47 protein-coding genes (1 of these 47 running past the window's edge) are annotated in these 57671 nt (G+C 73.1%); 25 read left to right on the top strand and 22 right to left on the bottom strand.

Translation table 11 applies throughout. The annotated features are described in order from the left end of the window. The 3 genes from ABD345_RS22605 to ABD345_RS22595 all read right to left on the bottom strand — a co-directional run. Window positions 1-339 carry the start of an amino acid adenylation domain-containing protein gene (locus ABD345_RS22605; protein WP_344554386.1) on the bottom strand. The gene continues 2106 nt to the left of window position 1, outside the view, so only the first 339 of its 2445 coding nucleotides appear in the window; the start codon lies at window positions 337-339; the stop codon falls past the left edge of the window. 67 nt (window positions 340-406) lie between these two features. Then, complete coding sequence (locus ABD345_RS22600) at window positions 407-1762, bottom strand: helix-turn-helix domain-containing protein (protein ID WP_344554385.1); 1356 nt, start codon at window positions 1760-1762, stop codon at window positions 407-409. Between the two features lie 31 nt (window positions 1763-1793). Next, a complete protein-coding gene (locus ABD345_RS22595) occupies window positions 1794-2102 on the bottom strand; it encodes a hypothetical protein (protein WP_344554384.1) in 309 nt (102 codons plus the stop codon). Between the two features lie 255 nt (window positions 2103-2357). Between ABD345_RS22595 and ABD345_RS22590 the strand changes: the two genes are divergently transcribed. The 3 genes from ABD345_RS22590 to ABD345_RS22580 all read left to right on the top strand — a co-directional run bounded on the left by ABD345_RS22590 (window position 2358) and on the right by ABD345_RS22580 (window position 4633). Beyond that, window positions 2358-3230, top strand: a complete 873-nt coding sequence (locus tag ABD345_RS22590) for a helix-turn-helix transcriptional regulator (protein WP_344554382.1) — start codon at window positions 2358-2360, stop codon at window positions 3228-3230. A 168-nt stretch (window positions 3231-3398) separates the two neighbouring features. Continuing rightward, window positions 3399-4313, top strand: coding sequence for a thioesterase domain-containing protein (locus ABD345_RS22585; protein ID WP_344554381.1), 915 nt, complete (start codon window positions 3399-3401; stop codon window positions 4311-4313). A 62-nt stretch (window positions 4314-4375) separates the two neighbouring features. Next, the gene (locus ABD345_RS22580; RefSeq protein ID WP_344554379.1) at window positions 4376-4633 is read left to right on the top strand and encodes a hypothetical protein; all 258 of its coding nucleotides are present in this window, start codon (window positions 4376-4378) and stop codon (window positions 4631-4633) included. Window positions 4634-4764: 131 nt separating this feature from the next. On the opposite strand, the gene ABD345_RS22575 is transcribed toward ABD345_RS22580, so the two are convergent. Next, window positions 4765-4986 carry a hypothetical protein gene (locus tag ABD345_RS22575; RefSeq protein WP_344554377.1) on the bottom strand — a complete coding sequence of 74 codons (222 nt, stop codon included), beginning with the start codon at window positions 4984-4986 and terminating at the stop codon, window positions 4765-4767. Between the two features lie 128 nt (window positions 4987-5114). After that, on the bottom strand, window positions 5115-5981 hold the full coding sequence (locus ABD345_RS22570; protein WP_344554375.1) for a helix-turn-helix transcriptional regulator: 867 nt from the start codon (window positions 5979-5981) through the stop codon (window positions 5115-5117). Between the two features lie 138 nt (window positions 5982-6119). Between ABD345_RS22570 and ABD345_RS22565 the strand changes: the two genes are divergently transcribed. Further along, a complete protein-coding gene (locus ABD345_RS22565) occupies window positions 6120-6836 on the top strand; it encodes an SDR family oxidoreductase (RefSeq protein ID WP_344554373.1) in 717 nt (238 codons plus the stop codon). 25 nt (window positions 6837-6861) lie between these two features. On the opposite strand, the gene ABD345_RS22560 is transcribed toward ABD345_RS22565, so the two are convergent. After that, window positions 6862-7020: a hypothetical protein gene (locus ABD345_RS22560; RefSeq protein WP_344554372.1), complete on the bottom strand. Its 159-nt coding sequence runs from the start codon at window positions 7018-7020 to the stop codon at window positions 6862-6864. 126 nt (window positions 7021-7146) lie between these two features. Between ABD345_RS22560 and ABD345_RS22555 the strand changes: the two genes are divergently transcribed. Next, window positions 7147-10071, top strand: coding sequence for an NACHT domain-containing protein (locus ABD345_RS22555; protein ID WP_344554370.1), 2925 nt, complete (start codon window positions 7147-7149; stop codon window positions 10069-10071). Between the two features lie 5 nt (window positions 10072-10076). Here ABD345_RS22555 and ABD345_RS22550 read toward each other — a convergent pair whose 3' ends face one another. After that, complete coding sequence (locus ABD345_RS22550) at window positions 10077-12992, bottom strand: AfsR/SARP family transcriptional regulator (protein ID WP_344554368.1); 2916 nt, start codon at window positions 12990-12992, stop codon at window positions 10077-10079. Between the two features lie 199 nt (window positions 12993-13191). Between ABD345_RS22550 and ABD345_RS22545 the strand changes: the two genes are divergently transcribed. The 3 genes from ABD345_RS22545 to ABD345_RS22535 all read left to right on the top strand — a co-directional run bounded on the left by ABD345_RS22545 (window position 13192) and on the right by ABD345_RS22535 (window position 18988). Continuing rightward, the gene (locus ABD345_RS22545; protein ID WP_344554366.1) at window positions 13192-14697 is read left to right on the top strand and encodes a DUF8189 domain-containing protein; all 1506 of its coding nucleotides are present in this window, start codon (window positions 13192-13194) and stop codon (window positions 14695-14697) included. Between the two features lie 198 nt (window positions 14698-14895). After that, window positions 14896-17010 carry a glycoside hydrolase domain-containing protein gene (locus ABD345_RS22540; RefSeq protein WP_344554363.1) on the top strand — a complete coding sequence of 705 codons (2115 nt, stop codon included), beginning with the start codon at window positions 14896-14898 and terminating at the stop codon, window positions 17008-17010. Between the two features lie 100 nt (window positions 17011-17110). Continuing rightward, the gene (locus tag ABD345_RS22535) at window positions 17111-18988 is read left to right on the top strand and encodes a CHAP domain-containing protein (protein ID WP_344554362.1); all 1878 of its coding nucleotides are present in this window, start codon (window positions 17111-17113) and stop codon (window positions 18986-18988) included. 120 nt (window positions 18989-19108) lie between these two features. Here ABD345_RS22535 and ABD345_RS22530 read toward each other — a convergent pair whose 3' ends face one another. Continuing rightward, window positions 19109-20449 (bottom strand): chloride channel protein, encoded by a 1341-nt coding sequence (locus tag ABD345_RS22530; protein WP_344554361.1) that lies wholly within the window; start codon window positions 20447-20449, stop codon window positions 19109-19111. Window positions 20450-20590: 141 nt separating this feature from the next. On the opposite strand from ABD345_RS22530, the gene ABD345_RS22525 reads away from it, so the two are divergent. Then, a complete protein-coding gene (locus ABD345_RS22525; RefSeq protein WP_344554360.1) occupies window positions 20591-20815 on the top strand; it encodes a hypothetical protein in 225 nt (74 codons plus the stop codon). A 125-nt stretch (window positions 20816-20940) separates the two neighbouring features. Beyond that, window positions 20941-21474, top strand: coding sequence for a methylated-DNA--[protein]-cysteine S-methyltransferase (locus tag ABD345_RS22520; protein WP_344554358.1), 534 nt, complete (start codon window positions 20941-20943; stop codon window positions 21472-21474). Window positions 21475-21505: 31 nt separating this feature from the next. Here ABD345_RS22520 and ABD345_RS22515 read toward each other — a convergent pair whose 3' ends face one another. After that, window positions 21506-22606: an ATP-grasp domain-containing protein gene (locus tag ABD345_RS22515; RefSeq protein WP_344554356.1), complete on the bottom strand. Its 1101-nt coding sequence runs from the start codon at window positions 22604-22606 to the stop codon at window positions 21506-21508. A 402-nt stretch (window positions 22607-23008) separates the two neighbouring features. Between ABD345_RS22515 and ABD345_RS22510 the strand changes: the two genes are divergently transcribed. Further along, window positions 23009-24415: a family 2B encapsulin nanocompartment shell protein gene (locus ABD345_RS22510; RefSeq protein ID WP_344554355.1), complete on the top strand. Its 1407-nt coding sequence runs from the start codon at window positions 23009-23011 to the stop codon at window positions 24413-24415. A 110-nt stretch (window positions 24416-24525) separates the two neighbouring features. Continuing rightward, complete coding sequence (locus tag ABD345_RS22505) at window positions 24526-25614, top strand: family 2 encapsulin nanocompartment cargo protein polyprenyl transferase (RefSeq protein WP_425556863.1); 1089 nt, start codon at window positions 24526-24528, stop codon at window positions 25612-25614. A 194-nt stretch (window positions 25615-25808) separates the two neighbouring features. Here ABD345_RS22505 and ABD345_RS22500 read toward each other — a convergent pair whose 3' ends face one another. Then, window positions 25809-26810 carry an NAD-dependent epimerase/dehydratase family protein gene (locus ABD345_RS22500; protein WP_344554353.1) on the bottom strand — a complete coding sequence of 334 codons (1002 nt, stop codon included), beginning with the start codon at window positions 26808-26810 and terminating at the stop codon, window positions 25809-25811. Window positions 26811-27043: 233 nt separating this feature from the next. On the opposite strand from ABD345_RS22500, the gene ABD345_RS22495 reads away from it, so the two are divergent. From ABD345_RS22495 to ABD345_RS22480, 4 genes are read left to right on the top strand one after another with little or no spacing between them, the layout of a single operon-like run. Next, window positions 27044-28339, top strand: a complete 1296-nt coding sequence (locus ABD345_RS22495) for a DUF1254 domain-containing protein (RefSeq protein ID WP_344554434.1) — start codon at window positions 27044-27046, stop codon at window positions 28337-28339. A 27-nt stretch (window positions 28340-28366) separates the two neighbouring features. After that, window positions 28367-29695, top strand: coding sequence for a DUF1254 domain-containing protein (locus tag ABD345_RS22490; protein WP_344554352.1), 1329 nt, complete (start codon window positions 28367-28369; stop codon window positions 29693-29695). A gap of 17 nt (window positions 29696-29712) precedes the next feature. Further along, window positions 29713-30381, top strand: coding sequence for a GAP family protein (locus tag ABD345_RS22485; protein ID WP_344554351.1), 669 nt, complete (start codon window positions 29713-29715; stop codon window positions 30379-30381). After that, window positions 30381-32069, top strand: a complete 1689-nt coding sequence (locus ABD345_RS22480) for a SulP family inorganic anion transporter (protein ID WP_344554349.1) — start codon at window positions 30381-30383, stop codon at window positions 32067-32069. Before ABD345_RS22485 ends, ABD345_RS22480 begins: the two co-directional genes overlap by 1 nt. 7 nt (window positions 32070-32076) lie before the next feature. Here the strand turns inward: ABD345_RS22480 and ABD345_RS22475 are convergent, their stop codons facing one another. Then, window positions 32077-33861 (bottom strand): BACON domain-containing protein, encoded by a 1785-nt coding sequence (locus tag ABD345_RS22475; RefSeq protein WP_344554347.1) that lies wholly within the window; start codon window positions 33859-33861, stop codon window positions 32077-32079. Window positions 33862-34013: 152 nt separating this feature from the next. Here ABD345_RS22475 and radA point away from each other — a divergent pair, with 152 nt between their 5' ends. Together radA and disA are read left to right on the top strand one after the other, a co-directional pair. Further along, the gene (gene radA, locus ABD345_RS22470) at window positions 34014-35546 is read left to right on the top strand and encodes a DNA repair protein RadA (RefSeq protein ID WP_344554346.1); all 1533 of its coding nucleotides are present in this window, start codon (window positions 34014-34016) and stop codon (window positions 35544-35546) included. 129 nt (window positions 35547-35675) lie between these two features. Then, window positions 35676-36782 carry a DNA integrity scanning diadenylate cyclase DisA gene (disA, locus tag ABD345_RS22465; protein ID WP_344554344.1) on the top strand — a complete coding sequence of 369 codons (1107 nt, stop codon included), beginning with the start codon at window positions 35676-35678 and terminating at the stop codon, window positions 36780-36782. A 7-nt stretch (window positions 36783-36789) separates the two neighbouring features. Here the strand turns inward: disA and ABD345_RS22460 are convergent, their stop codons facing one another. Beyond that, on the bottom strand, window positions 36790-37377 hold the full coding sequence (locus ABD345_RS22460) for a helix-turn-helix domain-containing protein (RefSeq protein ID WP_344554343.1): 588 nt from the start codon (window positions 37375-37377) through the stop codon (window positions 36790-36792). 97 nt (window positions 37378-37474) lie between these two features. On the opposite strand from ABD345_RS22460, the gene ABD345_RS22455 reads away from it, so the two are divergent. After that, window positions 37475-38749 (top strand): MFS transporter, encoded by a 1275-nt coding sequence (locus tag ABD345_RS22455; protein WP_344554342.1) that lies wholly within the window; start codon window positions 37475-37477, stop codon window positions 38747-38749. Window positions 38750-38807: 58 nt separating this feature from the next. On the opposite strand, the gene ABD345_RS22450 is transcribed toward ABD345_RS22455, so the two are convergent. Beyond that, window positions 38808-39683: a hypothetical protein gene (locus ABD345_RS22450; RefSeq protein WP_344554340.1), complete on the bottom strand. Its 876-nt coding sequence runs from the start codon at window positions 39681-39683 to the stop codon at window positions 38808-38810. Between the two features lie 133 nt (window positions 39684-39816). Between ABD345_RS22450 and ABD345_RS22445 the strand changes: the two genes are divergently transcribed. Together ABD345_RS22445 and ABD345_RS22440 are read left to right on the top strand one after the other, a co-directional pair. Next, the gene (locus ABD345_RS22445; RefSeq protein WP_344554338.1) at window positions 39817-40611 is read left to right on the top strand and encodes a rhomboid family intramembrane serine protease; all 795 of its coding nucleotides are present in this window, start codon (window positions 39817-39819) and stop codon (window positions 40609-40611) included. A gap of 35 nt (window positions 40612-40646) precedes the next feature. Next, on the top strand, window positions 40647-41552 hold the full coding sequence (locus ABD345_RS22440) for an HhH-GPD family protein (protein ID WP_344554337.1): 906 nt from the start codon (window positions 40647-40649) through the stop codon (window positions 41550-41552). A gap of 73 nt (window positions 41553-41625) precedes the next feature. On the opposite strand, the gene ABD345_RS22435 is transcribed toward ABD345_RS22440, so the two are convergent. Next, window positions 41626-43218 carry an MDR family MFS transporter gene (locus ABD345_RS22435; protein WP_344554336.1) on the bottom strand — a complete coding sequence of 531 codons (1593 nt, stop codon included), beginning with the start codon at window positions 43216-43218 and terminating at the stop codon, window positions 41626-41628. Between the two features lie 209 nt (window positions 43219-43427). Between ABD345_RS22435 and ABD345_RS22430 the strand changes: the two genes are divergently transcribed. Beyond that, a complete protein-coding gene (locus ABD345_RS22430) occupies window positions 43428-44024 on the top strand; it encodes a TetR/AcrR family transcriptional regulator (RefSeq protein WP_344554335.1) in 597 nt (198 codons plus the stop codon). Between the two features lie 43 nt (window positions 44025-44067). Here ABD345_RS22430 and ABD345_RS22425 read toward each other — a convergent pair whose 3' ends face one another. After that, a complete protein-coding gene (locus ABD345_RS22425; RefSeq protein ID WP_344554333.1) occupies window positions 44068-45141 on the bottom strand; it encodes a M23 family metallopeptidase in 1074 nt (357 codons plus the stop codon). 340 nt (window positions 45142-45481) lie between these two features. Between ABD345_RS22425 and ABD345_RS22420 the strand changes: the two genes are divergently transcribed. After that, the gene (locus tag ABD345_RS22420; RefSeq protein ID WP_344554331.1) at window positions 45482-46588 is read left to right on the top strand and encodes a threonine aldolase family protein; all 1107 of its coding nucleotides are present in this window, start codon (window positions 45482-45484) and stop codon (window positions 46586-46588) included. Window positions 46589-46661: 73 nt separating this feature from the next. Here the strand turns inward: ABD345_RS22420 and ABD345_RS22415 are convergent, their stop codons facing one another. Together ABD345_RS22415 and ABD345_RS22410 are read right to left on the bottom strand one after the other, a co-directional pair. Next, the gene (locus ABD345_RS22415; protein WP_344554330.1) at window positions 46662-48965 is read right to left on the bottom strand and encodes an immune inhibitor A domain-containing protein; all 2304 of its coding nucleotides are present in this window, start codon (window positions 48963-48965) and stop codon (window positions 46662-46664) included. Between the two features lie 415 nt (window positions 48966-49380). Continuing rightward, window positions 49381-51900 (bottom strand): ATP-dependent Clp protease ATP-binding subunit, encoded by a 2520-nt coding sequence (locus tag ABD345_RS22410; RefSeq protein WP_033213778.1) that lies wholly within the window; start codon window positions 51898-51900, stop codon window positions 49381-49383. 465 nt (window positions 51901-52365) lie between these two features. Between ABD345_RS22410 and ABD345_RS22405 the strand changes: the two genes are divergently transcribed. Continuing rightward, on the top strand, window positions 52366-52797 hold the full coding sequence (locus ABD345_RS22405; protein WP_344554328.1) for a hypothetical protein: 432 nt from the start codon (window positions 52366-52368) through the stop codon (window positions 52795-52797). A 33-nt stretch (window positions 52798-52830) separates the two neighbouring features. On the opposite strand, the gene ABD345_RS22400 is transcribed toward ABD345_RS22405, so the two are convergent. The 5 genes from ABD345_RS22400 to lysX form a co-directional block, all read right to left on the bottom strand. After that, entirely contained in the window at window positions 52831-53193 is a 363-nt protein-coding gene (locus tag ABD345_RS22400; RefSeq protein WP_344554327.1) for a histone-like nucleoid-structuring protein Lsr2, read from the bottom strand. A 104-nt stretch (window positions 53194-53297) separates the two neighbouring features. Further along, a complete protein-coding gene (locus ABD345_RS22395) occupies window positions 53298-53825 on the bottom strand; it encodes an amino-acid N-acetyltransferase (protein ID WP_344554325.1) in 528 nt (175 codons plus the stop codon). Between the two features lie 11 nt (window positions 53826-53836). Then, entirely contained in the window at window positions 53837-54229 is a 393-nt protein-coding gene (locus ABD345_RS22390; RefSeq protein WP_344554323.1) for a BlaI/MecI/CopY family transcriptional regulator, read from the bottom strand. Window positions 54230-54332: 103 nt separating this feature from the next. Continuing rightward, entirely contained in the window at window positions 54333-54485 is a 153-nt protein-coding gene (locus tag ABD345_RS22385) for a hypothetical protein (protein ID WP_344554322.1), read from the bottom strand. Between the two features lie 3 nt (window positions 54486-54488). Continuing rightward, the gene (lysX, locus tag ABD345_RS22380) at window positions 54489-56078 is read right to left on the bottom strand and encodes a bifunctional lysylphosphatidylglycerol synthetase/lysine--tRNA ligase LysX (protein WP_425556862.1); all 1590 of its coding nucleotides are present in this window, start codon (window positions 56076-56078) and stop codon (window positions 54489-54491) included. Between the two features lie 1108 nt (window positions 56079-57186). On the opposite strand from lysX, the gene ABD345_RS22375 reads away from it, so the two are divergent. Further along, window positions 57187-57671, top strand: a 485-nt coding sequence (locus tag ABD345_RS22375) for a hypothetical protein (RefSeq protein ID WP_344554320.1), incomplete at its 3' end; no start/stop codon positions are given.

The following is a 57671-nucleotide window of genomic DNA, read 5'->3' as shown; positions in this document are numbered from 1 at the left end:
GCCCTCCGACACCGCCGCCCGGTGCCCGGCGACGGTCAGCGCGGCCGGCATGGAGGCGGTGACGGACGCGGCGGGCCCGCCCGCCGGCCGCCCGGCCCACCGGACGCCGACCCGGAACTCCTCGCTGCCGCTGTACTTCCGGGCGAGCAGCAGCAGGGCCGCGGGCAGCAGCTCGGGGGCGTCCGCGGGGAGCACCGTCCGGGCCGGGCCGGTCAGGTGGAGGGTGCGCCTGACGCTCGGGCACTCCCGGTCCGGCGGGCAGGCCCCGCCGGCCGGGGCTCCGGACGGGATGCGGGACGGGACGTCGTCCGCGGCGGGACGTGGTTCTGCGACAGTCATGGTTTCCGATTCCGATTCACTCTGCGGGATGCCGGTGCGGCTCCGCCCGCCGGACGGGCCCCGGCAGTCAGCGCCGGGACGCGGCGGGGAGGGGTTCGCGCGGGGCCGGAGCCGCCAGGAGCACGCTCCTGACCAGGTTCAGCACCGTCAGGGCGGCGCCGCCGTCGGCGGTGCACTCCTGCGCGGCGAGCCCGCGCAGCACCAGCAGGTGGGCGGCCCGCCTGGTCTCGGCGGGCGCCATGCCGAGGCGTTCGGCCGCCAGGTCGAGGGGAAGCGCCCCGGTGTGCAGCGCGAGTGCGCGCAGCAGCCTGCTCTCGGAGGGCCGCAGGCCGGCGACGGACTGCCGCACCGACCCGCGCAGGTCGGTGCCGGCCTCGCCCTCCGCGCCGAACACGGGCTCCAGGAGGTCGAGCGGGGACTCCCGCGCGATCGGCACCAACTGCTGGGGCGAGTAGACGGGGAACCAGGCCGCGGCGAGTTCGAGAGCGAGGGGGATGCCGTCCAGCACCCCGCACAGCAGGGCCGCCGCCTCGACCGTGGCCTCCGTGGGTTCCAGGACCGGTCGGCAGTACCGCAGGCGCGACAGCAGCAGGGCCACCGCCGGCGGGTGCTCGTCCCCGGACCCGGAACCGCCGACCGCGGTGAGGGAGAGGGGGCGGACCGGCACCGTGCGGGCATCGCGGAGCAGCAGCGGTTCCCGGGTGGTCGTCAGGACCCGGAGGCCGGGGCAGTGGTCGAGCAGCCGCAGCAGCGGTTCCCGGAGGACGCGCGAGGACTCGTGGGCGTCGACGACGAGCAGGGTGCGCCGGTCACCGATCAGCGCGGCGAGGTCGTCCACCGGCCCCGCACCGGAGAGCCGGTCGAGGATCCACGGCCTGAGCACGTCGTGCGGCTGCCCCGCACGGTCGGAGTGTTCGGGGTGGCCGGGGCGGTCCGCCCCGGGGGCGCCGTGTCCGGAGAGCCAGACGACGGCCGCGGCCCCGTCCGCCCGGACGCGCTCGGCGACCGCCAGGGCGAGCCTGGTCTTCCCCACCCCGGCCAGGCCCACCAGGGAGACGAGCCGTTCCGTGCCGAGGGCCTCGCAGACGACGTCGGTGTCCGTCCGGCGGCCCGTGATCGGTCCGATCGGTACCGGCGGCGCGGCCGCCCCCTCCTCGTACAGCTGCCGCAGGGTCGTGTCCTCGGCGGGACGGCCCGCCGAGGATTCCAGCAGCGCGCGGGAGGACGGATCCAACCGCAGGGCGTCGGCGAGCAGCCGGACCGTCTCCCGGCGGGGGCGGCTCGCCCTGCCGAGCTCCAGGTCGCGGATGGCGCGGACGCTGACCGCGGACAGCGCGGCGAGTTGCTCCTGGGTCGTCCCCGTGCGCTTGCGCAGCAGGTGCAGCGCGTCGCCGAAGCACACGGGGCGGTCGCGGACGTCCATTCGATTCTCCCGGGCTTCCCGGAGCCGGGGTTCAGTCCCAGCCGAGGTCGTCGGAGCCGTCGGTGGTGGCGGTCGGCACGCCGTCCCAGCCCAGGTCCGCCGCCACGACGGTGCCACCGGTCGAGTCCCAGCCCAGGTCCGCCGCCACGACGGTGCCACCGGTCGAGTCCCAGCCGAGGTCGTCGGCGACGGCAGCCGTTCCGGCGGACCCGGACAGCACGCCGGCCCCGGTGAAGACCGCCGCCGCCGACAGCGCTGCGACGGCCGCCCAGCGGGCACCGGTGCTCGCAACACGTCGTGCGATTCGTGCCGTCTTGTTGGTGTTCACAGGGGTCTCCATGGTTTTGCGATGATTGTTGCGGTAGCTCTCGGCTTCCGACTCCTGGAGGCTAGGTCCGGCCCGGTTACGATCACCACAGGTCAGGGGGGTCGGGTCGCCGCAAAGCAGAAAACTGAGGGATGTCATATGACTACAAAAGCGGACGAGTCGGACGTGGAACTGACCCCGGAAGCCCTCGCTGCCTATGACCTGGCACTTCGCGGGACCGCCTTCACCCCCGAATCGGACATTCCCGGCATACCGGAGCTGCTTCGGGTGGGGCTGCTGGAACCCACGCCCGACCGGACGGCGCTCCGGCCCGTCGACCCCCGGCTCGTGGAGCGGCGGCTCGCTTCCGCCTGGCGCACCAGGGCGTGGCAGATGGAGATCCGGGCCACCCGGGTGGAGCAGACCTTCGAGCCGCTGGTCGCCGCCTTCACCGCGCAGCACTCGCCCGCACCTCCGCCACCCCTGGAGTACATCCACGGGATGCAGGAGATCGGGGCGTGCGTGGACCGGATCAGCCGGGAGGCGACCGAGGAGATACTCACCGCCCAGCCCGGCGGCGGCCGGTCCGCCGAAACCCTGGGACGCGCCCTCCCGCTGGCCCAGGAGCACCTCGGCCGGGGCGTGCGGATGAAGACGCTCTACCAGCACTCCGCCCGGTTCAACGAGCCCACCAAGCGCTACGTGGAAGCGGTGAGCGAGAGCGGCGGCGCGGTACGGACCCTGGACGAGTTCTTCGACCGGGTCTTCGTCATCGACCGCTCACTGGCCCTGCTCCCCGCCAACCCGGAACGCACCACCGCGGTGGTGGTCCGGGACCGGGCGCTGGCCGGCTTCCTCGCCGACATCTTCGACCGCAACTGGCAGCGCGCCGTGCCCTTCGTGCCCACCGGGGCCGCCGACGCCGCCGCCGAGGTGATGCCGGACATCCACAACATGATCAAGCGCCTGCTCCTGGAAGGGCTCCCCGACTCGGCGATCGCCCGCCGCCTCGGCGTCAGCGAGCGCACCTACCACACCCATCTGGCGCGCATCCGGAAGGAGATGGGGGCGACGACCCGCCTCCAGCTGGGGTACCAGCTCGCCATGGAGCAGTTGGCCGACCCCGGCCCGTCGGCCCCCGAGGAGGAGGCGCTGCTCTGAGCCCCGGGGCCCGCTGCCCCGAATTGCCGGTGGACTGCCGCTCCGCGGACCGACCGCGGCGGCGGACCGTTCGTTACTGTCGGCACCGATCCTGAATTTCAGTGATGAGAAGTGCGGCTGGGGATCCACGGTGGATCGGGCTCGTTGGCTGCGGAAGGAAAGGCACCCGTGGCTGTTCACGCACCGAGTACGGCAGAGGCCCCCGACAGGCGGGAGGCACCGCGCCCGGCGGCCCAGTTGGTCCCGCTGTCCCCCGGAGCGGCGGACGGGCTGCCGACGCTGTTCCTCGTCCACGCCATCGGCGGGACCGTGCACCCGTACGCCGCGCTCGCCAAGGCCCTCAAGGACACGTACTCCGTGGTGGGGATCGAGGCGTTCGGCCTCTACGGCGAGGGCGCGCCGGTCGACTCGCTGGCCGAGATCGTCGAACGGTACGCGGCGGCGGTACGGGCCGCGTCGCCGGACGGCCCGTACCTGCTCGGCGGTTGGTCCATGGGGGGCATCGTGGCCTTCGAGATGGCCCGCCGGCTCGAACGGGACGGAGCCGAGGTCCGGTTCGTCGCGGTGCTCGACTCCCCCTTCCTCCTGTCGCCGGCCGAACTCGGCCTGGACGGCGCCGCCGCGGCACACGACGGCGCGTCGCCGCTCGTCGCCCGTTTCGCCGAGGACATCGCGGACTCGCTGGGCTGGAGCATCCCCGCCGCGGCGGCGTCCGACCCCCTGGGCTGGGTGGCCGGGGCCGTCACCGGGGACGGCGACAGCCCCGGCGACCGGGAGCAGACCCAGGCCATGCGCGCCGAACTGGAGGGCCGGTTCCGGGTGTTCCGCGCCCATGCGGACGCGCTGGCCCACTACACCCCGCGCGGCTCGGTCGCGGCGGACCTGCTGCTGCTGACCCCGGACCGGTCGTCCAACATCGGCTCCGCACGGCGCTGGGCGACCCGGACCGCCGGTCGGCACCACCACATCCACGTGCCCGGCGACCACTACGCCTTCCTGCGCGCCCCCCTGGTGGAGGAAATCGCGTCCTTCATCCGCACGGCCACCGCGCCACGGGGCGCCCTCGCCCCGCAGGCCGGTTGACACCGCCCCGCCCGCCGCCGAAGGAATCCCCTCGCATGACGCCCCGCCAGGAGAGCACGACCGTGACGCGCCCACCCGCGGAGACCGCCCTGGAAGGCATGGTGGAGGAACTGCGGCGGCACACCGACCTCCACGACCCGCTCGTCCGGGCCCAACTCAGCAGCCTCCGAGCGGTCCTGCACCTCCGCAGGTACGAACACGCCTCCTGCGCCCAGGAGCGGACGGAACTCCTCACCAGCGCCCGCGACTGTGCCCGCACCTCGGCCACCTCGATCGCCTACGCCCTCGGTGAGACCGCCCCCGTCGAAGCCCCCCGTTGACGGTCCGTGCCGTCGGTGCGAGCGGTGCGCCCGCGAGGGCCCTGCGGAGGCGTGCGGAGGCGTGCGGTGCGTGACCACGTCGATCGTGATCTGACGCCCGCCGCGCGGTGCGCGTGGTCGTTCCGGCACCGTCAGGCGAAGGGCGACAGGCCCAGGCCCTCCAGGTGGGCGAGCAGGGCTTCCAGGCAGTCGTCGGGGGAGGGCCGGTCGGCGCGGAAGGACGTGTCCGGGGAGAGCGGGCCGCCGGAGGCGATCACCGTCCAGCGCTTGCCCGGCGGCCGTTCGCCGTCGGCCTTGAGGACCGTGCAGCAGCCCAGTCGGGCCAGCCACTCCATGAGCTCCACCGCGTCCACGTCCGCCCCTCCGTCGTCGTTCGGTCCGGCCGGCTCCCGGGCGGTTCCCGGCCGATCGGGTCGGGAGACAGTGAAGCAGGGGAGTCCAGCGGCGGTGGGCGCCGGGTCGAGCCGCCCGGCCCGCTCCCTCACGGCGCGTCGGTGGCGGCCCGCTCGGCGGCGACCAGCCGGGCGATCTCGGCGGCCACCGCCGAGCCGGGCGGCAGCAGGTGGGCGACCAGGGTGGGCTCCCCGTCGGCGGCGTGCAGCTTGACGTAGTCGAGGGTCAGCCGGCCGTACCGGGGGTGGACGAAGGTCCGGCTGCGCGGGGTGTAGCCGACCAGGTCGTGCCGTTCCCACAGCGCGCGGAACTCGGGGCTGGCCTCCCGCAGCCGGGCGACCAGCGCGGCGTACTCGGGCCGCAGCAGCCGGTCGCCCGCCTGCGAGCGGAACAGGGCGACGGCGTGGGCCGCCTCCTGTTCCCAGTCCTCGTGCACCGCCCGCAGTTCGGGGGACATGAACATCAGCCACAGCATGTTGCGGTCGGCGGGCGCCACCTGGTCGAAGCCGCCGAACAGCGCCTGCTGGCCCAGGTTCCAGGCCAGGACGTCGAAGCGCGGGCCGGTCATGAAGGCCGGGTTCGGGTCCAACTGGTCCAGCAGCAGGCGGTAGTTGGCGGACAACCGGTCGGCCGCCCCGTCCGGCGCACCCGGCTGCGCCCCGGGCGGCACCTCGTCGGCGAGCCGGAAGAGGTGGGCGTGCTCCACCTGGTCCAGCCCCAGCGCGCCCGACAGCCCGGCCAGCACCTGCCGGGAGACCCGGATCCGCCGCCCCTGCTCCAGCCAGGTGTACCAGGAGGCGCTGACCCCGGCCAGGGCCGCGAGCTCCTCCCGGCGCAGCCCGGGCGTCCGGCGCCGACCGGTGCCCGGCAGCCCCGCGGCCTCCGGCGTGCGCCGCTCCCGCCGGCTGCGCAGGAACGCCGCCAACTCCTGTCGGCGCTGCGGCGATCCGCTCATCGGAGTTCCCCCGTCGGTCGGTGCCTGGTGGTCCGGAACCCAGGATAAGTGCCCATCTTTTCGCCACCCCCCGGGCGAACGAGATTGTGAACGGGCGCAGTTGACGCGCCCATCGGTGCGAGAGCCCTGGGAGGGCGCATGTCCGGCAAGGAACTGACGGATCGTCATGTCGTGGTGATCGGAGGCAGCTCCGGCATCGGCCGGGCGGTGGCGGCCCGGGCCCGCGCGGCCGGCGCGCGGGTGACCGTGGCGTCCCGCTCGGAGCACAAGCTCGCCGCGGCCGCCGCCGAACTCGGCGTCACCACCCACCCGGTGGACGTGACGGACGAGGAGAGCGTGCGGGCGCTGTTCGCCGCGACCGGAGAACTGGACCACCTGGTGGTGTGCCCGGGCGAGATGGCCAACGGCTCCGTCCTGGAGGTCGGCGCGGACGCGATCCGGGCCTGCCTGGACACCAAGCTGGTCGGCCAACTGCTGGCGGTCCGGCACGCGCACGGCCGGCTCGCCGCGGACGGCTCGATCGTCCTGCTGGCCGGCGCGGGCGGCTACAAGCCGTTCCCCGGGATGAGCGTCACCGCGGCCGCCAACGTCGGCATCGGCGCGATGGGCCGCTCGCTCGCCCTGGAGCTGGCCCCGGTCCGGGTCAACGTCCTGGTGGCCGGCCTGGTCGACACCCCGCTGTGGGACTTCCTCCCCGAGGACGACCGGGCCGCGTTCTTCGCCGCGACCGCCGCCGACACCCCGGTGGGCCGGATCGGGCAGCCGGACGACATCGCCGCCTCGGTGCTCCACCTGCTGGAGAACGCCTTCGTCAACGGCGCCCTGCTGCACGTCGACGGCGGCGCGCTGCTCTGAGTGCCGGGCGCCGGGTGCCGGGCGCTCAGCGGTCGCCGTCCCGCCGCAGGGCGGCCAGCAGCATCCGCAGCACGCCGCGGGCCGCCGAGCGGCGCTCCGGGCGGCGGGACCAGACCGCGGGCAGGACCACCCCCGCCAGGAGCGTGAACAGCAGCAGGGCGAGCAGGACGGACGTCGGGTTCATGCGGGATCTCCTCCGGGCACGGGTGCCGTGGTGCTTGGACGGAGCCGAATCTGGCCGATTCCGCGTTCGCCGACGTTCGGCCGTACGAAACTGAACGGATCGGGTTCGTGGGCGGGAGCGGCGGCGGTGGCGGGAACGGTGGCGGTGGCGATGGGGTCGGAAGGGCCGGAGGGTCAGGCGGCGGTCGAGGAACTCGCCTCCCGGTTGCGGCAGTTGATGGCGGACCGGCGGATCGACGGCGTCGAGACGCTGGCCGTCCGCGCCGAACTGGGACGGACCACCGTCAGCCAGGCCCTCAACGGGCGGAGGCTCCCGTCCGAGCGCACGGTCCGGATCCTGGCCCGGACCCTGCGCGCCCCCGTCCCGCCGCTGCTCGACCTGCACCGCCGGGCGACCCGGCCGACCGTATCTGCCGGGCCGGTCGAAGTACCGCCCGAACACCGGGAGTTCGAGAGCAGGTACGTCGACTACGTGGCCGAACGGCACCGCCGCCTCGACATCATCGGCCTCGACCTGCGCCGCCCCGAACGCTCCAAGTGGCCGCTGGACACCGCCTACCTCAGCCTCGAACTCGCCGAGACCCGGCACCGCGAGCACCCCGGCGGCTGGCACGGCGCCACCGGACGCCTCGACGGCCCCGGACGGCTCGACGGCCCCGCGATCCGGGTCCAGCGGGCCGAGCAGGCGCTCGCCGGCAGCCGGCGCGTCCTGGTCCGCGGCGGCGCGGGCAGCGGGAAGACCACCCTCCTGCAGTGGCTCGCCGTCACCACCGCCGAGCACCGGCTCCCCGCCGAACTCGCCCCCCTCACCGGCAGCATCCCCTTCCTGCTACCGCTGCGCACCCTGGTCCGCCGCCCGGAGCTCCCCCGCCCCGACGAGTTCCTCACCGTCCTCGGCAGCCCGCTCGCCGCCGCCCAGCCGCCCGGCTGGGCCGACACCGTGATGGCCCAGGGCCGCGCCATGGTCCTGCTCGACGGCATCGACGAGGTCGCCGAAGCCGCCCGCGCCGGCACCAAGCGCTGGCTCACCGACCTGCTCGCCGCCTACCCCCGCGCCTACTACGCCACCACCACCCGGCCCACCGCCGTCGACGAGGGCTGGCTCGCCGGGGAGGACTTCCGCGAACTCACCGTCCGCCCGATGAGCTCCCGCGACGTCGGCGTCTTCGTCACCCGCTGGCACGACGCCGCCCGCGCCGACGCCGCCAGGATCGACGCCGCGCCCGAGGAGGCCGAAGCCCTCACCGTCCTCGAAGCCCAGCTCAAGGACGCCGTCCGGGCCCAACCCGACCTGGCCCAACTCGCCACCACCCCACTGCTGTGCGCCCTCGTCTGCGCCCTCAACCGCGACCGCCACGGCCACCTCCCCGGCGACCGGATGTCCCTCTACGCCGCCGCCCTCGCCATGCTGATGGTCCGCCGCGACGAGGAGCGCGACATCCTCGACCCCGAGGGCATCCGCCTCACCGAGGCCCAGAGCAGCGCCCTGCTCCAGCGCCTCGCCCACTGGATGCTCCGCAACGGCTACATCGAGGTCGACCGCGCGGACGCCGAACAGGTCGTCGCCGACGCCCTCCCCGCCATGCCCCAGGTCGAGGCCCAGGGCACCGCCCCGCAGATCCTCCGCCACCTCCTCGCCCGCACCGGCCTCCTCCGCCAACCCACCGAGGAAACCGTCGACTTCGTCCACCGCACCTTCCAGGACTACCTGGGCGCCAAGGCCGCCGTCGAAGCGCGCGACTTCGGCCTGCTCGACAAGCAGTCCACCGACAGCACCTGGGAGGACGTCCTGCGGATGGCCGTCGGCCACGCCAGGGCGGAGGAACGGGCCCGGATCATCCGGAAGTTGCTGACCCGCGGCGACCGCACCGCCAAGCACCGCACCCGGCTGCACCTGCTGGCGGCGGCCTGCCTGATGTACGCGACCGAGCTGGACCCGGCGGTGCGGGAAGCGGTGACGGAGCGGGTGAAGGGGCTGCTGCCGCCGCGCAGTCACAAACAGGCGGAGGAACTGGCTGCGTGCGGCCGGTTCGTCCTGGACCTGCTGCCGGGCCCGGAGGGGTTGAGCGACGCGGAGCAGTCCTACGTGGCGCGCACTGTGCTGCGGGTGGGCGGGGACGCCGTGGTGCCGTTCCTGAAGCGGTTCCGGGAGTCGCGTGGCGGGCTTCTCTGGAACGTACTCACCGACGGAGAACTCACCCGCGGAATCGAAGCCGACGAGTACTCCCGGGAGATCCTGGCGCACTGCAAAGCCCCGGTGGGGCTGGCGATCCACACACTGGAGCAGATCAGAGCGGCTCCCGTGGTGGAAACGCTCAATCAGCTCTATGTATCGGGTGACCACACTTCGGCTCAACTGGCGGAGATTCCGGGCCTGTCCGAGCGGAGGGGATTGTTCCTCTTCGGCAATGAACTGATCGAGGACCTGGAGATCCTGCGGGAGTGCCGTGCACTGTCGTCGTTCGGGGTCTTCGGATGCCCTTCGCTGCGAGACCTGTCCGGGATCCGATCAGTCAGCTTGGAGCACCTGAGGATCGGTCTGTACCGGGGCATGTCGATCGATGTCCTGAGCGGGCTGCACGGTCTTCGCGAGTTCGAGGTGACCACTGACGAGTTCGGGTGGTCGATCCGCGACATCCCGATTCCCACCTCGGTGACCTGGATGAATGTGGCAAGCACGATCGATTTGGAGGGAATCGACCGGCTGGTGGAGCTCTCTCACCTGGAGGTGGACGACAGTTTGGGAATGATCGATTGGTGGGAGCTCCGCAGGCTTCCGAAACTGTCCAAGCTGAGGTTCTCCGGCGAATTGGAGCCGACGGCCGAACTGCCTACCGTTGAAGAGGTGACGATCGAGAATTCCGCCCTCCCGGATCTCTCTCTGGTGTGCGCCGCCTTCCCGAGCATGCACTCCCTGTGGCTCCCACATTGTGAAAGCCTCGACGTGGAGCCCTTCGCGGGATCCTCCGGCCTGACGATCCAGGTCCCGAGAATGACGGAGGTCCGCAACGCCGACCGCCTCCCGCCCGACGTGGTGATCCAGCGCCGCTGACCCCCTCACGCCACCCCCGCCGTCGCCTCCGTGAACGCGATCAGGCCGCGCAGTTCGGCGACGACGGGGTTGTCGGTGCCGGCGAGCCGGTCGAGCGCGGTGCGCCAGTGGGTGAGGGCCTGGTGGGGGAGGCCCTGGTCGCGGAGGACGAGGCCGTGGGCGTGTTCGGCGAGGCCGGTGCCGTAGGTGTCGGCGAGTTCGGTGGTGAGGGCGAGGAGTTCGCGGCCGCGGTCGGCGGCGTCCTGGAGGCGGCGGAGGCGGCGGAGGGACTCGATCTCGCCGAGGCGGCACTCGCGCTTGGTGTTCCAGTGGGTGTTCTCGGAGCGGGCGAGCGCGGTGCGGTAGTGGTGGAGGGCTTCGGCGGGTTGGTCGAGGCGCAGGTGGGCGTTGCCGATGTTGCAGAGGCCGGCGGTTTCGAAGAGGACGGGGTCGCGGGTGCGCCGGCCGGCGTCGATGCTGCGGGTGTGGTGGGTGATGGCGAGGTGGGGGTCGTCGGCTTCGGCGAGGTTGCCGAGGGTGGAGAGCGCGAAGGCTTCGTTGAAGGCGTCGTCGTTGCGGACGGCGAGGTCGAGGGCCTGGTGGAGGGTGTCGGCGGCTTCCTGGTCGCGGCCGAGCAGTTGGAGGATGGTGGCGCGGTTGTTGAGGCCGGTCTGGAGCCGTTCGAGGTGGCCGGTGCGCTGCCAGAGCGGGATGGCCCGGTCGACGAGGTCGAGGGCGGTGGTGAAGCGTCCGGTGTCGGTGTGCGCGGTGGCGAGGTCGACGAGGGCGATGCCCTCGGCGACGGTGTGCTGTTCGCGTCGGGCCACGCGCAGCGCGATCTCGTTGAGTTGGAGGAGTTCGGGGGTGCGGCCGCGGGCCCGGAGGAAGGGCGGCAGGGCCTGGACGAGGGTGAGGAGTTGGGGGGCGGCCCAGGGCTGGTCGGCGAGCCGTTCGACGAGGACGGTGAGGTTGGCGCATTCGTCGTCGCCGAAGGCGAACGCGGTGTCGCGGTCGTCGTCGTGGCCGTGGCCGGGCGGGAGTTGGCGTTTGCGGTGGAGCCCGGGGTCGAGGACGCGGGCGGAGCCGGCGGCGGCGTCGAGGTACCAGTGGAGGGCGGCGGCGACGCTGCGGTCGCGTTCGGCCGGGTCCGCGGTGAGTTCGCGGGCGTAGTCGCGGACGAGGTCGTGGGGGACGAACAGGCCGCTGCGGGGTTCGTCGAGGAGGGCGATGTCGGCGAGCCGGTCGAGGGCGGCGCCGGCCTGTCCGGGGCTGATCCGCAGGACGCCGGAGAGCAGGCCGGCCGAGTACTCGGGGAGGTCGAGGGCGCCGACGGCGGCCAGGGCGTCGGCGGCGCGGCGGTCGAGCTTGCGGTCGGAGCCGCGGAGCGCGTCGTGGGCGAGGCCGAGGGACTGCCGGACGCTGAGGTCGTCGAGTTCGAGTTCGTCGAGCCGGTCCTCGGGGTCCTCCAGCCGGTCGGCCAGGTTGCGGACGGGGAGGGTGGCCCGGGCGGCGAGGCGGGCGGCGACGATGCGCAGGGCGAGCGGGAGGCGGCCGCAGAGTTCCACCAGCCGGGCCAGGTCGGCGTGTTCGATGCTGACGACCTCGCGTCCGGCGGTGGCGCGTCCGGCCGCGAGCTCGACCAGGGCGATGCTCTCCTTGCTGGTGAGGGTGCCGAGGCGGAGGTGGGTGGCGCCGTCGAGGGCCAGCATCGGGGTGCGGCTGGTGATCAGGACGCCGCAGCCGGGGCCGGAGGGCAGCAGGTGCCGGACCTGGGCGAGGTCGGCGGCGTCGTCGAGCAGCAGCAGGGTGCGGGTGCCGCTGAGGGTGCTGCGGAGCAGGGCGGCGGCGCCGTCGGCCTCGTCGGGGATGTCGGCGGGGCCGGTGCCGAGGCCGCGGAGCAGGGCGGTGAGCGCCTGGTGGGCGCCGAGCGGGGTGAGGCCGGGGGTGGCGCCGCGCAGGTTGAGGAAGAGCTGGCCGTCGGGGAAGCGGCCGCGCAGCGTCTCGGCGCAGTGGACGGCGAGGGCGGACTTGCCGACGCCGGCCATGCCGCTGAGCACGGCGAGTCCGGGGCGGTCGGTGCCGGAGAGCAGGGCGGTGCGCAGGGCGTCGAGTTGTTCGCGGCGACCGACGAAGTGCGGTGGCGGGGACGGGAGTTGGGCGGGGATGGGGCGGCCGGTGCGCGGGGTGGGGGCGGGGGCGGGTTCGGGCTGGTCGGCGAGGATGCGGGCGTGCGACTCGCGTACGGCGGGGCCGGGTTCGATGCCGAGTTCGTCGACCAGGGCGCGGCGCAGTCGCTGGTAGACGGTGAGGGCCTGGGCGCGTTGGCCGGAGCCGTGCAGGGCGAGCATCAGTTGGCCGTGGAAGGCTTCGCGCAGCGGGTGCTCGCCGACCAGCCGGGTGAGTTCGGCGACCAGTCCGTGCGGGCGGCCCTGGTGGAGTTCGGCGTCGAAGCGCCATTCCAGGGCCTGCAGCCGGTTCTCCCGCCACTGTTCGCAGCGGGAGTGTCCGGCGGCGGTCTCGGGCAGGTCGGCGAGCGGTTCGCCGCGCCACAGTTCCAGGGCGGTGGCGGTCTCGGCGAGGACGCGGGGCCAGTCGGCGGCCTCGTGCGCGGCGCGGGCCCGCTGGACGGCCCGTTCGAACCGGGCGCTGTCGAGTTCCTCTTCCTCGACCAGGAGTTGGTATCCGGAGGGGACGGCGCGCAGCCGTTCGCCGGTGTCGTCGCCGAGCGACTTGCGGGTGCGGGCGACCAGGTTGCGCAGCGAGGCTTCGGCGGTGTTGGGGGCCTCGTCGCCCCACAGGGCGTCGATCAGCCGGTCCAGCGAGACCGGCTGGTTGGCGTTCAGCAGCAGGACGGCCAGCAGCGTACGGGCCTTGGGGCCGCGGATCGGGCAGTCCCGCGCGCCGTCGTGCGCCTGCAGGCTGCCGAGCAAGCCGAACCGCACCGCCGTACCCCCGTGTCCGCCTCGAACGCCTCCGCCCCCACCCTGGCGACACGCGTTAGGGCGATGTTATCGGCGGATTATGTGTCGGATCCAAGCTCTTTCCTGTCAGCAGGTGAACGCCTCTGGCGGATTGTCAGGAATGACGGCCTTTGCCGCGCCACGGCGGGGCCGGCCACCGGGAAGAGCTCAGGAGACCGCCATGCCCCGCACGCGTACCGCCCGCCGCAGTGTCGCCGCACTGCTCGCCGCGGGGACCGCGGCCGTCCTGCTGACCGCCGCGCCGGCGCACGCCGAGGACGGCTGCCACCCGCAGGTCCTGGCCCCGCAGGTCGGGATCGTGGTGAACGAGGACGTGACCGGGGGAGTGGACGCCATCGCCCGGGCCAAGACCTGGCTCGGCATGGGCCTGGGCTGCTCCCCGGACGGGACGTACGGCGGTTACCGGACCGACGCCGGCGGTTACGCGTCCATGGCGTGGGGCCTGTCCACGTCGCTGGAGCCCTCCCAGTTCGTCCAGGCCGGGACGCTGGTGCCGACCAGCAACAAGAACGACCTCACGGTCGGCGACGCCCTGCTGAACCCGTCCCCGGGCGGTCACGTGGTGCTCTTCGCCGGTTGGACGGACAGCACCCACACCTCCTACCAGGGATACGAGTTCACCACCGAGGGCGTGGTCCAGCGGGCCATCCCCTACCCCTACTTCGCCGGCCACGGCGAGTTCCGGCCGATGCGGGCGCGCTTCAACGCGGCCCTGGTCACCTACTCCGGTCCGGCGCCCCACCAGTTCTTCGACCAGGTCCGGACGGCCGACGACGTCTGGTCCCAGCCGGCCGGGGTCGACGGGTTCGGCGGCGCCCCGATCTTCCAGGGCTCCGAGGGGGCGGTCGCCGGGATGCCCGACGGCACCTCGCAGTTCCTCGCGGTAGGCAACGACGGCAACGTCTACCACGACCGCCACCTGCCCGACGGGACGTGGACGCCGCTGGCTCCGCTCGCGGGCGTCGGCACCCCGACCATGCAGGCGTCCAAGGTGGCGATCACCGGCCTGCCGGACGGCAGCGCCCAGGTGCTGGCGGTCGGCAACGACGGCAACGTCTACCACGAGACCCGGCTCGCCAACGGGAGCTGGACCGGCTTCCAGCCGCTGAACGGCCTCTCCGGCGCCCCGACCATGCGGGCCAGGGAAGTCGCGATCACCGCGCTGCCGGACGGCAGTTCGCAGGTCGCGGTGATCGGCTCCGACGGCAACGTCTACCACGAGATCCGCCGGACGAACGGGAGTTGGACCGGCTTCGCGCCGCTGAACGGCGTCGGCACCCCGACCATGCAGGCGTCCAAGGTGGCGATCACCGGCCTGCCGGACGGCACTTCGCAGGTGGTGGCGGTCGGCAACGACGGCAACGTGTACCACGAGATCCGGCTGACCAGCGGGAGCTGGACCGGCTTCGCGCCGCTGGACGGCCGCTCCGGCGCCCCGGCCATGCAGGCGTCCGCGGTGGCCGTCGCGGGCCTCTCGGACGGCACCACGAAGGTCGCCGCCGTGGCGCCCGACGGCCGCACCTACCTGAGCACCCGGATGACCAGCGGCTCCTGGAGCGGCTTCCAGGCCGTGCCCCGCGAGCTCGACGGCACCCCGGCGACCGAGCGCGTCGCCCTGACCGCCCTCCCGAACGGCGGAACCGAACTGGTCCGCTCCTTCCACTGACCGGCCGCGCCCGGCGGGTGGCCCAGGCCCGCTGAAACCGGCCGCCGACACCCCCGTCCCCCACTCCGACCAAGCCCCTTCGCATTCGAACCGAAGAACGCGCCCCACCGGCCCGCCGCACCGACGGGTCTGGGCCCGCCCCGCACTGCCCGCCGCACCCTGCCCGCCCCACCCGCTCCGACACCCGAGGAACCCGCCATGAAGACCCGCCGCCACCTGGCCACCGCCGCCGCTGCCGCGGCCCTGGCCGCCACCGCGCTCGGCACCGTCCCCACCGCCGCCTCGGCGGCGACCGGTCCCACCCGGGACGTGGACTACCTGGGCCGGACGTTCCGGATCCCCGCCGACTGGCCGGTGATCGACCTGTCCGCCGACCCCCGCACCTGCGTCCGCTTCGACCGGCACGCCCTCTACCTCGGCGCCCCCGGCACCGAACAGGACTGCCCCAGCCACCTCGTCGGCCGCACCGAGGCCCTGCTCGTCCAGCCCGCGGCCGGCGAGGCCCCCGGCACCACCGTGAACACCACCGCCCGGGAGATCGGGGCCGCCGACGGCACGGTGCGGGTCACCGCCACCTACGACACCGACCAGGCCCTGATGACCGGCATCCTGACCGCCGCCGCCCTCCCCGCCGACGCCCCGGCCCCGGCCCCCGGCCGGGCCAGGTCCGCCCTGACCGCCACCGCCGCGACCCTCGCCGCGAGCGGCACCGACTTCACCGGCAAGGGCTTCGACGCCTGCGCCGCCCCCAGCAGCTCCCTGATGGCCGGCTGGCTGGCCGACTCGCCGTACCGCGCGGTCGGCGTCTACATCGGCGGCGCCCGGCTGGGCTGCCCGTCCCAGCCCAACCTCACCCCCGCCTGGGTGAGCCAACAGGCCACCGCGGGCTGGCACTTCATGCCGCTGTACGTGGGGATCCAGGCGGGCGAGATCAGCTCCCCGGCGAGCCAGGGCGCCGACGCCGCCAACGACGCGGTCAACCGCGCCACCGCCCTCGGCTTCGGCCCGGGCAGCGTCCTCTACTACGACATGGAGGCGTACTCCTCCGCCAACAGCGGCAAGGTGCTGGCCTTCCTGTCGGCCTGGACCGACCGGCTGCACGCCCTCGGCTACAGCTCCGGCGTGTACAGCAGCGCCGACAGCGGCATCGCCGACCTGGCGAAGCACGTCACCGGCTACACCATGCCCGACGTGGTGTACTTCGCCCGCTGGAACGGCACCGCCGGGACGTCCGACAGCGCCCTGCCCGCCGGGTACTGGAACGACCACCAGCGCGTCCACCAGTACGCCGGCAACGTCACCGAGACCTACCACGGCTACGCGCTGAACATCGACGCCGACTATCTGGACGTCAAGGTCGCCCCGACCGCGGCCGCCACCCCGAACGGCGTGTTCTCCCACGACGTCCGGTCCGCCAACGGCTCCTGGAGCTCCTTCGGCGCCCTCGACGGCTACGCCGGGGACCCGACCTTCCGGGGCCCGGAGGCCGCGATCACCGGCATGCCGGACGGCACCGCCCAGGTGGTAGGCATCGGCAACGACGGCAACGTGTACCACGAGACCCGGCTGACCAGCGGGAGCTGGACGGGCTTCGCACCGCTGAACGGCGTGGGCACGCCGACCATGCAGGCGTCCAAGGTGGCGATCGCGGGCCTGCCGGACGGCACTTCGCAGGTGGTGGCGGTCGGCAACGACGGCAACGTGTACCACGAGACCCGGCTGACGAACGGGAGTTGGACCGGCTTCGCGCCGCTGGACGGCTTCTCCGGCGCCCCGACCATGCAGGCCAAGGAGGTCGCGATCACCGCGCTGCCGGACGGCAGTTCGCAGATCGCGGTGATCGGCTCCGACGGCAACGTGTACCACGAGACCCGGCTGACCAGCGGGAGTTGGACGGGCTTCGCGCCGCTGAACGGCGTGGGCACGCCGACCATGCAGGCGTCCAAGGTGGCGATCGCGGGCCTGCCGGACGGCACTTCGCAGGTGGTGGCGGTCGGCAACGACGGCAACGTCTACCACGAGACCCGGCTGACCAGCGGGAGTTGGACCGGTTTCAAGCCGCTGACCCGCCTCGACGGATCGGCCATGGCGGCCTCCGCGGTGGCCATCGCCGCCCTGCCGGACGGCAGTTCGCAGGTCGCGGCGGTCGGCTCCGACCACCTGGTCTACCACGAGGCCCGGTCCACGGGCGGCGTCTGGGCGGGCTTCCAGCCCGTCCCCGGCAGCGGCGGCGCCGCCACCTTCGCGGCCCAGCGGGTGGCGATCGCGGGCCTCCCCGACGGCTCCTCCCAACTGCTCGCCACCACCCTCTGACCCTCTCGACCCCTCTCGCACCACCCCGCACCACCAACCACGTACCCACCCCCTTCCGCAGCACGGCCCGAGGCCGTGGAAACCCGAGGAGAACCGCACCATGGAAATCGAACACAAGTTCTGCAAGGCCGGCGCGTTCGACAAGGCCGGCAAGGCCGACAAGACCGACAAGACCAGCCGGGTCGGCCAGGCCGGCAAGGTCGGCCTGGCGGCACTGGTCGCGGCCGGCGCCCTCACCACCTTCTCGGCCGGCCAGGCCCACGCCGACGCCGCCGGGATCGCCGCCACCGCGAAGGGCCAGCTCGGCAGCGGCCCCTGCACCATCGGCGGCAACGGGTACAGCGCGCCCGACGGCAGCGGCCACTCCTGCGACCCGAGCACCGGCCAGAAGCAGGAGTCCTGGTGCGCCGACTTCGCCGGCTGGGTCTGGGCCCGCAACGGCGTCCGCGACACCAACACCCTCTCCAGCGGCGCCGCCAGCTTCTACGACTACGGCGTCGCCCACGGCACCCTGAGCAGCACCCCGCACGTCGGCGACGCGGTGGTCTACAACTACAGCGCCGGCAGCGACTGGGCCGCCCACGTCAACCTGGTGGTGGCCGTCAACTCCGGCTCGATCACCGTGGTCGGCGGCAACCAGAACACCCGGCAGGTCTCGGCCGGCCAGGTCACCACCTACAGCATCAACAACTACGCGGTCGGCTCCACCGAGACCGGCCAGCGCATCAGCGGCTACATCTCCCCGCAGTTCACCGCCACCAACCCGTCGAACCTGCCGGCGGGCACCCTGGTGAAGTCGGCGAGCAGCCCCGTGGTCAAGGTCATCGTCGGCGGCGGCGGCCTGGTCCTGCAGGCGTCCGACGTGAGCGCCGACCACTACGACCTCAGCCAGATCGTCACCGTCGACGACGCCTCGTTCAACGCCCTGCCCGGGGTGCCCGCGAACGGGACCGTGCTGATGGACCAGTCCGGCAACGACCCGGCCCGGTACGTGGTCCAGGACGGCGTCGCGCTGCACATCGGCGCCGACGACTGGACCGCGGCGGGCTACGACACCCGCGCCCTGATGGGGGTGCCCACCTCCTGGCTGCAGAACGCCGTCCGCGGCACCCTCGCCAGCGGCCTGGTGGTGATGAACCAGACCGGCAACGACCCGGCCCGGTACGTGATGATCGGCGGCTCCGCGCTGCCCATCTCCGGCAGCGAGTGGACCGCGGCCGGCTACAACACCCGCCGGGTGGTTCCCGTCCCCGGCCAGTGGCTGCGGGAGGCCGCGGCCCGGCCGGTGCCCGACGGCCTGGTGGTGATGAACCAGACCGGCAACGACCCGGCCCGGTACGTGATGATCGGCGGGGCCGCCGCGCACGTCTCCGCCGGCGAGTGGAACGCCGACCACTTCGTCGAGGACACCCTGATGGGCGTTCCCGGCGAGTGGCTGGCCCGCGCCACCGCCGCCAAGCCCGCCGACGGCGTCCTGGTCAAGGGCAAGGGCGGCGCCGACCCGACGGTGTCCGTCACCGTCAACGGCTCCGCGCTGCCGCTCACCGCCGCCGAGTACACCGACGTCTGGGCGAGCGGCGCGATCACCGGTGCCCCCGAGGAGTGGCTGTCCGGCCTGACCGGCAAGCCGCTCGCCAACGGCACCGTCGTCACCAACGCCACCGGCCGGGAGACCACCCGGTACGTGATGGCGGGCGGCAAGGCCGTCCCGCTCACCACCGCCGACTACACCGCCCTCGGCTACGACAAGCAGCCGCTGCGCGGCGTCCCCGGCAGCTGGGAGGCCGCCGCCGTCGCCAAGACCGTCCCCGCGGACGGCACCATGCTGCTCTCCCCGGACAGCACCACCGTCTGGCAGGTCGTCGACAACGGCCACAAGCGGGCCATGACGGCCGCCGAGTTCGGCGCCGGCGGCTACTCCTTCAGCGACGTCGTCACCGTCCCGACCGCCCTCACCGCCGCCCTCCCCACCGGCTGACCCCTCCGCCCCGACCCACCGGCCCCCCGCCGTGGCAGCCCGCCACGGCCGGGGGCCCGGCCGTTCCCGGCCTCCGCCCGCCCGGTCCCCGCCCACCGCCGTCCCGCCGCACGGACGCCCTCACACCCCCGCGTGCTCCGGCGCCACCGAGTGGTCCGGCGCCGCCACCCGGTGCACGAAGGTCGCGGTCAGGAACGCCACCACCGCCGAGACGATCAGCAGCGGCATCGAATCCGCCGCCTGGTCGCCCAGCAGGGCCGCCGCCAGGACCGTGCTGGTCACCGGCAGCCGGGTGACCGCCGAGCTGCTCGCCGCCAGCCCCACCGCCAGCCCCGACTCGATCCCCATCCCGGGCAGGCCGCCCACCGCCACCCCGAGCGCCGCACCCAGCAGCACCGCAGGGAAGATCGGGCCACCGCGCAGCGAGCCCAGCGCCACGCCCCAGCCCAGCCCCTTGAACAGCACCAGCGCCAGCAGCGCGCCCACCGACCAGCTCTGCGGGTCCGCCGCCAACTGCCCGAGGGCGGCCTGCCCCGACAGCGCCGCCTCCTCCGGGGACCGCCCGGTCACCAGCGCGTACCCGGCGATGCAGGCGCCCACCAGGACCGCGCACAGCACCGTCCGGACCGCCGTCCGGTGCGCCGTGAACGCGGCGGAGCGGTGCCCGAGGGTCTGCCCCGCGACCAGCACCACCGCGATCACCACCGCGAGCGGCACCCCCCACAGGAAGTCCCCCGCGTCCGGCAGCTGCGCCTTCGGCACCGACGGCAGGCTCAGCGCGCCGATCGACAGGCCCGTCCAGTGCCCGAACCCGGTGAACACCAGCGCGCCCACCCCCGAGGCCAGCAGGCACGGCAGCAGCAGCATGGTCAGCTGCGCCCCGCCCAGGCCCGCCGCCTCGACCATCATCACCACCGCCACCAACGGGCTCCCGAAGATCGTGGCGATCGCCGCCGTCGACCCGGCCGCCCCCAGCATCGGCCCGACCATCGGACTGGCCGCCCGCTTCGCCGCACTCACCGTCAGCAGCGCCAACCCGCTGCCGATCGCCATCAGCGGCGCCTCCGGACCGAGCACCGCACCCAGCGGCAGCCCCGCCAGCGCCGCCAGCACCACCGACGGCACCTCCACCGGCAGCGTCGGCGGCCCGCCCAGCCCCAGCACCGGCACGTGCCCGCCCCGCCCCGGCATCCGGGTCACGATCGGCGCCAGCAGCAGACCGGCCAGCGCCAGCGCGGGCAGCGGCCACCACCACGGCGCGCGCGCGTAGTCCAGCTCCTTCGGCAGCGTCTCCCACACCCAGTGCTGCAACTCGTGCTCCAGGCTGACGAAGCCGAACGCCGCCAGCGAGACCGGCACCCCGACCAGCGCCGACACCAGGAGCAGCCGCCCGTACCCGGGGCTGCGGAGCAGCTCGCGCAGGCTGGGCGGCTGGGACGTACCGGCGGCCTGTGCTGGCATCTGCGCTCCCTGTCACCCGGCGGACACACCTGCTCCGACCGTCCGTCGGCCACCCGGACCCCGGCCATCGGGGTGGGCCGAACGGGCGAGCGGGGCCCCGGCGGTCGTACGGTGGACGGAGGACCGATCGAGGAGGACGCGATGCCCGGTTCCATGACCATCAGCCACACCGACGCCCTGGTGATGCTCAGCCACGACGACGCCGAACGCCTCTCGGCCGTCCTCGCCGGCCTCTCCGCGCTGGCCGCCGGCGGCCGCCTCCCCACCGAACAACTGGCCGCCCTGGGCGCCGGCGAGGCCCCCGACCGCGCCGAACTCGCCACCTGGTCCCGCACCCTCGCGGCCTACCTCCGCGACCACCTCTGACCTCTTCCGCAAACGGGGCGCTCACTTCGGGGGCCCGGGGAACGGCGGGGCCGTGCTGCTGACGGCCGGAGCCCATCGGAGGTCCGTGCTGCTGCGTCGGTTTTCGTGCCCCCTACAGTGAAGGGATGCAGCTCTCCTGGGTGACCGTCCCGACCCCGCTGCCCAGCGGGCCGATGCGGTTCGGTGTGACGGACCGGGGCGTGGCCGCCGCGAGCTACCTCTGCGACGCGCCCGTCCCGGAGTGCACCGATGCGCGGCGGGCCGACCTGGTGCGGTCCCGGGTCGGCGAGTACTTCGCCGGTGCGCGGCGGGAGTTGGAGCTGCCGATCGACTGGAGCGGCGCCGCCGGCCCCCATCTGGTGGTGCTGCGCTGCCTGTTGGCGACGGTCGGCTGGGGACGGACCGTGACCTACGGCGAACTCGCCGCTCGCAGCGGGGTGTTCGCCGACCCGTCCGAGCCGGGGGTGCCGGCCCGGACGGTGGGGCAGATGATGGGGGCGAACCCGCTGCCGCTGCTGGTGCCCTGCCACCGGGTGGTGGCCGCGGACGGGCTGGGCGGGTTCGGCGGGGCGTGGCACGGGGTGGAGACGAAGCGCTGGCTGCTCACCCTGGAGGGCGTGCTGCCGCCGACCCTGGACTGGTCCGGGCCGACGGTCTGAGCGGTCGGGCGGGGGCGAGGGGCGAGGGGCGCTACGCGGAGACGGCCGCGGCGGCGGTGCGCCGTTCCGCGCTGCCGATGCGTTCCAGCGCGGGGGCCGCGGACTGCCGGGGCAGCACCGCCTGGATGCTGGAGACCAGGGTGTACTCGCCGAGCGTGAGTTCGTCCGTGGCGGGGAGCAACGGCCGTGCGCCGAGGGCGAGTTCGACGGCCGCGGCGGGCAGGTTGAGTCCGCAGACGCGGAGCTGGTGCAGGCCGCCGGACGGGCGGGTGTTGATGTCCAGGACGACCGGGCGTCCGGTGCCCCGCTCGTGCCGGAACTGCACGTTCGACAGGTGGCCGACGCCGAACTCCTCGACCAGTCGGCGGGCGGGTCCCAGGTAGGCCGGGTCGACGGTGAAGCCGCGGCGGCGGCCCTGCTTGGTGCGGCCGACCGCGGCCAGCACCCGGCCGTCCTGCTCGGCCAGGCAGTCCACCGAGACCTCGGGGCCGTCCAGGTAGGGCATCACCAGCAGTTCGGCGGGGGCGGTGGACCGCTCCAGCGCGTCCAGCACCTGGTCGAGTTGGACCCGGGCGTCGACGTACCCGGCGAGCCGGTGGAGGCCGAACGGTTCGCGGGTGAGGACGCGGAAGCCCTCGCCGCCCGCGCCGGAGGCGGGCTTCAGGCAGGCGGCCGAGCCGGTCGCCTCGATCTCCTCGACGGCGGCGAGCAGTTCGGACGCGGTGTCGGCCTGCCGCCACAGCGGGGTGGGCAGTCCGACCGCGTCCAGCGCCCGGTAGCCGTCGACCTTGCTGGCGAACAGCGAGATCGCGGAGGCGGGCGGGCAGACCAGCACGGTGCCCAGGGCCTCGAAGTCGCGGCGGCGCAGCGATATCGCCAGTTGGTGCAGGCGCGGCAGGAACACGTCCACGTCGTGGCGGGCGCAGAATTCCAGCGCGAATTCCACGTACGCCTCGGCGGAGAGCCCGTCCGGTTCGAGGGCGCCCAGGTCGGCGGCGGCGATGACGGGGGAGTCGGGGTCGACGTGGGTGGCCAGGACGTGGACCGGGCGCGGCGCGGTCCGCAGCAGGTCGATGAAGAAGACGTTCTCGGCGTAGGTGCGGTTCAGCCAGACGCGGACGGGCGCGGTCACGAGGGTCTCCCTGGAGGAGGGCGTGCCAATGGGGAGGTCACCGACCGGTTCGCCTGCGCTGCGGCGGCGGTCACCACGCGGTGAGGGGGCCACCTTAGCGCTGTTCCGCGGCGATTCGAACAGGGGGTGGGTGAGCAGCGCGGACGCCTGGAACGGGGGGCGGAAAAGGCGTTCTGTACGACCTCCGACAAGCCCCCGACAAGTCCCCGGCCGGCCCTCGACAAGCCCCCGGCCGGCCCCGCGGAGGGGCGTGCGGATCGAAGGATGATCGATCCAGTGCGCTGGTCGCACTATTGCGTCCATGCGCCTGAATCACCCCCACGAGTGATTGCCGCCTCACCTGAACGGCCGTCAGCATGGGTGCCGCAACGTGCCGTCGACACGATCAGGGGCCCCGCCGAAATGACGACCGAAACCACCGCCGGAATTCCCGAGGCGAGGCAGCGGAGCAGCCTCTCGGTGGCGGCCGCCAAGAACCTCGCGTCGACCACCAAGTCGGCCCCGCAGATGCAGGAGATCAGCAACCGCTGGCTGCTCCGCGCACTGCCCTGGGTCGAGGTCTCGGGCGGCACCTACCGGGTCAACCGCCGGCTGTCGTACGCCGTGGGCCGCGGCCGGGTGAGCTTCGTGCAGGTCGGCCGCGAGGTCTCGGTCGTCCCGCCCACGCTGCGCGAGGTCCCGGTGCTGCGCGGCTTCGAGGACGACGTGCTGCTGGCCGAGCTGGCCGCCCGCTTCGTCCAGCGGGACTTCGCGGCGGGCGAGGTGCTGATCGAGCAGGGCGCCGAGATCGACGAGGTCCTCCTGGTCGCGCACGGCAAGGTCGACAAGATCGGCACCGGCAAGTACGGCGACCCGACCGTCCTGGGCACCTTCGCGGACGGCGACCACATCGGCGACGAGGCGCTCACCGTCGCCGACCGCCGCTGGCCCTACAGCGTCAAGGCCGCCACGGCCGGCACCGCGATGGTGCTCGCCTGGCCCGCCTTCCAGGAACTCGCCGACCGCTCCGAGGCGCTGCGCGACCAGATCCTGGCCTTCATCGCCGACTCGCAGCTCCCGCAGACCCACAAGGGCGAGGCCGCGATCGGCATGTCGGCCGGCCACCAGGGCGAGTTCGACCTGCCCACCGCCTTCGTCGACTACGAACTCAAGCCGCGCGAGTACGAGTTGAGCGTGGCCCAGACGGTGCTGCGGGTGCACAGCCGGGTCGCCGACCTGTACAACAAGCCGATGGACCAGACCGAGCACCAGCTCCGGCTGACCGTCGAGGCGCTGCGCGAGCGCCAGGAGCACGAGCTGGTCAACAACCCGGAGTTCGGCCTGCTGGCGAACGCCGAGTACGGCCAGCGGATCCAGACCCACTCCGGCCCGCCCACCCCGGACGACCTGGACGAGCTGCTCTGCCGCCGCCGCAGCACCAAGTTCTACCTGGCCCACCCGAAGGCGATCGCCGCCTTCGGCCGGGAGTGCAACAGCCGGGGCCTGTACCCCGAGGCGATCCAGTTCGAGGGCAAGACGGTGCCGAGCTGGCGCGGCGTGCCGATCCTGACCTGCAACAAGATCCCGGTGGTCAACGGCACCACCTCGATCCTGGCGATGCGCGTCGGCGAGGACAACCAGGGCGTGATCGGCCTGCGTCCCGGCGCGCTGCCCGACCAGGTCGAGCCCGGGCTGAACGTCCGCTTCATGGGCATCGACGAGAAGGCCGTGGTCAAGTACCTGGTCAGCGCCTACTACTCGGCGGCGATCCTCGTTCCCGACGCCATCGGCGTCCTGGAGAACGTGAACGTCGCCCACTGGCAGCACTGACCACCGGGCGGGCCCACCGTCCTGGGCCCGCCCGCTCCACCGCCTGACGGTCCGTCAGCGCGCGTTCCTGCCGCCCCGCAGCCGGGGCCGCCGAGGGGGAGGACTTCACCATGGCCATCACCGTGCCCGAACGCGGACAGCAGGGCGAGGGCGCTCCGGCCGCGGCCACCGACGGCGGGCGCGACACCGCCGAGGCGATGGCCCTGCTGGCCCGGGCCCGCACCGTCGTCGATCCCGCGCTGCGCGCCGCGGTCGACACCCTCCCCGACTCGATGCGGCTGGTCTCCGGCTACCACCTGGGCTGGCTGGAGGCCGACGGCGCCCCCAGCGCGGTCGGCGCGGGCAAGGCGATCCGCCCCGCGCTGGTGCTGGCCGCGACCACCGCGGTCGGCGGCCGCCCGCAGGACGCGGTGCGCGCCGCGGCCGCCGTCGAGCTGGTGCACAACTTCACCCTGCTGCACGACGACGTCCTCGACCGCGACCACACCCGCCGCCACCGACCCACCGCCTGGCGGGTGTTCGGCACCACCGGCGCGATCCTGGCCGGCGACGCCATGCACTCGCTGGCGCTGCGGGTCCTCGCCGAGGACCCGCACCCGGCCGCCGCCGGGTCGGTCCGCCGCCTCGCCGACTGCGTGGTCGAGCTCTGCGCGGGCCAGCAGGCCGACTGCTCCTTCGAGCAGCGCGCCGACGTCACGCTCGCCGAGTGCCTGTCGATGGCCGAGGGCAAGACCGGCGCCCTGCTCGGCTGCGCGTGCGCGCTCGGCGCGCTGTACGCGGGGGCGGACGCGGAGACCGCCGACGCGATGGACGCCTTCGGCCGCGAGATCGGGCTGGCCTTCCAGCTGATCGACGACCTGATCGGCATCTGGGGCGACCCCGCGGTCACCGGCAAGCCGGTGGGCGCCGACCTCGCCGCCCGCAAGAAGTCCCTCCCGGTCGTGCGCGCGCTCTCCTCCGGCACCCCCGCGGGCGCGGAACTCGCCGCCCTGTACGCCACCGGCCGGCCGCTCAGCCCCACCGAACTCGCCGCCGCCGCCGACGCGGTGGACCGGGCCGGCGGCCGCACCTGGGCCCAGGCCGAGAGCTGCGACCGGATGGCCGCCGCGATCGCCCACCTCGCCACCGCCGTCCCCGACCCGGCCCGCGCCGACGACCTGCTGGCCCTCGCCGAGCTGGTCACCCGCCGCACCTACTGAACTCAGGGGCTCGGCCGAGAACGGCGGGACGCGAAATCAGGGGCCCGGGGAACGGCGGGGCCGTGCTGCTGACGGCCGGAGCCCATCGGAGGTCCGTGCTGCTGCGTGCCGTGAACAGAACCGGAAGCCCACGCGCGCTCCGGCAGTGAACCGCCCGCAGACCAGGGCTCGCCGTTCCCCGAGCCCCTGAATGCTCAAACCCCGTCGATGATCTGCTGCTCCTTCTCCGGGTCGATCCCCAGCGGCGTGTCCAGCTGCCGGTAGGCGACCTCCGCGCGACCGCCGGCTTCGAGCCAGGCCCAGGTGTCGGTGACGGTGTCGAGCAGGGGCCGGATCCGCAGGCCCGCGGCGAGGGCGGTGGCGGGGTCGGCCTGCCAGGTGCCGTGCCAGCCTTCGGTGGCGGGGGCCCAGAGGGGGAGTTCGACCCAGGGGGAGACCTCGGCGGCGAGCAGGGTGGCGTCCGGCGTCCAGACGAGTTCGGCGTCGGAGCCGGTCGCGGTGCGGCAGGCGTCGAGGAACTCGCCGGTGGTCGCCGAGCGGACGGGTGAGGTGGTGAGGTAGCGTCCGGCGGCCCGCCGCTGCGCGAGGTCGAGGCCGAAGGCGGCGAAGTCGCGGGCGTCGATCAGGCTGAGCGGGCGGTCCGGGGCGCCGGGGGCGAGGACGCGGCCGCCGCGGGCGATCCGGTCGAGCCACCAGGGGAGGCGGCCGATGGGTTCGTGCGGGCCGATCAGCAGGCCGCAGTTGAGGATCGCGGCGGGTCCGTCGAAGTTCGCCGCCAGGGCGCGTTCGCAGCCGGCCTTGAGCGCGTTGGCGAAGGGCTGGTCGGGCGGGAGGTCGCCGGGGCAGTCCAGGGTGGGGGAGCCGGCGTCGACGGGGCGGGCGGGCCAGTCGGCGAAGGCGTGCACGGAGGAGACGAAGCCGTAGTGCCCGGCGCGGCCGCTGAGCAGCCGGGCGGCGGTGGCGACGTCGTGGGGCTGCTGCCCGGAGGTGTCGACGACGGCGTCCCACCGGCGGCCGTCGACGAGGCGCCGCAGGTCGTCGGGGTTCGCGCGGTCGCCGTGCACGGCTTCGACGCCGGGCGGGTCGGTGCGGCTGACGCCGCGGTTGAAGGTGGTGACGCGGTGGCCGCGGGCGAGCGCCTCGGTGGCGTAGGCGCGGCCGAGGAACTTGGAGCCGCCGAGTAGAAGGATGTCCATGCCCTGGAGGGTCTCCGGGCCGTCGGCCGCCCATGCGCCGCGTTCGCCGGGGGCGGAGCTTTTTCGCCGGGAGCAGACGGCCGACCGGATGGCCGACCGGAGGGCCGACCGGACGGCCGGTCAGAGGGCCGGGGGCCGCCGGTCGGAGTGCCGATCGAGGGGGGAGCACATAGCATCCCGATGTACCGCTATGTCTGAATGATCCCTTTCGTGGGGGAAGAAGGGTGGGCGAGATGGGGAACCCGGCCGGTGCGGATCCGCGGGCGGTGCGGCGGACGGCGGCGCAGGCGTGGATCTGGGGGTACCCGCTGCTGGAGAACTACCGGACGGTCTACCCGCAGGCGATCGACGACGCGGACCCCCGGTACGTCGGGGGTTTCGGTGTGTTCCGGCACTACCCGCAGCCCTTCACCCCGGACAACACGGACGTCGTGACGCCCAACAACGACACCCCGTACTCGTGGGCCTGGCTGGACCTGCGGGCCGAGCCGTGGGTGCTGGAGAAGCCCGCGACCGACCGCTACCACGTGCTGCCGGTGCACGACCTGGACACCGCGTACGTCGGCTTCGTCGGGTCCCGGACCACCGGGAACGGCGCGGGCCGGTACCTGATCGCCGGGCCGGGGCACCGGGCGAACCCGCCGGAGGACTTCGACGGGGTGCTGCGGGCCGACACCAACCTGGTCGGCATCCTCGGGCGGACGTTCTCGGCGGGGCCGCAGGACGTGCCGGAGGTCGAGCGGGTGCAGGCCGGGTACCTGCTCAGGCCGCTGAGCGAACACCTGGGCACGCCCCGGCCGGTCGCGGCGGAGCCGGTGTGGCCGGTGTGGCGGGGCGAGGAGGTGCTCGGCACCCTGGAGTTCTTCTCGCTGCTGGACTTCCTGCTGGGCTTCTTCCCGACCCTGCCCGCCGACGCCGACCTGCGCGGCAGGTTGACCGAACTGGGCGTCGGCAGCGGCGACTTCGAACCGGCCGCGCTGCCCGCCGAGGTGCGCGAGGCGCTGCTGGCGGGCATCGCGGACGCCCGCGGCGAGCTGGCCGCGGCCGGGCGGGGCGCGGCCACCGGCAGCGCCCTGTTCGGCACCCGGGAGCAGCTCGGCACCCGCTACCTGGACCGGGCCCGCGGTGCCCTCACGGGCCTGTACGGGCTGCCCGCCGAGGAGGCCTGGTACGGCGGCCGGGAGTCGGCGGAGGGCGGCCGGGTGCCCGCGGTGCTGCGCTTCCCGCCCGGGCAGCTCCCGCCGGCCCGGTTCTTCTGGTCGGTGTCCGTGTACCGGCTCCCGGAGCGGCTGCTGGTCGCCAACGAGATCGACCGGTACTCGGTCGGCGACCGCACCCCCGGCCTGGTGTACGGCGAGGACGGCTCGCTGACCCTCTACCTCCAGCACGAACGCCCAGCGGCCGCACATGAGTTGGCGAACTGGCTGCCCGCCCCCGAGGGCCCGTACTTCGTCGCGGTGCGCGCCTACGGCCCGAAGCCCGAGCTGCTGGACGGAAGTTGGCAGCTCCCCCCGATCCTCCACCACTGAACCACCGGAACAGACAAGGACGTTCGCATGGCTGACGCCACCCCCGAGATGCTGGCCGCCGAGGCCCTGGTGTACGGATCCCCGCTGGTGGCCAACCTGACCATGGTGGACACCATCGTCCGCCGGGGGATGAGCGCGATCGGCCCGACGCCGTGGAACACCTTCGGGCACGCCGCCGAACTCGCCGACCCGGCCTCGCACTTCGTGTCGGTGAACAACGACACGGTGTACTCGGTCGCCCCGCTCGACCTGTCCGCCGGGCCGCTGCTGCTGCACGTCCCGGACACCGGCGGCGCGTACGACGTGCTGCAGTTCATCGACGCCTGGACGAACAACTTCGCCTACGCGGGCCGCCGTTCGTCCGGCACCGCCGAGCAGACCTGGCTGGTCGCCCCGCCCGGCTGGCGGGGCACCGCCCCGGAGGGCGTGCCGGTGATCACCGCGCCGACCGCGGTGGCGGTGATCGCGGTGCGCAACTACTGCGCCGGGCCGGACGACCTGGACCGGGTCCGGGAGCTGCAACGGCAGTTGACGCTGACCCCGCTGGAGGGCGGCACCGCCGCCGGGCTGCCGGAGCCGGACGCGGGCGTCCCGGAGGAGCTGCTCTTCCTGGAGAAGCTCCGGCTGTGGATGGCGGCCTTCCCGCCCGCCGCCCCCGACCTGGAGTTCCAGCAGCGCTTCGCCCCGATCGGCCTGCTCGACGGGGGTCGCTCGCCGTACCTGGACGGCCCGGCCGAGTGGTCGGCGGCGCTGGCCAAGGGCCTGGCGGCGGGCCGGGAGCGGGTGGAGGCGGCGACCCTCGGCACCGGCGACCCCACCGGGGAGTGGGCGGCCAACCTGCACCTGTTCGACTACAACCTGGACTTCCTCGGCCCCGGCACCCGGGACGAGCCGCAGTGGAAGATCGCCGACCGCCGCGCCGCCTACCTGACCCGCGCGGTCGCGGCCCGGACCGGCCTGTGGGGCAACCACGCCTACGAGGCCGTGTACGCCACCACCTACAACGACGCCGACGGCGTCCCGCTGAGCGGCGCGCACGCGTACACCCTGCGGTTCGAGAGGACCCCGCCGGTGGGCGCGTTCTGGTCGGTGACGATGTACGGCACCCCGGAGTACCTGCTGGTCCCCAACGGGATCGGCCGGTACTCGATCGGCGACCGCACCCCCGGCCTGGTGTACGGCGAGGACGGCTCGCTGACCCTCTACCTCCAGCACGAGCGCCCCACCGCCCCCGACGAGGCGGCGAACTGGCTGCCCGCCCCCGAGGGCGGCTTCCGGCCGATGGTGCGGATGTACCAGCCGCAGGACGCGGTGCTCGACGGCAGCTACCGGCTGCCGGCCATCCGGCTGCGCTGACCAGGGAGGGGACGGAGATGGGAGACGCGATCGGGCAGATGCTGGCCTCGGCGGTCGGCATCGCGATCAGCCCGCTGCCGCTGATCGCGGTGATCCTGATGCTGGCCACCCCGCGCGGGCGGACCAACGGCATCGCGTTCACGGCCGGCTGGGTGGTGGCGCTCGGCGCGGTCACCACCGTGGTGGTGCTGGCCGGTTCGGGCATCGACACCAGCGCCGGGACGCCCGACTGGTCGTACTGGGTGAAGCTCGCGCTGGGCGTGCTGTTCCTGCTGCTGGCGGCCGAGCAGTGGCAGGGCCGGCCCCGGGAGGGGAAGGTCGCCGAGCCGCCGGGCTGGATGCGGGCGATCGACCGGTTCACCCCGGCGAAGTCGGCCGGCCTGGCGGCGGTGCTGGCCGCCGCCAACCCGAAGAACCTGGTGCTGGCGGTCGGCGGCGCGGTCTCCATCGCCACCAGCGGCGCGGGCGGCGGGGGAAAGGCGGTGGCCGGGGCGCTGCTGGTGCTGATCGGCTCGCTGTGCACGCTGCTGCCGCTGGGCGTCTACCTGCTCGGCGGGGCGCGGGCGACCGAGGTGCTGGGCGGCTGGAAGGCGTGGATGTCCGCGCACAACTCGGCGATCATGCTGGTGCTGCTGCTGGTCCTGGGTGCCAAGTACGTCGGTGACGCCGTGGTGGGTCTGACCTGATGCGCCGCCCGTCACCGCGATCGCTGCGTTCGCTGGGGCGGCCGAAGCCGAGCGACGTCACCTCCGGCCTGGTGACCGGCCTGTTCTCGATCCCCGAGGGCATGGCGTACGCGTCGATCGCCGGGTTCAACCCGGTCGCGGGCCTGTTCTCCGGCGTCGTCCCGGCGGTCGTCGGCTCGCTGACCGCCCGCACCGTGCTGATGGTCACCACCCTGACCAGCGCCATCGCGCTGACCTCGCAGAGCGTGCTGAGCGACGCCGGGCTCGACCCGAAGGACGCCGGGAACGTGGCGCTGCTCGGCGTGCTGTCCGGCGTGGTGATGCTGCTGATGGGCGTGCTGCGGCTGGGCGTGGTGCTCAGCTTCGTCTCCAACGCGGTGATGGTCGGCTTCTCCACCGGCATCGCGCTGCAGATCGTGGTCGGCGTGCTGGGGGACGCCACCGGGTACGCGCCGCAGGGCCACAACAAGCTGGTGCAGTTCGGCGACTGGCTGGTGCACGCCGGGTCCTGGGAGCCCGCCGCGACCCTGGTGGCGGTGGCCACCGTCGCGGTGTGGGCGCTGGCGCACGCGGTGCGGCGGCTGCGGACGGTGGCGCTGCTGGTGGCGATGGTGGTGGTCAGCGCGGGCGTGGCGGCGCTCGGCACCGACGTCGAACTGGTCGGCGGCATCGCCGACATCCCCGCCGCGCTGCCGCACTTCACCGCCCCCGACTGGTCGGCGACCTGGCACCTGCTCGGCGGGGCGCTGTCGATCGCGCTGGTGGCGCTCGCCCAGGCCGCCGGGATCAGCCCCTCGGTGCCCAACCCGGACGGCTCGAAGTCCAGCGTCAACGGCGACTTCACCGCGCAGGGGCTGGCCAACGTCACCGGCGCGCTGTTCCAGTCGCTGCCGGTCGGCGGCTCGCTCTCGCGCACCGGCGTCGCGGTCTCCGCCGGGGCCCGCACCCGCTGGGCGGGCGTGTTCTCCGGCCTCTGGCTGGCGCTGATCGTGCTGGCGCTGGCCCCCTTGGCCGAGCACATCCCGATGCCGGTGATCGGCGGGCTGATCATCGTGGTCGGCGGCGAACTGATCGTCGGCAAGGTGCCCGACGTCAAGCTGGTGCTGCGCACCTCGAAGCTGTCCGCCGCCGCGATGGCGGTCACCTTCCTGGGCACCACCCAGCTGCCGCTGCAGCGGGCGATCATCCTCGGTGCGGTGCTCTCGCTGCTGCTGTACTGCGTGCAGGCGTCCCGGCAGGCGAAGCTGGCCGCGCTCCACCGCACCCCGGACGGGCACTGGGAGCTCGCCGACGTCCCGGCCGAACTGCCCGCGGGCCGGGTCACCGTGCTCGCCTACAGCGGCGTCAGCCTGTTCGCCGAACTCCCGCTGATCGAGGCCGACTGGCCGCGCGCCCCCGACGGGCCCGCGGTGCTGGTGCTGGTGGTGCGCACCGTCCCCGACGTGCCCTCGTCCAGCATGGTCAAGCTGCTGCGGCGGAAGAACGACGAGCTGGGCGCCCGCGGCGGACGGTTGATCGTCGCCGGGGCGCAGCCCTCCTTCGTCCGGCTCGCCGGGCACACCGGCCTGGCCGGGGCGCTCGGCCCGGACGGAGTCGTTCCCGCCGACCCCGTCCTGGACGCCTCGCTGGAGGAGGCCGTGGCCCGCGGTGAGCGCTGGCTGGCGGGCGAGCGCACCGCGGCGGACTGACCCGCCGTCACGGAGCGGACGGGGACGGCGGCGCGGACGGCGAGCCGTCCTCGGAGGCGGAGGCGGAGGCGGAGGCGGCCGGCGACGGGGAGGCCGGCGACGGGGAGACCGGGGCGGACGGGGAGACCGGGGCGGACGGGGAGGCGGGTGCCGAGGGGGACGGGTCGGCGGGGGCGGACGCCGACGGCGAGGGGCTCGACGGGTCCGGTCCGGAGCCGCCGGCGGAGGGCGAGGGGGTCGGCCCGGTGCTGGTCGAGGTGCTCGGCGCCGGGCCGTCCGGGGTGGGCACGCCGCGGTGGTCGGTGCCGCCCTCCAGGGTCACCACGGCGCTGGACGGCGGCAGCGCCAGGTGCGCCGTCCAGCGGGCCTGCGGGGCGCGCGACTCGTCCACCGAGACGGTCACGGTGATCCGCTGGCCGGGGGCCAGGGTGCCGGAGTCCCGGCTCAGCCGCAGCCAGTCCACGTCCAGCACGGCGTGCCAGGACAGCGGCGCGTCACCGGAGTTGGTCAGCGTCAGCACCGTGCGGCTGCCGTACGCGCCCGCCTCCACGGTCAGCCGGTTCCCGGCGGCGGACGGCGGCGGGACGGGCTCGGCGGTCAGCGCCGGGCTGGACAGCGGCGCGGCCCCGGCGGAGGGGACCGGGACCGCCGGTCCTTGAACCGTCGGCAGGGACGTTTCTGCGGTCACCGCACCGGCCAGCTCCATCGTCGTCACCTGGGCGGCCGGCGGCAGCGCCGCGACCGCGGTCGGCTCCGGCACCGGGACGCGCTGCCCCGGCCCCACCGTCGGGTCCACCCGCACCGAGGACACCGCCGAGGCGTGGTCCTCCCCGCCGCCCCGGTGCGCGCTCCACAGCGCCACCACCGGCGCGGCCAGCACCGCCGCCAGCACGCCGGTGGTCACCACCCGCTGCCGCACCGCCGAGCCGCGGGCCGCCGGGGTCATCCGGTGCCGGGGGAAGCCGCGCTGGTCGAACCGGGGCTCCGCCGGGCCCTGCGCGATCCGCCGGCCGGCCGCCGCGCCCGCCAGGAACGCCGTCCCGCCGCTCGGCGCCGCGGCCGGGCGCAGCGGCCCCGGCGCGGCCAGCAGCGGCAGGCCCGGCAGCCCGGCCAGGCCGTGCCCGAGCTGGCCCGCGACCCGCTCCGCGGTGCCCCGGCAGGTCGGGCACTCCACCAGGTGCAGCACCAGCTCCCGGCGCAGCGCCGGGCCCAGCACCCAGCCCCGCCAGGACTCCGCGCCGACGCCGCCGAGCTGGGCCAGCTCCGGGCAGGAGCCGACGCCGAGCACCAGCAGCGCCGTCCTGGTCCGGCCGACCTCGGCGCCCGCCGCGTCCAGCAGCGCCGCGGCGGCCCCGGTGCTCAGGCCGAGCACCGCCGCGACCTCCGTGCCGTCCAGCCGGTGCCGCACCGCCAGTTCCAGCGCCTCGCGCTGCTCCGGGTCGGTGCCGGCCGCCTCCGGCCAGGCCAGCGAGGCGAGTTCGCGCCGCCGCTCGCGGACCGCGCCGGGCCCGGGCGGCCCGCCCGCGGGGGCGCCGTCCTCCTCGACGGTGCCTTCGAGCCGGGCCAGGCAGCGGTGCCGGGCCAGCGCGTACAGCCAGGCGCGCAGCAGCGCCGGGTCGTCGAGCCGGTCGCCGTGGCGCTGGGCCAGGTCGCGGACTTCCAGGACGGCCGCGGTGGCGGCTTCGTGCTCGCAGAGCACGGACAGGCAGTAGGTGAACAGCCCGTCGACGCACGCGCCGTACGCCCGGAGTACCGGGGAGGGGCCGACGGGGTGGGGCTGGACGGTGGTCACCCGACCGACGGTAGGCAGCCGAAACCCGCCGCCCGGGGGGTTTCGGCCGCTTGTCCTTCTTTCGGGTAACAGGACCGATTCCTTGTTCGCCCGGGTGACGCCGTTCGGGTGACGTCCGGGCGATGTCGGTGCGAGGCGCTACCGTGGCCCGCATGGCTGCCCGTACCAAGACCACCGCCAAGGCGCGCCCCTCGTACCGCTGCACCGAGTGCGGCGCCCAACTGCTCAAGTGGGTCGGCCGCTGCTCCGAGTGCAACGCCTGGGGCACGGTCGAGGAGCACGGCGCGGTGCCGATCCGGACGACCGCGGCCGGGCCGGTCTCCGCGCCCGCCAAGCCGATCGGGCAGGTCGACGGACAGGTGGCCACCGCCCGCTCCACCGGCGTCCCGGAGCTGGACCGGGTGCTCGGCGGCGGCCTGGTGCCGGGCGCCGTGGTGCTGCTGGCGGGCGAGCCCGGCGTCGGCAAGTCCACGCTGCTGCTGGACGTGGCGGCGAAGGCCGCCAGCGACCGGCACCGCACGCTGTACGTCACCGGCGAGGAGTCGGCCGGCCAGGTCCGGCTGCGCGCGGACCGGATCAACGCGCTCTCCGACCACCTCTACCTGGCCGCCGAGCAGGACCTGGGCGCGGTGCTCGGCCACATCGAGGCGGTCAACCCCTCGCTGCTGGTCCTGGACTCGGTGCAGACCATCGCCTCCGCCGAACTGGACGGCGCCCCCGGCGGCCCCGCGCAGGTCCGCGAGGTGGCGGGCGCGCTGATCCGGGCCTCCAAGGAGCGCGGCATGGCGACGCTGCTGGTCGGCCACGTCACCAAGGACGGCCAGATCGCCGGCCCCCGCCTGCTGGAGCACCTGGTGGACGTGGTGCTCTCCTTCGAGGGCGACCGGCACGCCCGGCTGCGGCTGATCCGCGGCGTCAAGAACCGCTACGGCGCGACCGACGAGGTCGGCTGCTTCGAGCTGCACGACGAGGGCATCGTCGGCCTGGCCGACCCGTCCGGCCTGTTCCTGACCCGCCGCGACAAGGCCGTCGCCGGCACCTGCCTGACGGTGACGCTGGAGGGCAAGCGCCCGCTGGTGGCCGAGGTGCAGGCGCTGATGGTCGACTCGCAGATCCCCTCGCCGCGGCGCACCACCTCCGGCCTGGAGTCGCCGCGGATCGCGATGATCCTGGCCGTGGTCGAGCGGCACGGCGGCGTGAAGCTCGGCAAGCAGGACATCTACACGGCCACGGTCGGCGGCGTGAAGCTCACCGAGCCCTCGGCGGACCTGGCGATCGCGCTGGCGGTGGCCTCCTCCTCGACCGACACGCCGCTGCCCAACAACCTGGTGGCGATCGGCGAGGTCGGCCTGGCGGGCGAGGTGCGGCGGGTGACGGGCGTGCAGCGCCGGCTCGCCGAGGCGCACCGGCTCGGGTTCACGCACGCCCTCGTCCCGCCGGACCCGGGCAAGGTCCCGGCGGGCATGAAGGTGGTGGAGGTCGCCGACATCGGCGAGGCGCTGCGCGCGATCCCGGGCCGCCGACCCCGCTCCAAGCCCAAGGCGGACGCCGCCCCGCCCGCCCGCCCGGCCGCGGACCCGGGTGCCCAGGCGCTCGCCCGGGCCCGCGACCGCACCCCCGTCCCGGCCTTCCCGGAGGAGCTGATGGCCGGCTGGGAGCCGGTCGACTCGGACGAACTGGGCTGACCCACGCCCCGCGGCGGCCGTACGCAGTTAGACTTCAGCTGCTCATAGGCATCATTCGCAGCAACAACAGACAGTCCGACAGACCGCCGGCCGCCGCGGCACACGGTTCGGGTCGGCCCAAGGAGTCACGTGGCAGCCATCGACCGGGCGGACAAGTCCTCCCGCGAGGAGGCCCTGCTGCGGGCCTCCCTCAGTGCGATCGCGCCGGGCACGGCGCTGCGGGACGGCCTGGAGCGGGTGCTCCGGGCCAACACCGGCGGCCTGATCGTCCTCGGCTTCGACAAGAGCGTGGACGCGCTCTGCACCGGCGGCTTCGTGCTGGACGTCGAGTTCACCGCTACCCGGCTGCGCGAACTGTGCAAGCTGGACGGCGCGGTGATCCTGGACAAGGACCTCGGCAAGATCCTGCGCGCGGGCGTCCACCTGATGCCGGACGCGAACATCCCCACCGACGAGACCGGCACCCGCCACCGCACCGCGGAGCGGGTCAACCGGCAGACCGGCTACCCGGTGGTCGCGGTCTCGCACTCGATGCGGCTGATCGCCATCTACGTCAACGGCGCGCGGCGGGTGCTGGAGGACTCCACCACCGTGCTGTCTCGGGCCAACCAGGCGCTCGCCACCCTGGAGCGCTACAAGCTCCGGCTCGACGAGGTGGCCGGCACGCTGTCCGCGCTGGAGATCGAGGACCTGGTCACCGTCCGGGACGTCTCGGCGGTGGTGCAGCGCCTGGAGATGGTCCGGCTGATCGCCGGCGAGATCGCCGGGTACGTGCTGGAGCTGGGCACCGACGGCCGGTTGCTGTCGCTGCAGCTGGACGAACTGATCGCCGGGGTCGAGCCGGAGCGCGAGCTCGTGGTGCGCGACTACTTCCCGGACCGCGCCGCCAAGAAGGGCCGCACCGTCACCGAGGTGCTCGCCGACCTGGAGGCGCTCACCCACGCCGAGCTGCTCGACCTGCAGACCGTCGCCAAGGCGCTCGGCTACACCGGCACCCCGGAGTCGCTGGACTCCGCGGTCTCCCCGCGCGGCTTCCGGCTGCTGGCCAAGGTGCCGCGGCTGCCCAACACCGTCATCGAGCGGCTGGTCGACCACTTCGGCGGCCTGCAGAAGCTGCTCGCCGCGTCGATCGACGACCTGCAGACCGTGGAGGGCGTCGGCGAGACCCGGGCCCGCTCGGTCCGCGAGGGGCTGTCCCGGCTCGCCGAGTCCTCCATCCTGGAGCGGTACGTCTGACCGCCCGTCACTCCCCGGCGGACTCCGGCGGGTCCACCGTGTAGAGCAGCGCGAACAGGGTCACCTCGACGGCGTCCGGTCCGGTGGAGTCGCCCTCCGCGAGCACCTCGTCCAGCGCCTCGTCCAGCCGTTCGCGCAGCCGCCGCAGCCGCTGCGGGCTGAGCCGGAAGGAGGCGTGCGCGAACTTGCCGGCCCGCTGCTCCGGGGACATGTCGACCCGCCCGGCCAGGAAGTACCGCTGGAACTCGGAGCGCACCAGCTCCATCGCGGCCAGCACCGCCTCCAGCACGGCCGGCTGCTCGCCGCCCTCCGCGAACACCTGCGGCGACAGCCGCAGTGAGTGCTGCGCCGAGCGGTAGCGGCTCTCCACGATCCCGGAGACCAGCCGGGTCTCCGCCACGTACACCAGCCCGGCCTGCTCCAGCTGCTTGACGTGCCGGTACAGCTTGGTCGGCGCCTCGTCCAGCTCGGCGGCGACCTCCTTCACCGACACCGGCTCCGGGTCGCGCTTCATCAGCACCCCGAGGACGGCCAGCCGCAGCGGGTCCGCCAGGGCCTTCAGCGTCGCGACGTCCGTGACCTCGCGCTCCTTCATCCGATCCACCACGTTCACATTCAGCCACAGCGTCAACGCTTGCGCAATCATTCTCAGCCGTGCAACCATTCACGCAGACGTGAATGGTTGCTGAATCATGAACATGGCCGAAGACATGAACGGGGTGCGAGGGATGACCGCGACGCTCGAAGGACCGGGAACCACCGCGGTGCCGCTGCGCCGCAACCGCCGCTTCCAGACACTCTGGGCCGGCTCCGCGGCCGCCATGCTCGGCACCTGCGTCGCCGACACCGCGTACCCGCTGCTGCTGCTCGCCATGACCGGCTCCCCGACCGTCGCAGGGGCCTTCGGCGCCGTCCAGTTCGGGGCCTCGGTGCTGTTCGGCCTGCACGGCGGCGCGGTCGCCGACCGGCACGACCGGCGCCGGATCCTGATCCTCGCCGACACCGTCCGGCTGCTCACCGCGCTCAGCGTCGCCCTGGCCCTGGCCGCCCACCGGCTGACCGTCCCGCACGCCCTGCTGGCCGCCGCCGCGATCGGCGCCACCATGGCCTACGGCGGCCCCTCCCGGATGCTCGCGCTGCGCGCCGTCGTCCCGCCCGAGCAGCTCCGCCAGGCCCTCTCCCAGGACGAACTGCGGGTCAACGGCGCCGCCCTGGCCGGACCGCCGCTGGCCGGCTTCCTGCTCGGCCTCGGCCGCGCCGTCCCCTTCCTCGCCCTGGTCCTCACCTCGGCGCTCGCCCTCGGCGCGAGCACCGCCGTCCGCTTCGACTCCCGCCCCGGGCCGCGGGCCCCGGCGGACGGACCGGAGAAGGGCGCCGCCTTCGCCGGCCTGCGCTACCTGTTCGCCCACCGGGTGCTGCGCGACACCGTCCTGGTCGCCGCCGCGCTCAACCTCACCGGCTCGGCGATGCTCCTCACCGTCATGGTCCTGCTCCGCGAACACGGCACCTCCGCGGCCGGCACCGGTCTCGCCCTCACCGGCGAAGCCGTCGGCGGCCTGCTCGGCGCGCTCCTCGTCACCCGCCTGCACCGCGGGCTCAGCCCCGGCGCGCTCCTGCTCGCCGTCGCCTGGACCGGCGCGCTCGCCTTCGCCCTCCCCGCGCTGGCCGGCGGCCCCGCGGTGGTCTTCGCCGCCCTCGCCGTCACCGCGCTCGGCGTGCCCGCCCTGCGGGTCATGCTCGACGTCCTGGTCTTCCAGCGCGTCCCCGAGGAGATGCGCGGCCGCGCGATGGCCGGCACCATGACCCTCCTGATGGCCGGCCTCCCCCTCGGCACCATGACCGCCGGCCTCCTCCTCGACCGCCTCCCCGCCCCCACCGTCCTCGTCCTCCTCGCCACGGCCCTGGCCGCGGCCCTGCTCCCGCTCACCTTCGGCCGCACCCTGCGGGGCACCAGCTGGACCGAGTAGGGCTACGCCCGAGCAACCACCAGGGGCTCTCGCCGTTCCCCGAGCCCCTGATTTCGTCTCAGCTCTCCAGGCGGACGGAGGTGCGGGCCGAGAGCGGTCCGCCGGCCGGGCCGGTGAGGTCGGCCTGGACGAGGTAGTTGCCGGGCTGGGCGGGGGTGGGGTCGGGGCTGGCGCACTGGGGCTTGGACCGGGTGCGGTCCCAGGTGAAGGTCTCGGTGACGCCGCTGTTGCCGCCGATCTGGGCCCAGGCGTCGGTGCGCTCGGTGATGCAGTCCGCGGAGGACCAGACCCGTTCGTTGGCGCTGGAGGTGACGGTCAGGAAGGAGTACTCGTGCGAGAGGTTGATCCGGCAGCCCGCCCCGGAGGAGTTGCGGATCGTCAGGGCCAGCTTCGGCTTGTCCTTGGTCGCGTACGAGTTCTGCGCCGAGGCGAGTTCGAGGGTGAGCTGCGAGGTGGTGCAGACCGGCAGCGCCATCACCTCGGTGGTGTTGACGGCCGGCGAGGCCCCGCCGCCGGGGCGGGTGGTGCCGGTGCCGCCGCCGGTCGTACCGCCCGAGGAGCTGCCGCCGCCGGAGGAGGAGCCGCCGCCGCCCGAGGAGCTGCCGCCGGTGACGCTGATCTCGCCGCCGGCGCCGCCCGTCGCGCCGCCGGAGGAGCTCCCGCCCGAGGAGTTCCCGCCGGTGCCGCCGCCGGTCCCGCCGGGGCGGGTGGTGATCGCGGGGCCGGTGGGGGACGCGCCGGGGGTGATGGACTGGGCGGGCACGGGCTGCGGGCTGCCGTCGGAAGCCTTCTTCCGCTTGCCCCCGTCGTCGCCGCCGAACGCCAGCAGGCCGATCACGAGGACGACGACGGCGAGGGCGATGAGGACCACGACGCGGCGCCGCCAGTAGATCGAGGCGGGCAGCGGTCCGACGGGCTGGCGCAGAGAAGGCACGAGCAAACTCTACGAGACCTTGTGCACCTGTTGACGCATCAACACCTCACCGGGACCACTTCTTTCACATGATCCGCCATTTGGTCCGGAAGGGGGACTCGACACGTCGGCGCGTCGCCCTATAGTCGCCCTCATGGCCTCCCCGCACGACCACGCCCCCACCGGTAGCGGCCTCGACCCGGCGCAGATGATCGCCGAGGCACGACGCGCGTTCTTCGTCATGTTCGGGTTCCTCTGCCTGGTGTGGGTGACGCAGCTGGTCAACTGGCTGCTGGACGGCCAGGTGGCGATGATGCACGGCATCCGCCCGCACGACCCGGACACGCTCGGGTACCTGCTGACCGCCCCCTTCCTGCACGTGAACTGGCAGCACCTGGAAGGCAACTCGGGTCCGCTGTTCGTGTTCGGCTTCCTCGCCGCCTACCGCGGGGTGCGCAAGTTCCTCGGGCTGACGGCGCTGCTGGTGGTGACCAGCGGGATGACGGTGTGGCTGTTCCAGGACGGCGACACGGTGACCGTCGGCGCGAGCGGCCTGGTCTACGGCTACATCGGCTACGTGGTGCTGCGCGGCCTGTTCGACCGGAACCTGATCGACTCGCTGATCGGCCTGGTGATGGGCGCCTCCTTCGCCTACGTCCTGATCGCGGCCGTCCCGGGGACCCCCGGGGTGTCCTGGCTGGGCCACTTCGGCGGCCTGGCCGGCGGTCTGGCGGGGGCGTGGATCTTCCGCGACCGCCGCCCGCGGCAGCCGGCCGCACTGTCCGCCGGGAGCACCGGGAGCACCGGGAGCGACGGCGCCCCGGCGCTGCCCCCGCAGAGCAGGCCGGCCAAGCCGGCCAGGGCCGGGAAGCAGGGCGGCCCGGCCCCGGCCGGCCCGGTCAGTCCGCGGGCGGACCTGCTCAAGGAGCTCGACGACCTGGGGCTTTAAGTCTCCGCGGCCGCTCGTGGCAGGATCGGGGGGCCATGGTTGCCACTGCTTCGACTCTTGCCCCGGGCGCCGTCCAGGCGCTGCACTCGACCGTCATCGGCTGGTACGAGGCCCACGCCCGTGACCTGCCCTGGCGGGCCCCGGACGCCTCGCCGTGGGCCGTGATGGTCAGCGAGTTCATGCTCCAGCAGACGCCCGTGAAGCGGGTGCTGCCCGCGTACGCGGCCTGGCTGGAGCGCTGGCCCACGCCCGCCGACCTGGCCGCGGACGCGCCCGGCGAGGCGGTGCGGATGTGGGGCCGGCTCGGCTACCCGCGCCGCGCGCTGCGGCTGCACGGCGCGGCCGTCGCGATCACCGAGCGGCACGGCGGCGAGGTGCCGAGCGACCACGCGGAGCTGCTGGCGCTGCCCGGGGTGGGGGAGTACACGGCGGCCGCGGTCGCCTCGTTCGCCTTCCGGCAGCGGCACGCGGTGCTGGACACCAACGTGCGCCGGGTCCTCGCCCGGGCGGTCACCGGCGTCGAGTACCCGGCGAACGCCACCACCGCCGCCGAGCGCCGCACCGCGCACGAGCTGCTGCCCGCCACCGACGAGCGGGCCGCCACCTGGGCGGTCGCGGTGATGGAGCTGGGCGCCCTGGTGTGCACCGCGCGCGGCCCGGAGTGCGGGGCCTGCCCGCTGCGGGTCGAGTGCGCCTGGCAGCGGGCCGGCTGCCCGCCGTACCAGGGCCCGGCGCGCCGCGGGCAGACCTACGAGGGCACCGACCGGCAGGTCCGCGGCAAGCTGCTGGCGGTGCTCCGGGAGGCCCACGGGCTGGTCGCGCAGGGCCAGTTGGACGTGGTGTGGCCGGACGCGGTGCAGCGGGCCCGGGCGCTGGACGGGCTGGTCGCCGACGGGCTGGTCGAGCCGGTCGGGCCGGGCACCTACCGGCTGCCGCGGTAGCCCCGCGCGGAGCGCGCGAACGGCCCGGGACCGCGCGGTCCCGGGCCGTTCGCGTTTCAGGCCGCGGCGGGCCTCAGACCGCGCCCTCCAGGGCGGCCTCGGCCTTGGCCTCGGCGGCGTCCGCGCCACCGCGGAGCTTGACCTCGCGGATGAACAGCGAGGCGACGATGGCGACCACGCTGATCACGGTGCCCCACAGGAAGACGGTGTGCATCCCGTTGGCGATGCCGTGCTGGAGCACCGAGACCGCCTCGGGCGGCATGCTCTTCAGCGTCTCCGGGCTCATCGAGCCGGTGGACTCGCCGCCGGCCGGCATCCCGGCGTCCTTCAGGGTGTCGTTGAGCCGGTTGATGTAGAGCGTGCCGAACAGCGCCACGCCGAAGGAGCCGCCGATGGTGCGGAACAGGGTGGCGGAGGACGAGGCGACGCCCATGTCCTTCATCTCCACGCTGTTCTGCGCGACCAGCATGGTGACCTGCATCAGGAAGCCCATGCCGGCGCCGAGCACCACCATGTAGCAGGAGGAGGTGAAGCTCTTGGTGTCCACCGCGAGGGTGGACAGCAGCAGCGAGCCGCCGGCCATCACGGTGGTGCCGATGATCGGGAAGATCCGGTACTTGCCGGTCTTGGTGATGGCCTGGCCGACCACCAGCGAGACCACCAGCATGCCGAACATCATCGGCATCAGCAGCAGGCCGGAGTTGGTCGCCGAGGCGCCCTGCACGATCTGCTGGTAGGTGGGCAGGAAGGTCACCGCGCCGAACATCGCGAAACCGACGATGAAGCCGATGATCGAGACCATGGTGAAGTTCCGGTTGCGGAACAGCTTGAGCGGGATGATCGGCTCGGCGACCCGCTGCTCGACGTAGCAGAAGCCGATCAGCGAGGCGAGGCCGAGCGTGCCCAGGCCGAGGATCTGCTTCGAACCCCAGGCGTACTCGTGGCCGCCCCAGGTGGTGACCAGCACGGCCGAGACGATGCCGGTGGTGAGCAGCGCCGCGCCGAAGTAGTCGATCTTCGCGCTGGAGCGGATCTTGGGCAGCTTCAGCACGACGACGATGAAGACCAGCGCGATCGCGCCCAGCGGCAGGTTGACGTAGAACGTCCAGCGCCAGTTCAGGTGGTCGGTGATGAAGCCGCCGATCAGCGGGCCGCCGACGGTGGCCAGCGCCATCACGGCGGCGAACATGCCCTGGTACTTGCCGCGGTCGCGGGGCAGCACCAGCGCGCCCATGATCGACATCACGCCGACCATCAGGCCGCCGGCGCCCAGGCCCTGGACGGCGCGGAAGGCGATCAGCTGGGTCATGCTCTGCGACAGGCCGGACAGCGCCGAGCCGAGCAGGAAGATCGCGATCGAGACCAGGAACGAGCCCTTGCGGCCGTACAGGTCGCCGACCTTGCCCCAGATCGGGGTGGAGGCGGCGGTGGCCAGGGTGTAGGACGTCACCACCCAGGACATGTGCTCGGCGCCGTGCAGCTCGCCGACGATGGTGGGCATCGCGGTGCCGACGATCAGGTTGTCGAGCATGGCGAGCAGCATGGTGATGACCAGGCCGACCATCACCAGGCGGATCTCGCGGTGCGGGCGCTGCTCGAACTCGTCGGGCTTCCCGAGTTCGACGACGGGTTCCTCCGGAACCGCCGCTGACTGCTGGGTTGTCATGGTGCGTCTCTCCCGGGGCGCAGGTGCCGCGGGGTGCCGCGGCCATACTTACTTGACGACCGGCTAGTTAATCGCCGTCCGGCACGGTAAGTTGTTCCCTAGCCGGTCGTCAAGCCAGTTTCGGAACAGCGCCCCTGGGCAGGGACAATGCCAACAGAACCGGACCTTGACACCAGTCCGATCCCGCTCCCCGAGGCAGGCCGCCAGCGATGACCACCACCCAGAGCCCCCGCAGCGACACCAGAGCGCGGATCATCGACGTGGCCCTGGAGTTGTTCGCCGAGCACGGTTACGAGAAGACCTCGCTGCGGGAGATCGCCGACCGCCTCGGCGTCACCAAGGCGGCCCTCTACTACCACTTCAAGACCAAGGACGACATCGTCCGCGGCATCGTGGAGAAGATGGCCGCCCCGCTCGACGACGCCATCGCCTACGGCGAGGGCAAGCCCTGGTCGCCCGAGCTGCGCGACGAGCTGCTGCGCCGGTTCGCGACCGGGATGGGCGAGCGGGCCCCGCTGCTGCGCTTCTTCCACGAGAACCAGCCCGCGCTGCGGGAGTCCGCGGCCGGGCTGGCCTTCAAGGACCGGATGATCCGGATGATCAGCCTGCTGCACGGGCCGGAGCCGACCTTCCGCGACAAGCTGCGCGCCACCGTCGCGCTGACCTCGATGCACTCGGCGATGTTCCTGCTCAAGGCCGACATGTGCGAGCCCGGGGAGCCCGCCACCCCGGTCGAGGAGGCGATGGCCGCCGCGCTGGAGGTCGCCCTCGAAGTCGCCGCACGCATCGAGCCGCCCGCGCGGTAGGCGCGGACGGCTCGGGGCTGAGCGGCGGTACGGGGGCGGCGGATCAGAAGTTGTTCGCGCCGTGCTGCTTCAGGTAGGCGACCGGGTCGATCACCTTCGCGTACTGGTTGGCGGTGCGGATCTCGAAGTGCAGGTGCGGGCCGTGCGAGTTGCCGGTGTTGCCGGACTTGCCGACCTGCTGGCCCGCGTCCACGTGCTGCCCGGCCTTCACGCCCAGCTGCGACAGGTGCGCGTACTGGGCGAAGCGGCCGTCGGAGAGCTTCAGCACGATCTGGTTGCCGTAGGCGCCCGCGTAGCCGGAGGACACCACGGTGGCGTCGCCGACCGCCAGCACCGGGGTGCCGACCGAGACCGCGAAGTCGGTGCCGGTGTGGTAGCCGGCCGCGTACGCGGCGTTGGTCTTGTGGTACGGGTTGCTGATCGTCGCGCCCGGCGCGGGGGAGGACCAGGACGGCTTGGCCGGCTCGGGCGCCGGAGCCGGCGTCGGCTCGGCGGCCGGGGCGGCGGCCTGCTGCTGCTCGGCGGGCTGCTCGGCGGGAGCGGCGGCCTGCTCGGCCTGCGGCTGCTCCTGCTGCTGTCCGGCGTCCTGCTGCTGCTCGCCGCCCTGCTGGTCGGTGCTCTGCTGCTCGGCGTCCGCGTGCTCGGCCTCCGCGTGCTCGGCGTCCGCGTGCTCGTCGCTCTGCTGCTGCTCGGTGGCCAGCAGTTCGGTGCGCTGCTGGTCGCGGGAGGCCTGCTCGTCCTGCCGGGCCTGCGCGTCCTGGGCGCCGCCCTGCCCGCCGTCGCGCTCCAGGGAGGCGACGACGGCGGCCTTGGCGGTCTTGGCCTGCTCGCTCTCGGTCCCGCCCTGCACCGGCAGGCGGAAGTCCTGCGGCTGCGCGTGGGTGCCCTCGGCGGTGGCCGTGACCGTGTCGTGGCCGTCCGGGTGGGCGGACTGCGCGATGGCCTGTCCGGTCGGGATCAGCAGCGCACCGGCGGCGACCACCGCGACGCCGGAGGCGAGGGCCTTGGCCGGGGCGAGCCGGGCCGTGGTGAGCGGGCCGGCGGAGAGCACCGAGCGGACGTGGCGGGTGCTGACCGCCTGGAGAAGCCGGCGGCCGGTGGCGGGGAGAGAACGCATCGGGAGTCGGTACCTCACGGACGGGGCCAGTGCGGGGCCGAGCCGCTGGGGCTCGCCGAACTGGTGGAACGACTCCGGTGTAAACGACCCGGACGGGGAGGCCCAAGAGTGTGACCTACGACGGTCGGTAGTGCACAAGTCGGGCAAAAGGACCCTCCGGAGCAGTGGGCAACCCGGGTTTTCCCGCCCCAAACCTCCTATCCCGGGTCGTATGTCGGAAATATGCTGTGAGCAGCGCCACCGGCGACCGGTCGGTTTGGGCCCGAACCGGCCCGGGTACAACCCGCTGTCCAGTCCAGCTGCACCATCCGATCCACCGACCGTCGGAGATGATCAGCTGATGAACGACACCCCTGTTCTGGACCGCCGCTTCCGCACCCGCCGCCAGGCCGACCGCCTGCTCTCCGGCAGCCGCCCGCAGACCGTCCGCGAGGCGCTCACCGCACTGGCCGACCTGGCCGACGGCCCCCACCCGCTGGACGAACCCGTCGACATGTACGGCAACGGCATCGTCCGCACCCTGGAGCGCCGCACCGCCGAACTGCTCGGCAAGCCCGACGCCGCCTACTTCCCGACCGGGACGATGGCCCAGCAGGCCGCCCTGAAGACCTGGGCCGACACCCACGGCCCGGTGGTCGCCATGCACCCGCTGGCCCACCCCGAGGTGCACGAGCGCCGCGCCCACCAGGTCCTCTCCGGCCTGCGCAGCGTCCCGCAGACCGGCGCCCGGCGGCACCCGACCGCCGCCGAGCTGGCCGTCCTGGACGAGCCGTACGACGTGCTGATGCTGGAGCTGCCGCTGCGCGACGCCGGGTTCCTGCTGCCCGACTGGGCGGAGCTGGAGGCGCTGTACGAGCTGGCCGAGCGGCAGGGCCGCCCGGTCCACCTGGACGGCGCCCGGCTCTGGGAGTCCGCCCCGCACCTGGGCCGCACCCTGCCGGAGATCTGCGCCCGGGCCGGCTCGGTGTACGTCTCCTGCTACAAGTCGCTCGGCGGCCACAGCGGCGCCCTGGTGGCGGGCGAGGAGGAGTACGTCCGCCGGATCAAGGTCTGGCGGCACCGCTACGGCGGCAACCTCTGGCAGCAGTGGCCCGCCGCGCTCTCCGCGCTGGCCGGTCTGGAGCGCGAGCTGCCCCGGCTGCCCGGGTACGTGGCGCACGCCAAGCTGGTCGCCGCCGCGCTGGCCGAGGCCCCCGGCGCCCGGGTCCACCCCGCGCCGCCGCACACCCACCAGTTCCAGTTCTGGCTGCCGCACCCCGCCGACCGGCTCAACGAGGCCGGCTACCGGCAGGCCGAGGAGCAGGGCGTCGCGCTGTTCGGCGGCTGGCGCGAGCCCGGCCCGCAGCCGGGGCTGTCGATGACCGAGGTGACGGTGCTCGCCGACGGGGCCGGGTGGAGCGCCAAGGAGGTCACCGAGGCGCTGGAGTCCTTCCTCGCCCTGCTCTGAGCCCGCCCCGGAACGGCGCGGGGCCCCGGCGGTTCGGAAACCGCCGGGGCCCCGCCGTGCTACCGATCAGGCGTCACTTCCGGACGGGAGAGACCTTGATCATGGCTTCCAGGTCGTTGTGCGACTGCCACAGCACCTCGATCTGGGTGCGGGTGTCCGGGACCTGCACGCCGCTGTACGGGTTCTCGCTGAACCAGTACTTGGTGGTGTGGTCGTTGAAGACCGTCACCCCGCGCGAGCTCGGGATCTTGGTGAGCGCGTCGGCCTTGTGCAGGTTCAGGCCGTCGGTGCGCTCGGAGCCGAAGGTCGCGTCGTACGACTGGAAGCGCGGACGCATCAGCGTGCCGTCGTTCCACTTGATCGGCGCCGGGTGGGCGTCGACCGGCAGGATCAGGCCCTGGCCCGGGTGGTTGGCCACGTTGTTGTCGGACTGAGAGGAGTCCCACAGCCAGATCAGGACGCCGTTCTGGTTGGCGTAGTGCTCCACCCAGTCCGGACGCGCGGCCGAGCCGAAGTTGTACGGGCCGGTCTTCAGCGTGGTGTCGTACGAGACGTACTGGCGGTTCTCGATCAGGTAGTGCTGGTCGTAGTCCTTGGCGAACTTGCCGGAGATCCGGGAGAAGCCCGCGGCGGTCCAGCCGTTGTCGCCGTTCTCGGCGCCGTCGGTGAACAGGGCCGCGCCGTTCGCGGTCACCGCGATGTTGTCCAGGGCCAGGCCCTTGTAGTGGACGCCGCCGTCGGTGGTGTTGCGGAAGCGGATCTTGACGGCCTGCCCGGCGTACGCGTCCAGCGGGAAGGACAGGTCGCCCCACGCGCCGTTCGTGCTGCCGTTGATGGCACTGTCCGGCAGCGCGGCGCCGTTGAAGGTGCCGGCCAGCGCGGTCCAGTTCTTGCCACCGTCGGTGGAGACCTCGGCGTACGCGTAGTCGTAGTCCGTCTCCAGCTCGTACCAGGCCTTCGCGGTCAGCGTGGCCGAGCTCTTGCCGGTCAGGTCGAGGTCACGGGTCAGCGTGACGTTCAGGTCGTCGGCGCTGCCGCTCCACCACTCGTTGCCACCCTCGAACGGGGTGTTGATCTCGGTGGTGACGGTCTTGGCCGGCAGGTTGACGACCAGGCCCTGCTTGCGCTTGGTGTTGTACTCGACCGGGCCGAGCAGCGACAGCGAGGTCTGGCCCGCCTTGGCGGTGTCGTAGTTCAGCCAGCCCAGCTTGAGCTTCGACCAGACGTCCAGGTCGTTCGGCATGTCGCCGATCTCGTTCTTGCCCTCGCCCAGCCAGGAGCCGGAGGACATCAGCGACCAGAAGCCGACCGAGTTGTCGACGCCGGGGGTGCCGGTGGTGTCGTACAGGTCCGGCAGGCCGAGGTCGTGGCCGTACTCGTGGGCGAACACGCCCAGGCCGCCGTTCTCCGGCTGCATGGTGTAGTCGCCGACCCACAGGCCGGTGGCGCCGATCTGGGTGCCGCCGAGCTTGTTGTCGTCCGGGCCGGTCTTGCCGGCCTGGTTGGCGTACACGTAGGAGCGGTGCGCCCACAGCGCGTCGGTGCCCTGGACGCCGCCGCCGGCCGACTGGTCCTCACCGGCGTGGACGATCTGGAAGTGGTCCAGGTAGCCGTCCGGCTCGTTGAAGTTGCCGTCGCCGTCGTAGTCGTAGCGGTCCCACTGGTCGTACTGCGCCAGGTCGGCCTTGATCTGGGCGTCGGTGCGGCCCTTGGCCTTCTGGTCGGCGACCCAGGCGTTGATGCCGTCGCGGATCAGGTCCTGCGCGTTGGCGCAGACGTGCTGGCCGCAGTAGTCCGAGCCGTAGCGGGCCTCGTTCCAGGGCACCCGCACCCAGTCGGTGACCAGGCCGTCGACCGAGTACCGGCCGGAGGACTGGCGCTCGTAGTACGTCTTCAGCGAAGGCTTGTCCTTCGCGAAGTAGATGTCCTGGTAGTGCGCCTGGTTGTAGTCCGCCTGCCAGGCCGTCGAGTTGTCGTTCTTGCGGTCCGGGGCGGCGATCTGGTTGCGCGCCGGGCCCGGGGTGCCGCCGTACTTGACCTTGCCGTCGGCGGTCGTGGTGGTGTTGTCCACCTGGTCGCCGAAGTCGACGAGGATCGTGAAGATCTTGTCGGTGCGCTCGCGGGAGAGCTCGACGTACTTGTCGCGGCCGAGCTTGATCGAGGAGCCGTTGCCGTGCTTCTCGACCTTGGCGGTGCCGTTGACCAGCTGCTCCACCGCGGCGGTCTGCTCGGCCTGCTGCTTGGCGGCGAGCGGGCTCTGCAGTTCGCGCGGAACGCTGTCGTTCTGGATGACGTCGGCCGGGTCAGTGATCGTCGTGGTCGCCGGGGCGGCGGTCGCCGTGCCCGGGAGCAGTCCGGCGCCCAGTGCGGCGGTCACCGCGACGGCGGCGGAAGCCGCGACAGCCCTCTTGGTTATTTTCAACGTGGTGACGTCCTCCCCTTACCGGTGGGGCTGGTGGCCGGACCGGTGAACCAATGCAAGACAGGTGGACGACATTTGACCCAAGGTCCGGTAAAAAAGAAAGACCTTGACCATGGCATGGCCACGCCGCTATGCTCCCGCAACTCGTATCGCCTGACGATCCGTCAATCTACCTGCGCGTCCTGCCCGGCAAGGGTCGATCGTGCCCGCACCGCGCCGTGTCGCACCCGTTCGGCGGCCCCGCGGCCCCGCATTCACAGCACACGGAAACCTAAACAGTTTTTCAACTGAAAAGCCGGACACGAAAAAGCCTCCGCCCCCGACCTGGCCAGGTCGGGGGCGGAGGCTTGCGAAACGCTTTGTGCTGCTATTACTTCGTCAGATCCGGACCGGCCGCCGAGACCGCCGCCGGAGTGTCCGCCACCGGGGACTTCTCCTCGCCGCGGAAGGTGAACTTGGCTTCCTTGCCCTCGCCCTCCACGCCGACGACCACGATGTGGCCCGACCGCAGCTCACCGAACAGGATCTTCTCGGACAGGTGGTCCTCGATCTCCCGCTGGATCGTGCGGCGCAGCGGACGCGCGCCCAGGATCGGGTCGTAGCCGCGCTTGGCCAGCAGGCTCTTGGCCTCCGGGCTGAGCTCGATGCCCATGTCCCGGTCCTTCATCCGCTGGTCGACCCGGGCGATCATCAGGTCGACGATCTCGATGATGTTCGCCTCGGACAGCTGGTGGAAGACCACGATGTCGTCGACGCGGTTGAGGAACTCGGGGCGGAAGTGCTGCTTGAGCTCCTCGCCGACCTTCGCCTTCATCCGCTCGTAGCCGGCCTGGACGTCACCCGTGGCCGCGAAGCCCAGGTTGAAGCCCTTGGAGATGTCCCGGGTGCCGAGGTTGGTGGTCATGATGATGACCGTGTTCTTGAAGTCCACGACCCGGCCCTGGGAGTCGGTCAGGCGACCGTCCTCCAGGATCTGCAGCAGCGAGTTGAAGATGTCCGGGTGGGCCTTCTCGACCTCGTCGAAGAGGACGACGGAGAACGGCTTGCGGCGCACCTTCTCGGTGAGCTGGCCGCCCTCCTCGTAGCCCACGTACCCGGGCGGGGAGCCGAACAGCCGGGAGACGGTGTGCTTCTCCGAGAACTCGGACATGTCGAGCGCGATCAGCGCGTCCTCGTCCCCGAACAGGAACTCCGCCAGGGTCTTGGACAGCTCGGTCTTACCGACGCCGGACGGGCCGGCGAAGATGAACGAGCCGCCGGGGCGCTTCGGGTCCTTGAGGCCGGCCCGGGTGCGGCGGATCGCCTGGGAGAGCGCCTTGATGGCGTCCTCCTGGCCGATGACCCGCTTGTGCAGCTCGTCCTCCATGCGCAGCAGGCGCGAGGACTCCTCCTCGGTCAGCTTGAAGACCGGGATGCCGGTGGCGGTGGCCAGGACCTCGGCGATGAGCTCCTCGTCCACCTCGGCCACGACGTCCATGTCGCCGGCCTTCCACTCCTTCTCCCGCTTGGCCTTCGCCTGGAGCAGCTGCTTCTCGTTGTCGCGCAGCGACGCGGCCTTCTCGAAGTCCTGCGCGTCGATCGCGGACTCCTTCTCCCGGCGCACCTCGGCGATCTTCTCGTCGAACTCGCGCAGGTCCGGCGGCGCGGTCATCCGGCGGATGCGCATCCGGGAACCGGCCTCGTCGATCAGGTCGATCGCCTTGTCCGGCAGGAAGCGGTCCGAGATGTACCGGTCGGCCAGGGTGGCGGCGGCGACCAGGGCGGCGTCGGTGATCGAGACGCGGTGGTGCGCCTCGTACCGGTCGCGCAGGCCCTTGAGGATCTCGATGGTGTGCGGGAGCGAGGGCTCGGCGACCTGGATCGGCTGGAAGCGGCGCTCCAGCGCGGCGTCCTTCTCCAGGTGCTTGCGGTACTCGTCCAGCGTGGTGGCGCCGATCGTCTGCAGCTCACCGCGGGCCAGCATCGGCTTCAGGATGGAGGCGGCGTCGATCGCGCCCTCGGCGGCGCCCGCGCCGACCAGGGTGTGCAGCTCGTCGATGAACAGGATGATGTCGCCGCGGGTGCGGATCTCCTTGAGTACCTTCTTCAGGCGCTCCTCGAAGTCACCGCGGTAGCGCGAACCGGCCACCAGGGCGCCGAGGTCGAGGGTGTAGAGCTGCTTGTCCTTCAGCGTCTCCGGGACCTCGCCCTTGACGATCGCCTGGGCCAGGCCCTCGACGACGGCGGTCTTGCCGACGCCGGGCTCGCCGATCAGCACCGGGTTGTTCTTGGTGCGGCGGGACAGCACCTGCATGACCCGCTCGATCTCCTTCTCGCGCCCGATCACCGGGTCGAGCTTGGCCTCGCGGGCGGCCTGCGTCAGGTTGCGGCCGAACTGGTCGAGCACCAGGGAGGTGGAGGGGGTGCCCTCGGCCGGGCCGCCGGCGGTGGCGGACTCCTTGCCGCTGCCGGTCTGGTAGCCCGACAGCAGCTGGATCACCTGCTGGCGCACCCGGTTGAGGTCGGCGCCGAGCTTCACCAGGACCTGGGCGGCGACGCCCTCGCCCTCGCGGATCAGGCCGAGCAGGATGTGCTCGGTGCCGATGTAGTTGTGGCCGAGCTGGAGGGCCTCGCGGAGCGACAGCTCCAGGACCTTCTTCGCCCGGGGGGTGAAGGGGATGTGGCCGGACGGGGCCTGCTGGCCCTGGCCGATGATCTCCTCCACCTGCTGGCGGACCGCCTCGAGCGAGATGCCGAGGCTCTCCAGCGCCTTTGCGGCGACACCCTCGCCCTCGTGGATCAGGCCCAGGAGGATGTGCTCGGTGCCGATGTAGTTGTGGTTGAGCATCCGGGCTTCTTCCTGTGCCAGGACGACAACCCGCCGCGCGCGGTCGGTGAACCTCTCGAACATCGTTAATCGCTCCTCAGAGCGGTCGGTCAGTTCGGGGGCCGTCCCCGCCCTGTCCTTCCGCATGCTAGTCCCGCTCAGCAGCGCGGCTACGGAACTCCCACGGAGCGGGAGCAACATGCTGCGCGACCAGCCGACACCTTTCCCAACCTGATGCTGGGAGACGGTGTTCCCAGCGGCGGGCCCGATGCACCGGATCCCGCTACGCCAACGGCGAACACGGTTCGGTGGAACCGGTCCACCGGCCCGCGGCGTGCTGCGTCCGGGCTCGTGCGACCCCGTCCACCAGCATTCATACCCGGTAATCCGGCGGGTTTCGCGCGGTTTCCACGGGGTGCTTGTTCGCCTGGCGAGAAGTCCGCCGACCCGGCCCCGGGGATGACGGGCCGTCAGGTCGGCCGCGGGTGGCGTACCGCCGTACCGGTGGCGGCCGCGTGACCGCCCGGCCCCTCCAGCGTTGCACAGGTCGTGACCCGTCCGCCGCCGGCCGTCCCGGCCGCACCGCCCGCCGTCGCGGTCTGGCGCGGATCGGACCGGGTGACCGTGCCGCTGGGACCGGGGCGGGCCGCCCTGGGCCGCCTGGAGCGGCTCGGGCACGGCACCGGGCCGGTGCTGCGGGAGGCCGGCCTGGCCGTCTTCCTGCTCGCCCCCGGAACCGCCGAGCCGGTGCCCGAACTGCTCGGCTGGCTCGGCTGGGGCCCGGAGCTGCGGCTGCCCATCGAGGCCCGTGCGGCGCACCCGGGAGACCCCCGGGTGCCCGGGCCGCGGACCGCGCGGTGGCTGCGGGCCGGGACCGGACGCCCCGCCCTCGACCTGCGCTCGCCCGGTCTGCTCTGCCTGCTGGACGCCCTGGCGGACGCCTGCGCGCGGGAGCGGCTGGGTCTGCCGCCCGCCCGCTGAGGGCCGCTCGGGCCCCGCTCGCGCCCCGCTCGGTCAGGAGGCGTGGGCCCGCTCGTACGCCTCGCGCACGTTGCTCGGGACGCGGCCGCGGTCGTTGACCGGGTGGCCGTTCTCCTTCGCCCAGGTGCGGATCTTGGCGGTGTCGGCCTGGCCCGCCGCGGCGGCCCGCCCGGCGCTCCGGCCGCCACCGCTGCCGCCGCGGCGGGGGGCGGTCAGCCGGCCGCTCTGCTTGCGGCCCTTCTCGACGTACGGGGCGAGCAGGCCGCGGAGCTTGTCCGCGTTGTCGCTCTTCAGGTCGATCTCGTAGGCCACGCCGTCCAGCGCGAACGTCACCGTCTCGTCCGCGGATCCGCCGTCGAGATCGTCTTCCAGAATCACCTGAACCCTCTGTGCCACGGGCTTCCCTTTCCGCGATAACGATCCATTGCCTAGAGAAAGGAAAGCGTCTTTCACCGGAAAACACAAACCCCTGTGTCGCAGGTCGCGTCAGCGGGCATGTCTCACAGGTGCAGCAGCATCCGCGAGTTGCCCAGCGTGTTCGGCTTCACCCGCTCCAGGTCGAGGAACTCGGCGACGCCTTCGTCGTACGAGCGCAGGAGTTCTTCATAGACTTCCGTGGCCACGGCCGCCGGGTCTGCCGTACGATCGTCGTTTTCGCCGATCTCGACGAAGCCGTGTTTCGAGAAGAACGGAACCTCGAACGTCAGGCAGAAAATCCGACGGACGCCGAGCCAGCGCGCGGTCTCCAGCAGCTTGTCGAGCAGCTGGTGCCCGATACCGAGCCCCTTGCAGACCGGGTCCACCGCCAGGGTGCGCACCTCGGCGAGGTCCTCCCACATCACGTGGAGGGCGCCGCAGGCCACCACCCGGCCGTCCTGGTCGCGTTCGGCGACCCAGAACTCCTGGACGGATTCGAACAGGGTGACGGTCGGCTTGTCGAGCAGAATGCCGTTGCGGGAGTAGGTGTCGATGAGCCGGCGGATGGCCCGCACGTCGGTGGTCCGCGCACGGCGGATGGTGACCTCCATGCCGGGGAACGTTATCGTGCCGCGGGCGGTGGGGTCTCCTCGGTGTCGACGCCCGCCACCCGCAGCGCGTCGCGCAGCCACTCGCGCTGTTCCGGCGACATCATCCCGAAGAAGTGCACCAGGGCGGCGGCCGGATTGTCGCTCGTCGCCCAGGCGTCGTTCATCAGCGCCGCGGTGTACGCCTCCCGGGAGGAGACCGGCTCATATCGGTATGCGCGGCCGGTGCGCTCCCGGCGCACCCAGCCCTTTCGATAGAGCTTGTCCAGCACCGTCATCACGGTGGTGTACGCGATTTCGCGTTCCGACCGCAGATCCTGCAGAACCTCCCGGACGGTGACGGGGCGGTTCCACTGCCACACCCGGGTCATGATGTCGTTCTCAAGTTCTCCGAGTTGCCGCACCATAGTGCCGCCAAGGATAGGACCGATGCGGACAAATGGCGGCAAACGGCAAACGCCCGGCGCGCCGTTCCCCGGAGGGGGGAGCGGCGCGCCGGGCGGGATACCGCTATTCGGCGGGGGAACGCGACGCCATGGCCTCGGCCACCGCGTCCTCCTTCGACTTCTGGGCGCCGCCCTGGCTGCGGATGATGGCCCGCACCAGGAAGGCGAAACCGATCGCCATCACCAGCGGCGGGACGATCGCGCTGACGTACTCCATCGGTTACTCCTCGGTCGTGTCGGACTCGGCCGCGTCGGCGGCCTTTTCGTTCCTGGCGTCGCTCTTCGCGGCCTTTTCCGGCTTCACGAGGGGGAAGAGCACCGTTTCGCGGATGTTCTTGCCGGTGAGCAGCATGATCAGGCGGTCCACGCCCAGGCCGAGGCCGCCGGTGGGCGGCATCGCGTACTCCAGGGCGCGCAGGAAGTCCTCGTCCACCTGCATCGCCTCGACGTCGCCGCCGGCCGCCAGCAGGGACTGCGCGGTGAGCCGGGCGCGCTGCTCGACCGGGTCGATCAGCTCGGAGTAGGCGGTGCCCAGCTCGGTGCCGAAGATCACCAGGTCCCACTTCTCGGCGACGCCCTCGATCGAGCGGTGCTGGCGGGTCAGCGGGGAGACCGAGGTCGGGTAGTCCTTGATGAAGGTGGGCTTGATCGCGTGGTGCTCCAGCAGGCGCTCGATCAGCTCCAGGACGATCTGGCCGTGGTCCCACTTCGGGTCCAGGTACTGGTCCAGGTCGTGCTCCTTGGCCAGCGCCCGCAGCTCCTCGACCGAGGTGGCGGGGGTGACCTCGGTGCCCAGGCGGGCGGAGATGCCCGGGTAGACCGAGACCTCCTGCCAGGGCTCGGCCAGGTCGATCTCGTGCTCGGTGCCGTCCGGGCCGACGCCCTTGACCACGGTGGTGCCCAGCGCGTCCCGGGCGGCGTTGACGACGATCTCCCGGATCAGCTCGGCCTGGGTGTCGTAGTCGCCGTACGCCTCGTACGACTCCAGGGCGGTGAACTCCGGGTTGTGGGTGGCGTCGGCGCCCTCGTTGCGGAAGTTCCGGTTGATCTCGAAGACCTTCTCGGCGCCGCCGACCACCAGGCGCTTGAGGTACAGCTCGGTGGCGATGCGCAGGTACAGGTCGATGTCGTACGCGTTGATGTGCGTGACGAACGGGCGGGCGTTGGCGCCGCCGTGGATCGGCTGCAGCATCGGGGTCTCGACCTCTAGGTAGCCGCGGTCCTCGTAGGTGCGGCGGATCGAGCGGATCACCTTGGTGCGCAGCTGCAGCATCTCGCGCGCCTCGGGGTTGACGATCAGGTCCACGTACCGCTGGCGGACCCGGGCCTCCGGGTCGTTCAGGCCCTTGTGCTTGTCGGGCAGCGGGCGCAGGCACTTCGCCGTGAGCTCCCAGCGGTCGACCATCACGCTGAGCTCGCCGCGCTTGGAGGTGATCACCTCGCCCTCGACGCCGACCTGGTCGCCGAGGTCGATGTCGCCCTTCCAGGCGGCCAGCCGCTCGGCGCCCAGCTTGTCCAGGGACAGCATCACCTGGAGGTCGCCGGAGCCGTCGCGCAGGGTGGCGAAGCAGAGCTTGCCGCCGGTGCGGGCCAGGACCACCCGGCCGGTGATGCCGACCCGCTCGCCGGTGGCGGTGTCCGGGGCCAGGTCGGGGTGCTTGGCGCGGAGGTCCGCGATGGTGGTGGTGCGGGGGAAACCGACCGGGTACGGGTCGATGCCGGCCGCCCGGAGCCGGTCCAGCTTCTCGCGCCGGACGCGCATCTGCTCGGGAAGGTCGTCGGTCGCGGGGAGAGTGCTCTGATCGCTCACCCCACCAGGGTAGCCAGGCTCACGGCCTGCTCCGCCACGGGATATCCGGGCGGCCGCGGACGTGCCGACCCCTCGGCGGCGGGTGACGGCGACCACGCCGCCGCCGAGGACGACGGCGCCGGTTCCCGGGCCGAGCGAGGTGCCGATGCCCTGGCCGCCAACGGTCGTGCCGGAGCCGGAGCCGGCACTGTCACTGGTGCTCGGGCTCGACGACGCCGCGGCCGGCGAGGCGCCCGGGGTGGCGAGGCGGACCCGGACGGGGTGGAGCCGCCGGGCCGTTGTTCGGCCGCGCCGACGGTCGACCCGCCCTGCTTCTTGCCCGCTTCGGGGCCCGGCTGCCGGAGGCGGCGAAGTCCGCGGTGCAAGGAGAGCTCCATCCTGACGGTGAAGGTGAGGTGGGGCCGGGAGACGGGGAGTCGGCCCCGGCCGGTGATCTCGGTCAGCGGCTTCCGGGCGTCGCCGGGCTCGGGTCCTCGGTGCGCGGAGTACCGGAGTGCGGGGCCGCTATGGCCCGGTTCGGCGCATCAGTAGGGGTTCAGGGGTTTTGCTAGGGCGAACCGCATTTTGTGCGAATTGATTTGCCAACTCTGTGACGCTCCGATTTTCGCGGCAGTGGGCTTGGGAATGAAATGGTCCATTTGCGTGGATTTGGTGTAACGAAAACGTGACCATGGCGAAGGGTTCAAGAATCTCCCTGGTGGGATTGATGGGTGTACACGTATCTTCATAAGGAGGTCTCATGGGGAATAGAAAACTCCGCTTGCGAGGGGGAAGGCCGGGAGGCTCCTCGCGGCGGGCGACGTTATCCCTGTTCACAGGGGTTGCGTTGCTCTCCGGACTGCTCCCTGCTGTGGCGATGGCCACTCCGGCGACCGAGCCGAAGGCACCTGCGGTGCCGAAAACGGAACAGATTCCGCACGGCTGGGCAGAGCCAGTGAATCCGCCCGCCCCGGCAGTTTTCGCCAAATACGATCCAAGGGTCGCATCGCAGCTCCCGGTGGCGGAATCCGCAGTGGTGGACCTGGGAGGAGCGGCTTCTTTCGGGGGCGGCGGGAAAACACTTCTGGCAGGTACCGGCCGCGGTTCCTTCCGCGCCGGGAATTCGCCGGTGGTGCTCGCACCGGTCACCGGCGCCGCCCGGAAGGCGGGCTCTCCCACCAAGGTGCGGGTCGAGTTGGCGGACCAGTCCGTCGCGCGGCGCGCGGGTGTGCACGGCGTGCTGTTCTCGCTGGGCGGGGAGGAGGGCGCGGGGGCGGTGGACGTCAAGGTCGATCCGTCGTCGTTCCGGGCGGCCTTCGGTGGTGACTACGCGGCGCGGCTGCGGCTGGTGCGGCTGCCGGCGTGCGTGCTGACCACGCCGGAGCGGGCGGAGTGCCAGGCGCAGTCGCCGGTGGAGGCGGTGCCGGAGGTTCCGTTGTCGGCCCGGGTGGACCTGTCGGCGGCGGCGGGGGAGGGCGGGGCGGGGCTCCGGCTGTCGTCGCTGGAGTCGACCCCGGCCGGTTCCGGTTCCGGTTCCGGGGCGATGGTGCTGGCCGCGACCTCGGCGCCGGACGGGTCGTCGGGTTCGTACTCGGCGACCACGCTGTCGCCGAC

Origin of the sequence: Kitasatospora saccharophila (assembly GCF_039529925.1) — a bacterium.
Lineage (GTDB): Bacteria > Actinomycetota > Actinomycetes > Streptomycetales > Streptomycetaceae > Kitasatospora > Kitasatospora saccharophila.
The sequence above is the reverse complement of the archived record's forward strand: the minus strand, read 5'-3'. Positions and strand labels throughout refer to the sequence as shown.

Coding starts and splice junctions, on each gene's coding strand:
- ABD345_RS22600 (WP_344554385.1), bottom strand. CDS start 1,762: ATGGACGTCCGCGACCGCCCCGTGTGCTTCGGCGACGCGCTGCACCTG.
- ABD345_RS22595 (WP_344554384.1), bottom strand. CDS start 2,102: ATGGAGACCCCTGTGAACACCAACAAGACGGCACGAATCGCACGACGT.
- ABD345_RS22570 (WP_344554375.1), bottom strand. CDS start 5,981: ATGAGCGGATCGCCGCAGCGCCGACAGGAGTTGGCGGCGTTCCTGCGC.
- ABD345_RS22565 (WP_344554373.1), top strand. CDS start 6,120: ATGTCCGGCAAGGAACTGACGGATCGTCATGTCGTGGTGATCGGAGGC.
- ABD345_RS22560 (WP_344554372.1), bottom strand. CDS start 7,020: ATGAACCCGACGTCCGTCCTGCTCGCCCTGCTGCTGTTCACGCTCCTG.
- ABD345_RS22545 (WP_344554366.1), top strand. CDS start 13,192: ATGCCCCGCACGCGTACCGCCCGCCGCAGTGTCGCCGCACTGCTCGCC.
- ABD345_RS22540 (WP_344554363.1), top strand. CDS start 14,896: ATGAAGACCCGCCGCCACCTGGCCACCGCCGCCGCTGCCGCGGCCCTG.
- ABD345_RS22535 (WP_344554362.1), top strand. CDS start 17,111: ATGGAAATCGAACACAAGTTCTGCAAGGCCGGCGCGTTCGACAAGGCC.
- ABD345_RS22530 (WP_344554361.1), bottom strand. CDS start 20,449: ATGCCAGCACAGGCCGCCGGTACGTCCCAGCCGCCCAGCCTGCGCGAG.
- ABD345_RS22525 (WP_344554360.1), top strand. CDS start 20,591: ATGCCCGGTTCCATGACCATCAGCCACACCGACGCCCTGGTGATGCTC.
- ABD345_RS22520 (WP_344554358.1), top strand. CDS start 20,941: ATGCAGCTCTCCTGGGTGACCGTCCCGACCCCGCTGCCCAGCGGGCCG.
- ABD345_RS22510 (WP_344554355.1), top strand. CDS start 23,009: ATGACGACCGAAACCACCGCCGGAATTCCCGAGGCGAGGCAGCGGAGC.
- ABD345_RS22505 (WP_425556863.1), top strand. CDS start 24,526: ATGGCCATCACCGTGCCCGAACGCGGACAGCAGGGCGAGGGCGCTCCG.
- ABD345_RS22500 (WP_344554353.1), bottom strand. CDS start 26,810: ATGGACATCCTTCTACTCGGCGGCTCCAAGTTCCTCGGCCGCGCCTAC.
- ABD345_RS22495 (WP_344554434.1), top strand. CDS start 27,044: ATGGGGAACCCGGCCGGTGCGGATCCGCGGGCGGTGCGGCGGACGGCG.
- ABD345_RS22490 (WP_344554352.1), top strand. CDS start 28,367: ATGGCTGACGCCACCCCCGAGATGCTGGCCGCCGAGGCCCTGGTGTAC.
- ABD345_RS22485 (WP_344554351.1), top strand. CDS start 29,713: ATGGGAGACGCGATCGGGCAGATGCTGGCCTCGGCGGTCGGCATCGCG.
- ABD345_RS22480 (WP_344554349.1), top strand. CDS start 30,381: ATGCGCCGCCCGTCACCGCGATCGCTGCGTTCGCTGGGGCGGCCGAAG.
- radA (WP_344554346.1), top strand. CDS start 34,014: ATGGCTGCCCGTACCAAGACCACCGCCAAGGCGCGCCCCTCGTACCGC.
- ABD345_RS22460 (WP_344554343.1), bottom strand. CDS start 37,377: ATGAAGGAGCGCGAGGTCACGGACGTCGCGACGCTGAAGGCCCTGGCG.
- ABD345_RS22455 (WP_344554342.1), top strand. CDS start 37,475: ATGAACATGGCCGAAGACATGAACGGGGTGCGAGGGATGACCGCGACG.
- ABD345_RS22445 (WP_344554338.1), top strand. CDS start 39,817: ATGGCCTCCCCGCACGACCACGCCCCCACCGGTAGCGGCCTCGACCCG.
- ABD345_RS22440 (WP_344554337.1), top strand. CDS start 40,647: ATGGTTGCCACTGCTTCGACTCTTGCCCCGGGCGCCGTCCAGGCGCTG.
- ABD345_RS22435 (WP_344554336.1), bottom strand. CDS start 43,218: ATGACAACCCAGCAGTCAGCGGCGGTTCCGGAGGAACCCGTCGTCGAA.
- ABD345_RS22430 (WP_344554335.1), top strand. CDS start 43,428: ATGACCACCACCCAGAGCCCCCGCAGCGACACCAGAGCGCGGATCATC.
- ABD345_RS22425 (WP_344554333.1), bottom strand. CDS start 45,141: ATGCGTTCTCTCCCCGCCACCGGCCGCCGGCTTCTCCAGGCGGTCAGC.
- ABD345_RS22420 (WP_344554331.1), top strand. CDS start 45,482: ATGAACGACACCCCTGTTCTGGACCGCCGCTTCCGCACCCGCCGCCAG.
- ABD345_RS22410 (WP_033213778.1), bottom strand. CDS start 51,900: ATGTTCGAGAGGTTCACCGACCGCGCGCGGCGGGTTGTCGTCCTGGCA.
- ABD345_RS22395 (WP_344554325.1), bottom strand. CDS start 53,825: ATGGAGGTCACCATCCGCCGTGCGCGGACCACCGACGTGCGGGCCATC.
- ABD345_RS22390 (WP_344554323.1), bottom strand. CDS start 54,229: ATGGTGCGGCAACTCGGAGAACTTGAGAACGACATCATGACCCGGGTG.
- ABD345_RS22385 (WP_344554322.1), bottom strand. CDS start 54,485: ATGGAGTACGTCAGCGCGATCGTCCCGCCGCTGGTGATGGCGATCGGT.